Below are 57,671 nucleotides of genomic sequence, written 5' to 3'. Positions count from 1 at the left end.
ATCCGGGATCTCCGGCATGTGTTTTGCCAGCACGGACTCCCCTTCCGGCCCGCCTCCGAGCATATCGATGAACGCGTCCTCGAACCGCGGCGCCACCTCCGCCCATTCCGCACCACCCCCGGCCGTGATCTCATCCGGCGGAAACGCCCGCGCGCCTTTCTTCAGGGTGAGCCGCAGGTTGTGTCCCTGGATCGATCCGTCCGTCACCTCCGGCCGGGCCAGCGCGCGGGTGAGCAGCCGCCGTTTCCCCTCCGCGAGGTTCTTCAGATGAAAGACGCGCTTCTCCAGCGGGGCGGTCATCTCCGCTGGTGTGCCGGTGAAAAGCACCTTCCCCTCGTTGAGGACGATGGTCGTGCCGCAAAGCTCCGCCTCATCCAGATAGGCGGTGCTCCACACCACCGCGATCCCCTGCTCCACCAGATCCTCCACCATGCCCCACAGCTCTTTCCGCGAGATGGGGTCCACTCCCACGCCCGGTTCATCCAGCAGCAGCAGCTTCGGCTTCCCCAGCAGCGCGCAGGCCAGCCCGAGCTTCTGCTTCATCCCTCCCGAGAGTTTGCCCGCAAAGCGATCCGTGAACCGCTTCAGGTCCGTGAACTCCAGCAGGCGATCGAATGTTTCCTTCCTCTCCTCTCCGATGACGTCGCGCAGGTCCGCGTGCAGCGTGAGGTTCTCGATCACGGTCAGATCTTCATAAAGGCCGAACTTCTGCGGCATGTAACCCACCGCCGTCCGGATCGCCGCAGCCTCCTCCACCGGGTCGTGCCCCAGGGTGGAGATCCCGCCCTTGTCCGCTTCCAGCAGCCCTGCGATCAGCCGCAGCAGGGTGGTCTTCCCCGCGCCATCCGGCCCGGCGAGCCCGGTGATGACGCCCGTGCGGATCTCTCCGGAGACATCATCCAGCGCGGAACCCTCCATCCCTTTGAAGGTCTTCGTCACCCCGCGGAAACTGACCACGACTTCCGGCATCACTTCAGCGTCACGGTGACCGGCATGCCCTGCCGCAGTGTGCCATCCGTATCATCCACGATGATCCGCAGGCGATAGACCAACGATGTCCTCAGATGGGGTGTCTCCACCGACTTCGGCGTGAACTCCGCCCGTGGCGAAACAAAGCCGACCTTGCCATGGAACGGCTTGTTCGGCCGACCATCGGTGGAAAGCAGCACTTCGGTGCCAGGTGGCACCTGGCCGAGTTCCGTCTCATGAACGTAGGCGCGCACCCACACCGGATTCTCCAGAGAGATGGAAAGCACCGTCGCCCCCGCCTGGATGATGGTGCCCGGCTCCAGCGCACGCGTCATCAGAACGCCATCGGCAGGTGCTTTCAGCTCCGCATCCGCCAGCCGGATCTCCGCCGTCTCCAACGCGGCCTTTGCCTGCGCCACCTGTGCCTCCGCCGCCTGGATCTCCTCCACGCGGAAACCGGCCTCCAGTTGCTTCAGGTTCGCCTCCGACACCTTCACCCTCTGTGTCGCTTCCTCCAGGCCCGTCTGCGCGGTTTCCAGATCCTGCCTCGCGATGCTGCCGCCACGCACCAGTTCCGTCTGGCGGTCGAAGATACGCCGGGCGTTGTCCCGCGACGCGGTGTTCTGCGCGACGGTCGCCCGCGCCTGCTCGATCTCCTCCGCACGGTAGCCCGCTTTCTTCAACCGCAGGTCCGCCTCCGCCGTGGCGAGCGCGGCCTTCGCCTGCTCGATCTCCCGTTGGTAGGGCACCCCGTCGATCCGCGCGAGCAGCTCGCCCGCTTTCACGACGTCCCCTTCATCCTTCAGTACCTCCACCAGCTTCCCGCCCACCCGGAAACCCAGATCCACCCCGCGGATGTCCACATTTCCGTAAAGCGTCAGCGGCTCATGGTCATGACGGTATTTCCCGTAAAAATACCACCCACCCGCGGCGAGAGCGGCCAGCGCAACCAGCACGATGAGTCCTTTCTTCATTCCGATGCCTTTCCTTTCCTCGTGATCAGCGCGCCGCAGATGAAATCAACATGCTCGTCGATCACCCCTGCGATGAGTTCCGCGTGTTCCTTCTCCAGCTTCTCCACCCCCAGCCGCCGCAGGATCGTACTGCGCGCCACCGTGAATCCCAGCACCTGGCCGAAAAGCGCGTGCGAGCGGATGATCGCTTGGTGGGATTCCGGATCCTCCCCTGAAGCCGCTGCCAGCGTCCGGGTGAAAAATTCGTGCAAAGGTTTCATCCCCCGCGTGTAGAGCTTCTCGAATGCCGCCGTCGGCGATGCCTGCTCGCGGATCATCACGTTGCGCAGCTTGCCGATCTCGTTCCGTTCGAGGTGCTCCACCAGCAGCGTGCGGAGCATCCTCTTCAACAGGTCCGCCCCGCGCTCACCGGTCATCTGGCCGCTTTCGAGCAGTTGCTTCGCTTCGGCAGCCAGCCCGCCGAAGGCACCGCTGAGGTAGCGGATGATGCCCTCGATCACCTCGCCGTAAAGGTTCTCCTTGTTGCCGAAGTAGTAGGCGATCGCCGCCACATTCTGGCCGGCGGCATCGGCGATTTCCCGCACGGAGGCGTTCTCGTATCCCTTTTCCCCGATCTTCTCCAGGGCGGCCAGCAGCAGCCGCCGCTTTGCTTGCTCTCCCTTGGTCGGATTGGTTGCGAATAATTCAGCGTTCACGACACCAAATTAAACGACCGATCAATATTGTCAAACAGACGTCTAATTTTTACGGAAATCCCGTCTCATTCGGCAGTCGCGACGCGCTCATGGCGGTGGATCCAGACGCTCTGGACCAGCCCCAGGAGGAACATGCAGATGACCGCGAACGTGCCGGAATAGCTGACCAGCGGGAGGGGGATACCGGTGATGGGCATGAGCAGCACGCACATGCCGATGCTTTCGAACACGTGGGCGAAAAAGAGCGCGACCACCAGCGACGCCAGCAAACGTCCGGCCACATCCCGGCTGTAAAAGGCGATGAAAAGCCCCTGGATGAGCAGCAGCGCGAACGCGGTGATGAGCAGAAGGCTGCCGCGGAACCCGAGTTCCTCCGCGATCACGGCGAAAATATAGTCGTTGTGGGCGGTGTCCCGCGGGATGAAACCTTTCTCATGGAGGGAGGTCGGGGCCGTGGAGTTCCAGCCAACACCTTTCCACCCCGCCTTGCCAACGGCCATGGAGACGTTGTGCGGAGCGTAGGCCGGGCCGAGCAAGTCCACCTCCTCTTCGTTCAACATCCGCAGCCAGACGTCGATCCGTTCGGGACCCCGTTCGGACACCAGAGGCAGCGCGACAAAGTAGAGCAGAGGCAGCAGGCCGACGCCGATCAACGCCATGAACGACATATAGCGGAATGGCGCGCCACCGATGAGAAGCGCGACGATCGAGACCGGAATCCAGACCAGGGCTGATCCCATGTCGCCCATTTTCATCACGATGAAGAAAGGAACCGCCGCCAGCACGCCGATGAGGCCGATGCGGACAAATGGGGCCGCGAACCACCGGTGCAGCTTCGGCAGATCCTGGACCAGCCAGGCGATGAGCACGATGCCGGAGGAAATCCCGAGCTGGGCGGGCTGGAAACTGAAGCCGCCGATGACCAACCGGTGGACGTTGTCATCCTGCTGCATCGCCATGAGCATCAAGGTGATGCTTACGAGGTAGAAGGGAATCCCCAGCCAGCGGATCCACTTGTAGTCAATGAGCGCCGCACCGAAATAGACAACACTCCCGGCAAGGATCCACCATTTCTGCATGCTGGCGTAGTAACCGCCCGGGGAACCGTATTTCGTCAGGATGTCATGGCTGACGGAAAGGTGGCGGGCCGCGCTTTCGATCATGAACACGCCGAAAATCAGGAGCCCGTACATCACCAGCACGAGCACCCAGTTCATCCCCAGCAGTTTCCTCAAAAACGGAGTCATGAAGGCGCGAGCGCGACCATAGCCCGCCAGCAACCCATGGCAAGAAACGCCTGTGGGTTCCCTGACGATTCACTCCACAAACGGGTAGTAGCCTGTCCGGAACCTTGCCTCCCGGAAGCAAAACGGATAAAACGCGATTCCCCGCATCCGGGAGATGCATGCCATCTCCATCCGGCAAACCCAATCCCCATGAACCCTCGCAGCATCCTTGCGGCGGCTGTCTGTACCCTCTGCGGTCACCAGCACGCCAGCGCCACTCTCTTCGCGTATGATGGCTTTGACTACCAGTCGGTGGCGGAAGGCCAGACGCTGGTCGGGGTGAACCCGGCACTCCAAAGCGCGGGCAGCTCGGGGATCGGCTCCACCATCACCGGCGCCAGTGCCGCCGGCCAAGGTGGGACGTCCAACATCTACCAGTCCTCCGGTTTGACACTCGGATCCCTCCAGGTGAGGGGCGGACGGGGTCGCTACAAAAACACGGCGGGCGCGGCCTCGTTCATGGGCTATCAGTACCTCGGCCCCACCCTGCCCGCCGGGTCCACCTTCTACACCAGCCATCTGGTGAGGCTGGAGATGGAGAAGACGGTGAACTCGGTGATCAGCCTGCGGATGAACGCTTCCAATACGAGCGGAGCCGGCGATTCCTTCTTCGTGACGTATGCCGACACGGGAAGCACCAACTCGCTTGTGGCCACCCAGTATGGGAAATCAAGCGTGACGCCGACCACCACCGGAACCGGGGCCCTCGAGCTGGGTCCCACCTATCTGGTCATCGGAAAATTCACCAACGCCGGCGTCTCCGGGACCCGCACCGCGACCACCTACATCCTGAATGAGGCCCAATTCACCAACTATGCCGACGGAGGCTTCGGAGAGGCGGAGTGGGACGCCGTCACCACCTTCGGCACAGGGGCGGACCAACTGGTCGGAAGGGCCACCCAGACCTACAGCGGAGCGACCATTTACAACCTGAACAATGGCGGCGGCATCCAGTTCGGCATCGGCAATGCCGGCTCACCCGGGCAGGACGTTTCGTTCGACGAGATGCGCTGCGCTTCCACACTGGCGGAGGTGACCCCCACCGGTCCTCCGCCTCCGGAGCCGGACCCGGTGCTGGTCTCCCTCACCGTGGTCGATGCGGTCGCCACCGAACCCACCGCGCCGGCCCCCCTCACCGGGCGGTTCCAGATCAGCCGTCAGGACACTTCCATCCACCAAGTCACCATTCCGCTGGCGGTCTCCGGAACCGCGAAGAACGGCCGGGACTTCCACATCCCTACGTCCGTATTGATGCCGGCGAACATCAACACGATCATCATCGAGGTGAAACCAGCGGCGGATCGTGAAGTGGAGCCGGACGAAACGGTTATCCTCACCTTGCAACCCGGATCAGGCCATATTCTTGGGTCCGGCACCACTGGCACCGTGACCATCCAGGATGGACCACCCGGCACCCGCAGCCAGCTCATCGAGAATCTATCCGCAGGCATCCCGCAGAAGCTGGTGGTCTATGGAACCAGTCTGACGGAAGCAGGCGCGTGGACCAGCCAGGTGAAGGCCGGGCTGGACGCGGCCTACCCGGGCATGCTCACCCTCATCAACAGCGGGGGCAGAGGCCAGAATTCCCTCTGGGGGAAGAACAACCTGACCACCAAAGTCATCAACCAACTCGATCCGGACCTCCCCGGCACGGTGATGATCGAGTTCGCCGTCAATGACGCGGTGATCCGGACGAGCTACCACAGCGTCATCACTCCGGCGCAGGCGCGGGCCAACCTCGATCACATGCTCGACCGGATCCGAACGGAACGACCTTACGCGGAAGTGATCCTTCAGGTGATGAACCCGGTGATCAATGTGCCATCAAATCCCGAAGGGGCAACCCACCGGCCGAACCTCGCGCTCTGCCAACAGAACTACCGGGATGCCGGGAAGGAACGCGGTCTGATGGTGATCGACCACATGCCCGCCTGGCAGGCGCTTCTGGATCAGGGTGCATCCGTTTACGATGACTATGTCGGCGACGGGCTGCACCCCGGCAGCAACGGCTACCAGCTTTTCGTCACTCCGGTCATCCTGCGGGAACTGGGAGCCACCAACCAGCTCACGTCCGGAACCGTCATGTTGCGGGCGGACAACCAACGGACGGCGGAACCGTTGGCTGCCAGCGGAGCACCACGCTCATCGAAGATCACGCTCACCCGCGGAGGGCCCACCACGTCCGATCTCACCGTGTCCCTAACCCTGGGGGGAACCGCCACCAACGGAACGGACCACGGCAGTCTCCCCATCTCGGTCGTGATCCCTGCGGGCGCGGATTCCGCCTCCCTCGATTTCATCCCGCTCCCCGATTCCCTCGCGGAGGGGGAAGAAACATTCACCATCGGCATCTCGGCGGGTGCGGGATACACCCTCGCATCTCCGAACAAAGCCTCACTGTTGATCGAGGACCTGCCTTTCGACCATTGGAGGAAAAGCCGGTTCACCGCCGCCGATCTGCTGGATCCGCTGGTTTCCGGAGACAACGCGGATCCCGACCATGACGGCATCGCCAATCTTCTGGAATTTCTGACCAACCACGGACCGAAGTCCGCGGACCATGGTGGAGCGGCCATCCAGGGAACCGAATCAATTTCGGGACAAACCTATCTCACCCTCACCTATGACTGTGTCACAGGCAACGGACTGACCGACCTGGTCCAGACGTCTGTTGATCTGAGCACTTGGCGCGACGGCGCGGGATTCGTCGAGGAAACGGAGTTGAGCGACACGGGTCTGATCCGGAAAATGAAAGCGCGTTCGCTGGTCCCCATCGGTGGCGGCAAGGAATTCATCCGGCTCAAGGCGGTGAGGGAACCTTGACCTGCTTCACAAATCCCCTCGTGCATGTTTGTGGCGCGGCCACCGGACATGATACCCGTGCGGAAGCACGCGCATGATCGACTGGATCCTCCACCGTCCTCCCCACCCGTCCATCCACAAGATCAAGGGCCTCGACTCGAAGGCGGTCATCGTCATCGGCCTGGTCGCCGATGCGGACCTGGAGAGCGACTATGACTCCTACTCCTGGTTCATGGCCGTGAGCCGTGCCAGGCAATTGCTGGCGGTGGTGGTGTGAGGAGGGAGTAAGGAGGGTGGACACTCTTGTCCACCGGCGGCATTGGGAACTCATAGCAAAGGCATCGCCGGGATAGATCTACTGTCATTCCCTTCGTCAATGCCGTCGGAGGACAGGAATGAGAACCCAGCGGGGATGGCGGCTCTACCTATATGTCGATCCTTGGTGGCCCTTTCCACCGGCGGCATTGGCGGATAAAAAAAGGGAGCGGATTTCTCCGCTCCCTTTGATAATGGGTTCCTGTTGCAACCGGAGGACAAGAATGGGAGAGAAGCGGACATAGCGGCTCTGCCGCAATGTCCTCCCTCCTCAGCCGCCGACGGCTTTGAGAGAGACGAGGTACTCTACGAGCGAGGTGAACTCTTCAAGGGTCAGCGTGCCGCCGAGGCCCGGAGGCATCATGGAAGTCGGCAGTTCCTTCTCTTCCTTCACATCGGCGCGGTTGATCTTGCTGGCCTGACCGGCGATGTCGCGCAGCGAGATGACACCATCCGCCTCACCGGTGACAAAGCCCATGTGCATGGTCTTGCCATCCTTCATCGCAAAGGTCGCGGTGCGGAAGCCCTGGGCGACGACCTTGTTCGGATCCAGAACGGAATCGATGAGGTAGTCGCGGGTGAACTTGGCACCTGCGGCACCAAGGTAAGGTCCCTTCTGCTCCGCTTTCGGGTCGATGGCGTGGCAGGCGATGCAGCCCTGGGCGGTGTAGAGGCGTCCGCCAACCTTCACGTCACCCTTGTTCTCCATCGCGTGCTTGAACACGTCCGCGACGGGAAGCTCGGCGACTTTCTTGCCGGCGCCGCCGGATGCACCCGCCTCCTTCGCGGCCTTCGCGGCATCGATGAGGATGCGGTTGTCACTGTTCATCCCGACTTCGATCTGCTTGTCGAAACCGGAGAGTTTCAGGTCCGTGATGGCCTGGAAGAAGCCGATCTCGCGCGGGTTCTTGTCGATGCCCTTCTTGATCTTGCCCTTCACGTCATCCTTGGCCAGCGGGCTCTTGTAGACGGTGAGGAGGGAGGTCCAGACGATGCGGCTTCCGGCATCACCGGCGCTGGAGCCGAGCTTCAGCAGGGCGTCCACTTCCTTGCCGCGTGACGGGTCGTTGATGAAGTCCCTGACGCTCTGCGATGCGGCGTCCGGGATGTTCGCCTCACCAGACCACTGGGCGAGGATGTTCACCGCGGAGTTCAGCGCGCCTTCGCCACCGGCCTTCTTGAGGGCGGCGTAGCAGGCGATGCGCTGTTCCCACGCGCGCTTCGGATCCTTCGCGGCGTCCTCCAGAACGGTGTGCTGGCCGCCGAAGAGCTTGTCGGAATCCAGCGCGATGATCACCGGATCGAGGTTGCCGAGCTTGAGGTCACCGAGCGGGATGCGGTTCTTCGCGATGACCTGCACCAACGGCATCTGCGAGGCCTCCGGCAGTTTGGCGAAGGTGCTTTCGATGGCCGCCTTGACCTTCGGGGTGCCTTCCCAGGTGACCGGGTTGTAGTAGGGTCCGCGGTCATCCGGACGGGTGCTCCACCAATCCTTCAGGTCCCACTGCTTCTCGATGTTGTAGAGACGTGCGAGTGTGCCGACGACACCTTCGAGGACGGCTTTGTCCTGGGTGCCGGCGGAGATGGCGATGACGCCGTCCACCACTTCCATGCCGTGGATCTCCTGGAGCGCGCGCAGGGCATAGTCACGCTGGCCCGCGTCCTTCGTCACGCCGGCGAGCAAGGGCTTCACATCCTTGATGGCGGCGAGCGCTTTGACGGCGGTGTGGGGCAGGCGGTAGTGCTCGCCCTTGCCGAGCTTCGATGCGTCACGGGACCATCCGGCCGAAGCTTCAAGAATGGCCGTCGTGGAACCGGGGGCCTTTTCCTTCAGGCGGGAAAGACCGACGAGCGCCTGCTGGACGACCCGCGGGTTCTTGTCCTTCAGCGCATCCAGGTATGGCTTGGCGGGGATGCCATCCAGTTCACCCAGACGGTCGGTGGCGGCACGCAGGACGAACTCACGGACGACATCATCCGAAACGAGCTCAAGCAGCGGCTTGTTCGCCTCTTTGCCGAAGAGTTGCTTGAGCGTGAAGATGGCGGCGACACGGGAGTAGGCCTCCTGCTTGGAGTCCTTCGCGATGGCCAGGATGCCCTGGGCGAACGGAGGCTTCTTGCCACGGGCGATGATCTCGCGCTGGGCTTCCAGGCGCTGCACGCCGCTGCGGGATGCGAGCAGCGGGATGAGCTGCTCGTCCGTCGCCTTCGTCACATCGACGTAAGCGGCGGGTTTTTCACCGGGGACGATGACCTGCTGGACGAAGCCGATCTGCTTGTTCTTGTCGTAGTTGAACGCACCGTTGCGCCAGTCCGCAAGATAGAGGCGGGAGAAGCCGTCCACGTCGATGTCAACGGCGCGGGGAAGTTTCTCGAAGACTTCCTGCCCGGTGACGAAGGTGGCCTCGAAGGGCTTCATCGGGTGGGAATAGACGTTACCGGTGGTCCAGTCCGTCGTGTAGGTCATGTCACCGTAGTTCTTCGGGAAACCCGGCTCATGGAGGTAGAGGCCGCCGGTGCCGGAACCACCACCGTAGTCCGCGAGCGGCAGCGCCGTTTCATCCGCGAAGTTCTGGTAAAGACGGGGATAGCCGGCGTCCGCCAGATGGGTGAAGTGGTGGAAGCGGGTGTTCCAGCCCTTGCCGTCGTTGGTGTTGTCCCGGGAGAAAAGATCGAGATACGGGGAAATGGCGACGTCGCAGATGTTGCGGGTCATCACCGTGTAGAGTTCCAGGTCGGAGCCATCCGGACGGACCCGGGCGACACCGCCGCCCTGGAGGGTCACGCGCTTCCCGTCCGCGCCGACGGCGTCCGGCATGCCGAAGTCACCGACGGCGACATACAACCAGCCGTCGATGCCCATGCGCACGCCGTTGGTGGTGTGGTCCGCACCGCGGGGGTGCTCGATGCCCCAGCCGAACCCTTTCACCAGTTGCTTTTTCTCATCCGCAACGCCATCGCCGTTGGTGTCCCGGAAGGCGCTGAGGTACGGCGGGTGGATGAGGTAGAAGGTGCCGCCCGTGTAGTGGCCGCCGCGGGGGCTGTCCACATCCGGCACGAAGTCCACGAACTCGTCCGCCTTGCCGTCGTTGTTGGTGTCGCGTGCACGGACGATTTTGCCGAAATTCTTCTCATGGCCCAGCGAGCCGTTCTTGTCGGAAGAGACATAGACGTCGCCGTTGGCGGCGGCGCTGACGGCGGTGGAATACTCGAGCTGCGGCGGGCCGCCGAACTCGCGGATCACGAATCCTTCGGGCAGTGCGCTGGACAGCGCGGGTGCGGCGAGGATGACGGTTGGGATCAGTCTGCTTGGTCGCATGGGTCGGGGTTATACGGAGAGTAATTGTGTTTTCCTCAGGGAAATAGCACAGGTGACTTGAAATTGATGGAGAGCGTGGACAAATCAAGCCACATGACGCAGGCATTCATACTGGGAGCGGGACTCGGGACAAGACTCAGGCCGCTGACCGACCATCTCCCCAAGCCGTTGGTACCACTGCACCAGCGCCCGCTGGCGGCGTGGACGGTGGACGCCTGCGAGCGTGCCGGCGTCAGCCGCTTCGCCATCAACACCCACCACCTCCCGGAAGCGTGGGAGGGATTCGGCGGCGGAAAGGACATCACGTTTTTCCACGAGCCTGTCCTGCTTGAAACGGGCGGAGGCCTGAAAAACATCGAAGGCTGGATCCGGGACGAGCCGCTGCTGGTCCACAATGGTGACATCTACTCCACCCTGCCGTTGCATGAACTGGTGACGGCGCACAAAGCCTCCGGCCTGCCGGTCACGCTGGCGGTGAGATCCTTCGGCGAGGCCCGGCACATCGCCCTCAACCATATCGAGGACCGGGTGACGGACATCCGTGGGATGTTGGGCAAGGCGGAGGGAACACATGTGTTCACCGGTATTTATTGTATCAATCCGGTGTTCCTCGAAATGCTGCCAAAGGACGAAAAAATTTCGGTGATCCCCGCATTTCTGGAACTCGCCCGGGAAGGAAAGCTGGGCGCGGTGGTGCTGGACGAGGGGGAGTGGCTGGACCTCGGCGAGCGGGAATCCTACCTGGAAGCCCACGGCAAGCTGGCACTGGCGGATGCCATCCACCCGTCCGCGAAGGTGGACGGAGCGAAGATCGAACGATCCGTTGTGGGTGAAGGCGCGGTCATCGGAGCCGGTGCGGAGGTGATCGACTCCGTGATCTGGGCCGGAAGCCAAGTCTTGCCGGGCGCACGGTTGGAGCGGTGCATCGTCTGCTCCGGCACGCCGGTGAGCGGGCAGCATGTTGACGAAGATATGTAATAAAATCCGGAAAAAGGCGGATTTACGCCAATTTTCCGGGGCTTACGCGATTGCGGGTATTGTTAGGGCAGGTGCGGATTCATAACATCCGGACGCTATCCCCCCCACCTCATGACCTATCTCCACGCCCCCCCGGCGGAGAAGGATATCCATGCCGACACCCGTCGGAAGCGTATATTTTTCTCCCCATCCCTCCCCTTTCTGCTGCTGGCCATCGCGATCCTTCCGTTTGAAGGCGACGCCGGAACCATCCACTGGGGGAGCAAGGGATATGTCGAGAACGCCGACAGCAAGGGTCGCACCTGGGATAGTGGATATTCCATGACCATCGGCATGTTCCGTGAGGGTTTCACACCCACTTTCGAAAACCGTGAACGCTGGACCACGGAGTGGCGCGAACTCGGAACGGCAGTCTATGATGCCGAGGAGCGGCGCTTTGCCGGAACGGTGGAGACCGATGCCCATGGCGATGTCCCCGCCGGAGCGAAGATCCATTTCTGGGCGAAGAACGGCGATGACCTGACGAAAGGCCCGGAGTGGGTGCTGATGACCAGCGCCCCGTGGAAGTGGCCCGCCGCAACCTCCACAGTGGCACCCGCCATCGTGTGGACGACGGACGAGCATTCGATTTCCCTCGTCGTCGGTGATGCGGGCAGGAATGGAAAGCACCTCATCAGCCGGGCGCTGCGGCCTGTCCCCGTGCCGGAGTCCACCTGGCTGGCGGAACATTTCGGCAAGGATACGGACGCCATGGCGGCGGACCTGGACCCGGACGGTGATGGCCTGCCGAACGCACTGGAGTATTTCCTGGGCACCGATCCGACGGATGCCTCCGCCTCCGGATCTCCCGTGCTGGAGGCGACGGGAGATGAGGTGAAGCTGAAGCTCGCGCGCAATCCCTACGCGGAAAGCGGCTACATCCTGGAGGCCAGCGAGGACCTTACGACCTGGCACCCGGTGGATCACGACCTGCTCACGGACCGCCCGGACCTGGTGGAAACCTCCGTCACGAAGGACCCGGCGAAGCCGACGCTCTTCTTCCGCTTCACCCTCAAGCCAGCCGTGAAATGAAAAAGTTCCTCCTCACGCTGGCAGTGATGCTTTCCCTCCCCGCGATCTGCGGAGCCGCCCCCGGCCTGGACGCCCCGCAGCCGGTCGGCGCCTATCTCAACGGCGTCTTCCCGCAGACCACCCCCGGTCCCACCGGAACCTGGGGGGTCGAGGACGCATTCCCGAACCTCACGTTCGTCGATCCGGTCCGGATGATCAAGGACCCGACGAGCGCGGCCCATGTCTACATCATCTGCCGGAACGGGGAGATCTGGAGGATCCCGTTCTCCTCGACCGCGACATCGGCGCAGAAAGTCAGGTTCCTCGACCGCAAGGCGAACACCTGGGGCTACTGGGACACCGGGATGCTCTCCATGGCATTCCACCCGGAGTTCGGCGTGGCGGGCAGCCCCAACCGCGGCTACGTCTACGTCTTTTACCAATACATCCCCACCGCCATCTCGAATGACGTCAATTCATCCTCCTACATGCGGGTGCCCCGCTTCACGGTACCGGATGGATCGACGGTGGCTGACCCGGCTTCCGAGTATGTGCTGATCCAGCAATACGACCGCCACAACTGGCATGGCGGCGGGGGCATGTTCTTCGCGCCGGACGGCTTCCTCCACATCGTGATCGGCGATGAAGGGGACGCGAACGATTCCCACGGCGTCGGGCAGAAGATCAACTCCCGGCTTTTCAGCGGCATCCTCAGGATCGACGTGGACCGGAATCCGGAAAAGTCCCACCCCATCCGCAGGCAGCCGGTCCAGCTCAGCATGCCGAGCGGCTGGCCCCAGAGCTACACGCAGGGCTACTACATCCCCAATGACAATCCATGGCAGGACCCCGCCGGCGGCATCCTGGAGGAGTTCTGGTCGATCGGCACGCGCAGTCCTTACTCGATGCACTTCGACAAGGCGACGGGTGACATCTGGATCGCGGAAGTCGGGCAAGGGACGCGGGAGGAAATCACCATCGCCAAAAAGGGCGGCAACCACCAGTGGCCCTACAAGGAAGGCCTGGCCAACGGACCGAAGGCCAAGCCCGCCAATCTCATCGGCGAGGACAACCCGCCGGTCTATGACTACGGGCGCTCGATGGGTGGCTGCATCATCGGCGGGATCGTCTACCGGGGTTCGCTCCACTCCGGCTCCCTGACCGGGAAGTACATTTTCGGCGACCACAACACGAAGGCGATCTATGCGCTGAACCGCCCGCAGGGAGCCGCCGCATCCGCCGAGTATCTGACCGAAGTGAAACGCTCCGGCGGAACGAAGGCCGGACTGTCCGGCATCTGCGAGGGGCCGGACGGTGAGGTGTATTTCATGGAGCTGGGGAACACCGGCGCGGACACCGGAAAGATCTACAAGCTGGTGCGGACCGGCGGCGCGGTCGCGGATCCGCCGCAGTTGCTGTCACAGACCGGAGCTTTCAGCAACCTGGCCACCCTGACCCCGGCCCAGGGGCTCATCCCCTACGATGTGAACTCCCCGCTGTGGACGGACGGTGCGGCGAAGAAGCGCTGGATCGCCATTCCCAACAACGGCACCCACAACACGGCGGCGGAGCGGGTGACCTACAGTGAGACCGGCGCGTGGAAATTCCCCGTGGGGACGGTGCTGGTGAAGCACTTCGCCCTGCCGGTGGACGAGCGGAACCCTTCCATCGTGAAGCCCGTCGAGACACGGTTCTTCGTCCATGGGTCGAACGGGACGTACTACGGCGTGACCTACCGCTGGAACGAGGCGGGCACGGATGCCCAGCTCATGACCGGAGGCGGATCACGCGAGATGACCGTGACCAAGACCGACGGGACGACGCGGACGCAGCGTTGGGATTTTCCCAGCAGGTCGGACTGCCGGACCTGCCACACCACCGCATCGGACAACGTGCTGGGCCTGCGCTCCCACCAGCTCGCGGGGGATCACTACTACTCCCTGACCGGCAGGACGTCCGACCAACTGGAGACGTGGAACGCGCTGGGGATCTTCGGCACGTCGTTCGGCTCCAGGAATCCGGCCACGCTTCCGCGCGCGGTCGATCCGCACGATCCACATGCATCGCTGGACCAGAGGGTGAAGTCCTACCTGGATGCGAACTGCTCCCACTGCCACCACCCGAGCGGCGTCTCCGCGAACTTCGATGCGACCTTCAGCACCCCGCTTTTCGCACAGGGCATCGTCGGCGGCCTCATCAACCGGCCGATCAACGGGCAGACGGACAAGGTGGTGGACCCGGGCAACGTCGCCCGTTCCCTGCTGCACGGCCGGTTCTCCGTGACAGGTGCCAACCAGATGCCCCCGCTGGGCAAGAACCTGGTGGATGAAAAGGCGGTCGCGCTGGTGGAGGACTGGATCCGCAGCCTGGACAGCGAGGGTTTCGCCGACGCCTCCTTCGGCATCCGGGGTGACTACTATACGGGGCGTAATTTCAACACGCTCGCCTTCTCGCGGGTGGACACGGCGGTGAACTTCAACTGGGAGAACGCATCCCCGGGCATCGGAACCGGCGAGGACGACTTCTCCGTGCGCTGGCAGGGGAAACTCATCCCACCGGCGACGGGCACCTACACGCTGCATGCCACCGGTGACGACGGCATCCGCGTGAAGATCAACGGCAGCTACGTGATCAACGCGTGGATCGACCAGCCACCGACGGAACACAGTGGCACGGTGACCCTGACCGCAAACCAGGCGGTCGATCTGGTGGTGGAATACTACGAAGCCACCGGCGGCTCCGTGGCCTCCCTCGCATGGACCGGACCGGGTATCTCCAAGCAGGCGATCCCGGCGTCCGCCTACCGCCTCTCGCAACCCTTCAACGCCGCCCCCGTCGCACGGAATGACGCCTTCACCGTGACGCACGGCGCATCCTCCACGCTGAACGTGCTGGCGAATGACGACGACGGCGACGCGCCGCTGGGCATCCATGGTGTGGCGATCAAGACCCCACCGGCCCACGGCACCGTGAGGATCGACGGGGCGGGTAAACGCCTGGTCTACACCCACGACGGCCTCTCCTCCCGCAGTGATTCCTTCACCTACACGGTGACGGACCCGGAGGGGACGACATCCGGCACCGCGACGGTGACGCTCTCCATCCCGTTCGACTTCGCGGCATGGGCGGCATCCACGCCAGGCGCGGGCAGTGCGACCGCCAACGGCGACGGCGACCTCTATCCCGACCTGCTGGAATTCGCTCTGGGCGGCTCTCCACAGAGTGGTGCATTCGCCGGAGGGGAGCCGCTGGCATTGGTGGAGGAAGGCGGGGCGGTATCGTTCACGGTCCGCCGTCCGGTGGACCTGAGCGGAGTTCGCTACGAGGTCTTCACCAGCCCGGATCTGGTGACATGGACGCTGGCGGGGACGCCGGTCATTTCGCCGGATGGCAGCGGGTATGAGAAGCTGGCTTTCCAGGGCCTGGAAAGACGCCCCGGCACCAGTGCGGACAGTGGGTTCGCGCGGCTGAAGGTGACACTGGAACCGGCCGGCGGCAGCGCGGTGACCCTGCCGTTGGGCTGGCTGGCGGCGGAAATCGGCGCAGGCACGCGCACGCTGGGAAATCCGTTCAGGAACGTCGTGTTCTCGTCCAAGGTGACGTCAGTCACCGGCAACAAGCTGAAGGTGATGGGAGAGCCGCCCGCAGCCACCGGCTATGTCGAGATCACCACCGGCAGCCATGAGGGCAGACGGTTCGACGTCACCTCCATCTCCGGAAGCGAGATCCAGTTGTCAGGCACGCCGCCGGATCTGGCGGGCGCGGGGCTGGTCCTGTGCGAACACCACACGCTGGGCGGGACATTCCCGAAGGAGTTGTTCAGAGGCTCCACCAACCCGGGCGAGGCGGACCAGGTGCAGTTCTACGTGAATGACGGCAGTTCCCAGCCGAGGTTCGAGCTTTTCTACCTGCTGGACGCACGTCCCGGAAACGCGACGCACCAGTGGCGCGCCTTCGTCCCCGGCGGCGGCGACCGTGGCGGCAGGATCATTTCCGCAGGAGAGGGCGTTTTCGTGAAACGTCAGGCGGGCGTGCCCACCACCCGGATCGTCCTGCGCGGCCAGGTGCGGGGGAATGCATTCCGCCAGACGCTCCGGCAGGGTGTGAACCTCACCGCATCCCCCTTTCCGCTGCCGATGACTCCCCGGCAACGCGGCATGTGCGATCCATTGGCGGGATTCACCCCGTCCACCAATGTGGGCAATGCCGACCAGTTCCAGCTCATGCGGAACAGTGCGTTCAGGATCTTCTACCTGCTCGACCACCCGACCCTCGCGGACCCGTGGCGGGAAACCGTGCCGGGCAGCCCGGACAACAGCGATCTCCCCATCTTCGCGCCCGCGGAAGCCGCATTTATGAAGCGTAACCAGGCTTCCAATCTCCATCTCGTCCCGCTACCCTGGAATCCCTGACACCCCCCGAACCATGGAAATCCCCCCCATTTCCGCGGTCGCCGGCCTGCTCATGCTCGCCGCGATCCAGCCCGCATGCGCTCAGAGCTACGAAAGCCTGACGAGTGAAAAGACCATCCAGATCGTCTGGGCGAGCGATGCGTTCACCACCAGCCTGATGGCGGACGGCACCACCACCTTCGGCGGAACGCCGCTCAACATCCAGTTCGAGCTGGGGACGTTCACCGCGGGGTTCGACCCGCGCGGTGCATCACCGGCGGAGTGGGCCGCGAACTGGGTGGTGCTGCAGACCGCGATGTATGACAAGACGGAACAGCAGGTGATCGAGACGGCCACCCTGGGCAGCAACGCCGCGCCTTTCGCCGAAAACACGCAGGCCTACATCTGGGGTTACACGACCAAGGACCTGAACAGCGGGGTGGCGGAGTGGATCATGCTGGCGGCGGACGAATGGAAGTGGCCGTCCGTGGATTCCCTGCAGCCGCCGACTTTCTCCGTATCCGATGCGGCGAAGCCTTCCGAGATGATCCTCGGCTCCGTGAACGGAAGCTACAACGGCGTGTCCTACCACATGCAGCTCGCCTCTGTCACGGCGGTTCCGGAGCCTTCGGTGATGGCGTTGCCAGGGCTGGCATTGCTGGGACTCGCGCTGCGGAGAAAGCGCTGAGAGGACATCTGCGGTTGCGCGGACAGGCGGCCCGGAGAATGCTTTGCGCATCCGGTTCCGGGTCCATGCGTCGATTTTTCACCAGCTTCCTCACCATCGCGGCGCTCGCCGCCTGTCTGCCCGGACACGCGGAGACAGGACCGTTCCTCAATGGGGTCTTCCCGAAGTCCGCGCCGGGACCGAGCGGCAACTGGGCGCTGGCAGACGCTTTTCCGAACCTGACCTTCGTCGATCCGGTGCGGCTGGCGGCGGATCCACGTGACCCCTCCAAGGGGTTCGTGATCTGCCGCAACGGCCAGATCTGGCACATCCCCTTAACCCCGGATGCGAAGCCGGAGGACAAAGTGCTGGCGCTGGACCTGAGCGCGAACACGCTGGGCTTCGGCGACTCCGGCATGATGTCGATGGTGTTCCACCCGGACTTCAACATCCCGGACAGCCCGAACCGCGGACACGTTTATGTCTATTACCAGTGGGTGCCGGAACAGCCGGGTGACTTCGACCCCGCGACGCCGAACTACCTGAGGCTGTCGAGATTCACCATCGCAGATGGCGCGGCCACCATCGACCCGGCCTCCGAGTTCGTGATGATCCAGCAGTTTGACCGCCATGCGTGGCACACGGGCGGCGGGATGTTCTTCGGGCAGGACCGCTTCCTTTACCTGGCGATCGGCGATGAGGGAGGGAGCAAGGATTTCTACAAGTCCGGGCAGAAGATCAACGACCGGCTGTTCGGCGGGATTCTCCGGATCGATGTCGATCAGGACCCGGCACGCTCGCACCCCGTGAGGCGGAGGCCGCAGGCCATCCCCGTTCCCGCAGGCTGGCCGGAGACCTTCACGCAGGGCTACTCGATCCCCAATGACAACCCGTGGCTGGACCAGAAAGGCGGGGTGCTGGAGGAGTTCTGGAGCATCGGCACGCGGAACCCGCACTCCATGTGCCTGGATGAGGAGACCGGGGAAATCTTCGTCGCGGATGTGGGGCAGGACTCGCGGGAGGAAATCACCATCGCCCGCAAGGGTGGGAACCACCAGTGGCCCTACAAGGAAGGCAGCATCGACGGGCCGATGAAGAAGCCCGCGAAACTGATCGGAAAGGAAGTGCCGCCGGTGTTCGACTACGCGCGCACGATGGGCGGCTGCGTGATCGGCGGGATGGTGTACCGAGGCTCCGCCCATGCCGGGACGCTGACGGGCAGGTATATCTTCGGAGACCACGCGTCGCGCAGCATCCATGCGCTCGACCAGTCCGATGCGAAGCACGTGGAGGCGGAGTTCCTCACCGGCATACCGCGCTCCCCCGGGGACAAGCGCCTGCTTTCCGGCATCAGCGAGGGACCGGACGGGGAGCCGTATTTCATCGAGCTGGGTGATCCCGGCACGGACACGGGGAAGATCCACCGGCTGATCCGCTCCGGGACGCCGGTGCCCGAACCACCGCGCCTGCTTTCCCAGACAGGTGCATTCACAGACACCGCCGCACTCGTCCCCTCCCCCGCCCTCCTGCCCTACGCGGTGAACTCCCCACTGTGGACGGACGGCGCGGCGAAGCAACGCTGGATCTCCCTCCCCTCCGGCGCGGAAAAGGTCCGCTACCGGGAGCAGGGTGAGTGGGATTTCCCGGTGGGCACGGTGCTGGTGAAGCACTTCGCCCTGCCCGTGGATGACCGCGACCCCACGAAAGTGAAACCGGTGGAAACACGGTTCTTCGTCCATGGCGAAGGCGGCCACTACTACGGCGTGACCTACCGGTGGAACGAGGCGGGCACGGATGCGGAGCTGATCTCCAAACGCGAGAACCGCAGGTTCCAGATCACCGGAAAGGATGGCAAAAAGCGGTCACAGACATGGACCTTCCCCAGCCGTTCGGATTGCTTCACCTGCCACACCCCGGAGGCGGGCAGCGTGCTGGGCCTGCGTTCCCACCAGTTTTCTCCCGAACAACTGGAATCCTGGAACCGCCTGGGGCACTTCGGGGAGTCCTTCGGAAAACGCGATCCCCACACGCTGGTCAGGGCCGTGGACCCGCACGATCCGCATGCCTCGCTCGATGACCGGGTGAAATCCTATCTCGATGCGAACTGTGCGCACTGCCACCACCCCGGCGGTGTGGCCGCGAATTTCGACGCCACCTACACCCGCCCGCTGTCCGCCCAGAAGCTGGTCCGCGGGATGGTCAACCGGCCTTTCACCGGGGCGCAGGACCGCGTGGTGGCCGCCGGGGATCTCCCGCACTCCGTGCTGGCCGCACGCATGGGCGTGACCGGGGACAAGCAGATGCCGCCGCTGGGCAAGAACGTGGTGGACCGGAAGGCGGTGGCGCTGGTGGAGGACTGGATCCGCAGCCTGGATGACGACCGCTTTCCACCCAATACCCAGCCCGGCCTGCAGGCAGACTACTACAAGGGCAGTCGTTTCGACGAGCTCGTCCTGAGCCGGACCGATCCCGCCGTGGACTTCGACTGGGGCAACGGCTACCCCGCCGAGGAGGTGGGCGTCGGCAACTTCTCCGTGCGCTGGCATGGGGAGGTCATCCCCCCGGCATCCGGAACCTACAATTTCATCGCCACCAACGACGACGGCATCCGGGTGATCGTCAACGGGGTGAAGGTGATCGACTCCTGGGCGGACCAACCCGCCACGGAACGCTCCGGTCCCATCCAGCTCACCGCGGGCAGGCCGGCGGATCTGGTGGTGGAGTTCTACAAATCAACCCCCGGGGCGACGGTGAAGCTGGCATGGTCCGGCCCGGGCATCACCCGCGGGATCATCCCCGAGAACGCCTACCGCCGGTCATCCACCACCGATCAGGAACCGGTGGCGGAGGATGATGAGATCCAGGTGAAAAGGTCCGGCCCCACCGCCATCGACGTCCTGGACAATGACGTCGGCTTCAACGCCCCGCTGGGCATCCATGGCGTGAGCATCACCGAGACACCGGTCCACGGCACCATCCGCATTTCCGGAGCCACCGGAAAACTAACCTACACGCCGGATGCCACCGGCCCGAAGGAAGACTCGTTCCGTTATACTGTGAGCGACTCGCGGGGGCTGATTTCCAACGAGGCGACGGTGGTTCTTACGCCTGGCCCGTGAAATGCCTTTCTTCATCTGCGTACATCCCGTTCATCTGTGGTTGGATTTCTCCCGATGGCGGAACCTTGGTGGCGCCTCCCATAAAATTCGTTTGCCCCGTCCGCGATCCCCGCACAGGCTCGCCCGCCCTGTCCCATGCAGCGCCCGCCCAAAAAGTTTGTCCCGCATCCTTTCGCCTACCATCAGGAAATTGATGTGGAGATCCAGTCCCTCACCAACCTGGGATCCGGGGTGGCGCGGGTGGACGGATGGGTGGTGTTCGTGCCGTTTTCCCTGCCCGGCGAAACCGTACGCGCCCGCGTCTTCCGCAATGACAAGAACTGCTCCCATGCGGATCTGGTGGAGGTGCTGAAGCCGTCCCCGGAACGTGTCGAACCGGGGTGCCCGATCTTCGGCGACTGCGGTGGCTGCCAGTACCAGCACCTTTCCTACGACCAGCAACTGGCCTGGAAGACCCGTCAGGTGGGCGAGCTGATGAAGCACATGGCGGGCATCGAGTATCCGGTGAACCACTGCCTTTCCTCCGAGCAGGTGTGGAACTACCGCTCGAAGATCACTCCGCATTTCGAGAAGGAGAAGGATGGCCGCATCGGCCCCATCGGTTTCCTCATGAACGGCCGCCGCTCCCAGTTGGTGGACGTGCCGCAGTGCCCGATCGCGATGAAGGAGATCAACGCCGCGCTGCCCGCGATCCGCGAGGACATCCGCGGCAACACCCACCGCTACAAGCGCGGCGCGACCATCCTGCTGCGGGCCACTGCGGAAAAGGTGGAGACCAACCCGAAGGCGACGGCCATCGAGAAAGTGGGCGACCTGACCTTCCAGTTCCTCGCCGGAGACTTTTTCCAGAACAACCCGTTCATCCTGCCGCTGTTCACCGGCTACGTCGCGAAGCAGGCGGTCGCCGCCGGGGCGAAGTATCTGGTGGATGCCTACTGCGGCTCCGGCCTGTTCGCACTGACACTGGCGAAGCACTTCGAGAAAGTCGCCGGTGTCGAGGTTTCCGAAACGTCCTGCGAATGGGCGCGGAAGAACGCGAAGGGCAACAACATCACCAACGCCGAGTTCCTCACCGCATCGGCGGAGGCGATTTTCGACGTCATCAGTTTCCCCGCCGCCGACTCCGCCGTCGTGATCGACCCGCCACGCAAAGGCTGCACGCCGGAGTTCCTGGACCAGCTCATCAAGTTCGGCCCGTCACGCGTGGTTTATGTATCCTGCGATCCGGCGACCCAGGTGCGCGACCTGAAGCAGCTTTCCGAAGGCGGCTACCAACTGGCGGATGTGCAGCCGTTCGACCTGTTCCCTCACACGCGCCATCTGGAGTGCGTGATGACACTGGTGAAGGTCTGATTCCATCCCGCTCGATGGCTCGCCGTTTCCAATGGCTTGCGCGGCGTGAGCCTTTCCATTGCAAAGGCACCAGGAAAAGGAAACCGGGGGTCTCCTATAGACCCCCGGTTTCCCTTTCCCTTTCCGGAAACGGGAAAATATCACTTTTCCCTTTCGTGTCCCTTTTTCCCTTTGTGCCGTCGTGAGGGAGTTCCAATGCTCACGTCGTTCATTTTCAATCACTACCGTCGGAGCACCATCATGCCTGAGGTGGCGGAGGCTGAAATGCCACTTTCCCTTTCATGTCCCTTTGCCCCGGCAGACCCTGCTTCGGAGAGGCAAAGGGAAAGCTTGTCATTTTCCCTTTCGGCGGAGGGGGCATCCACCCCGCAGAACCTTTCATGAGATTCGCTGCCCCACCAATCCCCGCATCAGCGAGACGACGGTTTCACCCGCGACGTCCCAGTTCAGGCGCGCCTTGAACTCCTCGAAGGATCCAAGCGCGAGCGCTTCGTAGGCAGCCGGGTCCGCCATCTGTGCCTGGATGAAATCCGCGTATCCCTCCCCCTCATCCTCCAACGGGAACAGCATGCCGTTTTTCCCGGAGGTGACGACGGAGGGCACCCCTCCGGTGATGGCCGCGAGCGATGGCAGGCCGAACGATCCCGCCTCCGCGAAGACCAGGCCGAAGCACTCCGCCCGCGATGGCACGATGAGGAAATGCGCGTCCGAAAACAGCTTCGCCAGCCGGGCCGCGCCGGCCGGGAATTTCTTCGAGATGAATCCATGCCGAACGACGAAATCCGGCAGTTCCCCGGGAGGCTCACACCCGACGACATGCAGGCGGACCGCCAGACCGCGGGACTTCAGGATCTCCGCCGTCCGCAGCGCGATGGGACCGCCCTTGCGCTCCCAATCGACACCGACAAAGAGCAGCTCGCAGGTCTCCAGATCACGCGCGGCCACCAGCCCGCGCACCACCGCCTCGTCCCGGGCGGCGGAGACATTCGCCCCGAAGGGTACCACCTTCACCTTGGCGGGATCGACGTCGTAGTGGTCCACCGCGCTTTTCGCCGCCCACTCCGAGGTGTAGATGGCCAGCGAGCAGTTGGTGAGCGCCTGCTGTTCCGCACGACTCCCCTGCCAGACCGACAGCTTGGCGAGGTTTGAGAAATCCCGGTAGTAGTCCTTGATCCCGGCAAAGGTGGCATCGGTCCAGAACACGATTGGCTTGTCGGACTTCACCTTGGCGATCGGGATGGAGCCGGGACTGAAAATGACATCCGGGCCGATGTGTTCGCAGCGGAATTCCACCTGCTCCGCACAAGCTCTCAGGATTCCCGGAGTGCGGTCGCTGAGGAACGTTTTTCCGGTGAGGTATTTGAAGGCCAGCGACATCAGTTTGCCCTCGATCTTCGCCGCCTTGAGATTCAGGCTATCCACCGGCAGGATGTCACACCCGGCATTTGCGAGCGCCTCCCGCACATGGAAAACCGAGCCGGACCAGGCGTGGACATCCCCGGAGGCATAGGGAGTCACATAGGCGACTTTCATCGGGCCTGACGGCGCTGGAGTTCGACAAAGGCGTTCATGGCCGGTTCCTGCGCCTCGATTTCCCGCACGAGCTGGATCTGGTTGCGGCAGCGGTCGAGATTCTGGCCGGGGCGGTGGATCTTGAAATACACGTCTCCTTCCAGGTAGTCGGTCAGGAAACGGATGGCGACTTCCAGCGTGATGAGTTTCCCGGAGAATGCCAGGTAGCGGACCTCCGTTTCATTGAGGAAACCGCCCGCCGTATCCAGATAGCCGCGGACCAGTGCCTCGAACATGGGCATCTGCATCTTCACCTTCGAAAGGTCCTGCTCATCCTCCGCCGCTGGGCTGGTGGCAGTGCGGATGAGATCGCCGAAGTCATAGAGCGCCAGACCGGGCATGACGGTGTCCAGGTCGATGACGCAGACGGCTTCATCCGTCTGCGCGTCGATCATGACGTTGTTGATCTTCGTGTCATTGTGGGTGACGCGCAGCGGGATCTGCCCGGCAGCGGCGAGATCGAGCAGGATGTCCACGAGGGTTTCACGCGCCTGGATGAAATCCACCTCCGCCCGGACGCTTTCCAGACGCCCGCAGGGATCCGCGGCGATGATTTCCGCGAGGCGGTCGTAGCGTTTCCGCGTGTTGTGGAAATCCGGGATGGTGTCGATGATGACGGAGGCGTCCAGGTCGCTGACCAGATCCTGGAACGCGCCGAAGGCGTGGGCCGCCTGGTAGGCCTGCCGCTCGTTCTCCACGATGTTGTAGGTGACGCAGTCCTCGATGTGGTTGTAGCAGCGCCACACCGCCCCCTGCGCGTCCTCCACCCAGAATCCCCCGACACGGGCGGGGAAAAGGTTGAGCGTCTGCCCGCCCAGGTCATGCTTCCGGCGGAGGACCTTGCCGTTGATGTGGTGGGTGACCAGCTCTACGTTGGTCATCACCGCATACGGATCCTTGAAGACGTTGCGGTTGATCGCCTGGAAAATGTAGCGCTCCACCGCGCCGTCCGGGAGCCGGTAGCTGGCGCGGTAGGTGGAGTTGATGTGGCCGCTGTCGATCTCCTCACCGAGGACGAATTCCCCCTGGACGGCGAATTGGTTGCCGATGTCCGCCACCAGCTTCTGGACTTGCGGATTGATCGGGCGGGTCGGCGATGTCGGAGGCACGGGGAACTTGTGACCAAATCGACGCATTTTTGCAAGGATGCCGACTGGCGGGCGCCGGGAGGGCCATCTCCCCCACCGTTCCCCGGTATTGCCAAAGCGCCGCATTCCGGAAAACCTCCGCGCGTGATCCAGCGCAGGCCATTCCGCTACCCGGGCACGGACGAGGACGTCGTCCGGCTGGAGGCGTTGCTGCGCGACGGCCTGCGGGCCGCGGAATTCCAGGCGGCGGGATCGCTCGCCGTGCTGAATCTGGCCTGTGGCCGGGCGGACGAAACCGGCGCGCTGGCCAAGGCACTGGAGCCGATGCAGATCGGCTTCTACCTGGGAATCGATCTCCGTCCGGATGCCATCGCGGAAGCGGCGGCCCGCTGGGCGCTGCCGGACGGTGAGATCGGGTTCCGTTGCGGGGACGCCGCCGCCACGGACCGGATGCGGCAGTTGCCCGCCTTTGATTTCATCTTCATCCGCCACCAGAACTACTGGCATGAACCCGCCGTGTGGGACCGCCTGCTGGGCAATGCGCTGGGCAGGCTGAAGCCCTCCGGACTGCTGGTCTGCACGTCGTATTTCGACCGGGAGCACGAGCTGCTCGTCGCCGCGCTGCGGACCCGTGGAGCCGGCCTCGTCGCGAACCTGCGGCACGCCCAGTCCCGCCCGCTGCCGGACGCCCCCGGCAAATCCGTGGACCGCCATCTGGCGATTTTCCGACAAGGACAAGAAATCGCTTTACATCCCGGTCCCGCCCGGTAGCTTCCGCGTCCCGGTCGCGCCCGCCACCGGCAGCCCCAACCATTTTTCAGCCATGAAAGTTCTCTCTTCCCTCGCCTCCGCGAAACGCCGTCACGCTGATTGCCAAGTCGTGAAACGCAAAGGGACGGTCTACGTCATCTGCAAGAGCAACCCGAAGTTCAAGGCCCGCCAAGGCGCGACTGTCGGCACCCGCCTCTCGAAGAAGGGCGTCAAATAATCCGAACGCGGATCCAACCATTTTCGAAGGAAGCGGCCCATCCGGCCGCTTTTTTCATGCCTGCGAGGCGAGCTTTTCCAGCACCCGGCCCGCGGCGATGAGGCCGAAGCTGGCCGTCACGTGCGTGGCGGTGCCGTAGCCGGACTCACAGGACAGGCGCAGGTTCGTGCCTTCCGGACGCTCGCAGGAGACGGAGCCATCGTACTGCGGGAAAAGCGGCGGCTCGTCGGTAAAGACGGCGTCGATGCCCAGCGGGTCCGGCTTGCTGTTGATGGGCGTCTTCGGGAAAGCATGGTCCGCCCGCAGGGTGCGGCGCAGTTGGTGGAGCAGAGCGTCCTTTCCGCTGTAGGCCAGATCCGTGACGCGGATACGGGTGGGATCCCTCCTGCCGCCCGCCCCGCCACAGGTGACGACGGGGATGCCGCGGCGGTGGCACTCCGCCACCAGCAGGGCCTTGTGCTTCACGGAGTCGATGGCATCGAGCACAGCGTCGAAGCCCAGATCGAGGATCTCCCCGGCATTCCGTTCCGTGAAAAAGGTGTGGAGGATCCGCACGTCGCAGTCCGGGTGGATCGCCTTTGCGCGGTCCGCCATCGCATCCGCCTTCTGACGGCCGATCTGGCCGTCCATCGCGTGGAGCTGGCGGTTCACGTTGGTCAGACAGATTTCATCCAAGTCCACCAAGGTCAGGTGGCCGATGCCCGAACGCGCCAGCGACTCGACCGCCCACGACCCCACCCCGCCGATGCCGATGACGGCGACGCGGGATTTCAGGAAACGCTCCAGCGCCGCCTGACCGTAAAGCCGGGCAATGCCGCCGAACCGATGGTGGGAATCCGTCTCAGACACGCGCGCAAGATGTCCCGGAACGCGCGGGAGTCACGCAACAAAATACGGCCCGGTTTGAAATGGGAGCCATGACTGGATCGGCATGCGGGTTGCCAAGCGGCGGGTGCTCCGGCACAATGGCGCATGCACGACCTGCACATCCACCTTGGCGGCGCGGTTCCGTCTTCCGTGCTCTGGGAGATCCTCTGCGACAACGGGCTGAGGACGGAGTATGTGGATTTCAACAGCTTCCACGCTTCCCTGACGGCGAAGCCGGATGAAGTGAAGTCGCTCGATGATTTCCTGGGCCGCTACTTCCAGGTGACGGAGGAGATCCAGTCCTCCCCCTCCGCCGCAAGCGTGTCCGCCTACCAGGTGGTGGCAAAGGCCTACCGCCGGGCGCGGGTGCAGTCGCTGGAGTTGCGCTTCAACCCGCAGAAGCGCATGCGCCACGGGCTGCACACCATGGACGCCATCATCCTCGCGGTCATGCAGGGGCTGGAGCGGGCCTCCCTCCACTACGGGGTGGCGACGGGCATCATCCTGTCCCTCGGGCGGGACCTGCCGCTGGAGGCGAACTGGCAGATCATCGATGCGGCGGTGAAATGGAAAAGCCGCGGCTCGCTCAACGGGGCGAACGGCGTGGTCGGTATCGACATGGCAGGGCCGGAGTCCCGCTCGCTGGAGCTGAGCAAGCCATGGATGAGCGAGGTGGCCGCGATGATGGAGAAGGCGCGCGACGCCGGGCTGAAGATCACCTACCACGTGGGAGAGAGCGAGGGCACCGGCCCGGAAGGCATGCTGCGCGTGCTGGAGACGGTGCGGCCGGACCGGATCGGCCACGGGATCGAGCTGCGGAAAGCGGAGGGAAAACAGCGGGAACGGATCATTTCCATCCTCAAGGAACATGATATCTGCCTGGAACTCTGCCCGACGGTGAACCGCGTGACGCGGGTGGTGCCGGACTTCGCCTGTGTGGGTGATTTCGTCAGGACTCTGGCGAAGGAGGGCATCGCCTACTGCATCAACACGGACAATCCGTATCTGGTGCACACGAACCTGCGGCATGAACACGAGATCGTGGGCCGGGAACTGGGGGCGGATGCGGACCCGCTGCTGGCGCTGGGCATTTCCCATGCGGAACGGCATCGGTTCCTGCTGCCGTGAAACGGAGCGCGGACTTCAGTCCGCTTGGCTTCGCAAAGGGTTCCATCCTGCAGTGTCTGGAGTCTCCGGGGCGGACTGAAGTCCGCGCTCCGTCCGTTTCCCCTGTTGATCTCCGCGCCGTGGGTCGTCATGTTCCGATCATGCGCCAAACCCTTTTGATCGCCCTGCTGCCGCTGGCCGCCATCGCGGCGGAAACTCCCGTGAAGCCCGCCAAAGCGGCGATGCCACCCACTGCGGCCGATGTCGCCTACGGCACCCACGAACGGCAGGTGCTGGATTTCTACAAGGCAGCCTCGGACAAGCCCACTCCTCTCCTGTTTTTCGTGCATGGCGGCGGATGGACGGCGGGCGACAAGGACAAGAAGACCGACTTCAAGGCCTATCTGGACAAGGGCATCTCCGTGGTGTCCATCAACTACCGCTACACGTGGCAGGCGCAGGTCGATGGCATCCATCCGCCGGTGAAGGCACCGCTGGAGGACGCGGCGCGCGCGCTCCAGTTCGTCCGCTCCAAGGCCGCGGAGTGGAACATCGACAAAACCCGCGTGGCGACGACCGGCGGCTCCGCAGGTGCCTGCACCAGCCTGTGGCTGGCGATGCACGACGACATGGCCGACCCGAAAAGCAGCGACCCCATCGCCCGTGAGTCCACCCGTCTGCTGTGCGCGGCGGGAACCCGCGGCCAGACCTCCCTCGACCCGCAGCAGTGCAAGGAATGGACGCCGAACAGCCGCTACGGCGGCCACGCCTTCGGCTTCATGGACCCGGCGAGCGTGAAATCCCGTGATACCCTTTTCGCCGAGTTCCTGTCCAAGCGGGAGGAACTGCTGCCGCTCATCCGGGAGTATTCACCGATCGAGCATGCCAGCGCGGATGATCCTCCCATCTACCTGATCTACACCACCCTTCCCGCCATGGGACAGCCGGAGAAGGACCCCACACACTCCGCGAACTACGGTGTGCCGCTGCACGCGAAACTCACCGCGCTGAAGGTCCCGTGCAAGCTGGTCCACCCAGGTGCGCCGGATACGAAGCACCCGACCAGCGAGTCGTTCCTGATCGACATGCTGAAAAAGTGATCCGCAAAAGACGGATCACTTTTCCGACAATGAATTCGTCTCCGCCGTCACGCACTCCATGCGCGATGGATGACATCCACCACCTTGTCCGCCACATCCGGGTTCTCCAGCGGGGCGTCCGCTGCGAGTTCCTGCAGGATGATCTGCGGAAGCAGGTCCGTGAGCTGCAGCACCTGGGGCGCGGCGGTGTTGATGCCGGAAAGAGCGAGATCCGCACATCGTCCGTGCCCGACGGCGAGCGCCAGTGTGTAGAGCATCGCGTAGCTGGTCTCCGTCATGTTCATGGCCATCCGGTCGTCGCGGACGATGCGGGACAGCGGATGCTCGCGGAGCTTTCCATAGATCCCGGCCAGCACGCCGGTCACGCTCATGGCGGCTTCCTTGATCGCCGCGCCGAAGGTTCCGCCTTCCTCCTCGGAGATGGACTTCAGCGTTTCGAGCCGGGAGTTCGCCCCGGCAACGATGCCGCGAAGCACACCCGAGAGCTGCGGATGCGCCTTCACGCGGTCGTCTTCCAACTGGCCTTCGATGGCATTGATGATGTCCCGCTCGAGGCCGATGACATCGTTCACATACATCTTCAGATTATCCTGATGTTTCTCACTGGTGACTGCACTCATGGTGCCGCCATCCCAGCCATGGCCGTGCCAACGGGAAAATCCCCGCCAATGCTTCATCAGCAGACGAAAGACCGCCTCGTGCCGGTTGCACAAAGCGGCCCGCCGTTGCAAAAGCACCAGCCACGGCGGGCGCGCGGTTCTACCTGCTGATGGCGACCTTCACTGGCACCGGCTGGACGAGGGCCTGCAGCTCCTTTTCACACGCCTCGATGGCAGCCTGCGCGGCAGCCAGCTTTTCGGCATCCTTTTCCTTGCTCGCTTTCCGCCATGCCTGGTTGAGGGGCGACTGGAGCTGCTGGACCAGCTTGCCGATGGCGGAGGAGCGTTCGGTCATGGCGAGGGTCATGTTCCAGCCCTCCGCCAGTTGCTTCGACGTCGCCTTCGCAGCCGGTTTGCCATCGATGGAGATGTTATACTCACCCTCCGGCAGGCCGGTGACCTTGAGCAGGTATTGTGAGAGATCCAGCCCCGAGGGCAGGAGATCGAACGCCGCCTTTCCGGACGGCAGGACCGGCCAGAACCCCGTTTCATCCAGACGGGTGAAGGACAGCTTCCCGTCCGCAGCGGAGACATCGGTGATCTTGCATCCCTTCGTCCCACCGACTTTGCCATCCGCGGAAATGGTGGCGGAGCTGACGTCACCACCGGCTCCGAGGCCTTTCAAGATCACCGCCGCCATCGTGTACTGGCCGACAGGACCGGGGTGGACCGGATCCCCGCCGAGCGGGATGAGGGATGGAGGAAGCTTCGGCTTGGCGGGCTTCCCATCCGGAGCGGGTGCGGGTGCAGGCTCCGGCTGCGGATTCTTCGCGGCGAGTTCCGCGCCTTTCCGGCGGTTGTCACCCCACACGTCGATGAGCGGATGGTACTGGTCCACAAACAGGACATCCTCCTCCGCCGCCAGCTTCTGCAGCGCCTCCGTGAATGGATGGATGGTCTTGCAGCGGTCACCCCGCCAGTCGTTCATCTTGCTGCCGTCATCGACGGGACTGGAGGAAATCAGGATCGGCGTGGCGGGGATGGCCCGGATCTTCGCGATGATCTTCTTCATCCCCTCCACATAAGCGGGCAGCGTCTTGGCGAACTCCCCGCCGACATCGTTCATGCCCAGCTCGACACTGACGATGGTGGGCTTCCAGGCAGCGACATCGTATTCGAAGCGGTCGAGCACATGGTTCGTGCGGTTGCCTCCGATGCCGGAGTTGCGGAAGTGCAGTTTCAGCTCCGGGTGGCGCGTGCGGTAGTACAGCTCGATGTAGTTCGAGTGCTGGCGCTGGGCGGTGATGCTGTCCCCGACCATGACCCAGAGGTCATTGTCCTTCAGTTTGAGGGGCGCGGGTTCCGCATGGAGGGTGGCGGCGCAGGCCACCACCAGGGAAAGGGCGGAGATGCGGAAGAGCGTTCTGATGGATTTCATTCCGGCCACGCTATCCGGAGGTGGAATCCCGTCAAGGAAGCTGCACCTTGTCACGGCGGGGGTCATACTCCCGCGCATCCTCAGCCATACATCTCCGCATTATCCAAAACCGCCCGCCCGGTGCATCCTACGGCCATGAAAACCACCACACATCCGGTTCTCCACGGTCTCCACCACGTCACCGCCGTCACGGCAAACGCCCAGGCCAACCTCGACTTCTACACGAAGACGCTCGGCCTGCGGCTGGTGAAGCGCACCGTGAACCAGGACGACGTTTCCGCCTACCACCTGTTCTATGCGGACGCCATCGGCAGCGCGGGCACCGACCTCACGTTCTTCGACTGGGCGGGCATCCGCCCCGCACGGAACGGAGCGGGCACCGTCTCCGAAACCGGCCTGCGCGTCTCCGGCGGCGAAGCCTCCCTCGCCCACTGGGTGAAGTGGCTCGACTCGCAGGGTGTGACCCGCGGCGAGATCGAAACCGTGGACGGCCTGCCCACGCTCCCCTTCCAGGATGCGGAGGGCCAGCACCTGCGGCTCATCGCCGAAACGACGGTCGCCGGGGACATCCATCCATGGCACGGCAGCCCCGTGCCGCTGGAAGCCGCCATCGTCGGCCTGGGATCGGTGAACCTCACCGTCGCGGACTTCGACCTGACCGCGCGCTTCCTGACCGGAGTGCTGGGCTTCCGCCAAAGCTCCGCTGATGCCTCCCTCTTCGAAACCGGGGACGGCGGCGTGGGCGCGAAGCTCAGGCTGGACGCCTCCACCCAACGCGGCCTGCAAGGCGCGGGTGGAGTCCACCACGTGGCATGGAGGGTGCGCGACGAGGACGAACTGATCGCCTGGCAGAAGCACATCGAAAGCCACGGCTACCAGACCTCCGGAGAGGTGGAGAGGCACTACTTCAAGTCCCTCTACTTCCGCATCCCCGGCGGCATCCTGTTCGAGATCGCCACGGACGGCCCCGGCTTCGCCGCTGACGGTGAGGATCCCGAGCACCTCGGCGAAACGCTGGCCCTGCCTCCATTCCTGGAACCACACCGCGCCTCCATCGAAGCGAACATCAAGCCCCTCAACTACCAACCTTCCACCGCAGCGAAGTCATGAACACCGCCTCCAACGATCTGGGATTCATCCACCGCTTCATCCCCGCCACCGATGTGGCGGGGGCGGACACCCTGCTGTTGCTCCACGGCACCGGAGGGAATGAAAACGACCTCATCGAGCTGGGCCGCTCGCTGGCACCGGAGGCAAACGTGCTCAGCCCGCGCGGAAAGATTCTGGAAAACGGGATGCCGCGCTTCTTCCGGCGGCTGGCTGAGGGTGTCTTCGATGAAGAGGATCTCATCCACCGCACGCACGAGCTGGCGGATTTCATCACGGCGGCGGCGGGGCAGTATGGCTTCGACGCGAAGCGGGTGACCGCCCTCGGTTACTCGAACGGCGCGAACATCGCCGCCAGCCTGATGCTGCTGCGCCCCGGCGTGCTGCACCGCGCCGTCCTCCTGCGGGCGATGGTTCCGCTCACCCCGGACCAGGCACCGGACCTCACCGGGACGGATGTCTTTCTGGCAAGCGGGATCACCGACCCGATCCTGCCGCTCGAAAACGCCCGCCGTCTCGCGGCCATGCTGCGGGGCGCGGGGGCGGAAGTGAAGCACTTGGAGATCCCCACCGGACACCAGCTCACCTCGGCGGAACTGGACGCAACACGGAACTGGCTCAAACAAACCTCATCATGAACTCCATCGAAAAACTGAAGGCCGCACGCAACGGCCTGCTGAAACTGCACCGGGAACTGATCACCTCCGAAAGGGCGGTGTATGAACACGCCGCCGGACCCATCCCGTCCGCCGGGGCGTTCCTCCAGTTGCTCGCCCATGATCCATGGTTCGAGTGGCTGCAGCCCTTCACCAGGCTGATCGCCCGGGTCGATGACGCGCTTTTCGACAAAAAGGTGCCCATCACGGACGAACGGGCGGAGGCCCTGATAGGCGAGATCCGCGCGCTGCTGGAAGCGGATGCGAAGGACGGTGGCTTCGGCACCACCTATGCGGAAACACTCCGTCGGGATCCCCACGTGCTGGCCACCCACGCGGAGGTCAGGCGCGTGCTGGGAGCCTGAAAGCAAACCGGCGGATGAGCCCGGGGGGGAGGCTTCATCCGCCGGTTCTGTCCGGGGGGCTGTTCGGGGGGAGTTCAAGCCCTGCGCTCACGTTGGGGGGGAAAGTCGTTCGCGCTGACATGGAGAGACTGTCACAAAACCGGCCATTCCAACATTACGCCATCATGGCTACGTGCCCGCGTAGGTTCCGGGACGACATCGCTGAAAAGCGAATCGGCAGACAAGCCGGGGGGACTTTCTGCCGATCTGCTTTCGGGGGGATGTGTGGGGGGGCGTCTTCGCTTTCGTCGGGGGCCGTTCGCGCTGACAGGGATAGACTGGCACAAAACCGGCCCGTCCGCCATTACGCCATCGCGGCTACGCGGGTGCGTTACCCGCCGGGGTCACCATTTCATCCATCGGGAGACCACGAACACCGCCCCGGCGGATGCTCCTGCGAGAGCGAGGATCATCCAGAAACCGGAAGCCCCGCTGTGCTCCACGACGGGAAGCCTCACGTTCATCCCGAAGATGCTGAAAATGGCGGTCGGCACCATCAGCCCGATGGTCACCAGCATGAGCCGCTTCATGGTCACGTTCAGGTTGTTGCTGACCACGCTGACCCTGGCCCCCACCAGACCGGAGAGCACCTGGCTGTAGGTCGCCGCCATTTCCTGGCACTGGGAGTTCTCGATGGTCAGGTCATCAAGGAACTCGCAATCCTCCGGGGTGAGCCTCAGCCTGCTGACGGAGGCTTTCAGCCGCTCGATGACCCTGCCGTTGCTGCCGATGGCGTTGAGGTAATAGACGAGGCTCTTTTCCAGCGTGAACATGTGGAGCAGGTGCTTGTTTTCCATGGAGGTGTTCACCTTCTGCTCCAGTTCCTCCGCGATCATGTTGAAGACGTTGAGGTGCTCTTCGAAGTGCCAGACGCAGCGGAAGATCACCTTCAGCATCACATCGTCCAGATTGCGGATCTGCTGGAAGTGTTTCCCCTCGAAACGCAGCCCTTCCTCGGACACGACGAACACCAACCGCTCCCTGAACACGAAGATGCCAACCGAGCTGACCTTGAAGAAGAAGTTGTCCTCGGAGCAGTACTGCTTCGGCCGCTTGATGATGATCGCGGCGTGATCCGGCTCGAATTCCACCCGCCCGAGTTCGTTGGGGTCGAGCGATGAGGCGAGGGTGTGGCGGTCGATGCCGACTCCATCGATCAGAAAGGCCCGTTCCTCCTCCGTCGGGTCCGTGCAGAGCAGGATCGGCGCGTTTTCATCGTCGGTCTCAGCCAGCTTGCGGTCCCTGATCTCCAGCCGTTGGAACATGCCATCATGAAAGCCGATGGGCTGGGTGATTTCGACAGAAAAGAAGCTCCTCGCAATGATCGTCACGGATGCCATCATTGCCGGAACCCATGCGGATCCTCCTGTTCATGTTCCTGCTTTCCGTCTGCGGCTTCGCGGCGGAGCGGCCACGACTGGCGGTATTGACAGACATCGGCGGGGATCCGGACGACCAGCAGTCGCTGGTGAGGCTGATGGTCTATGCGAATGAGTTCGACATCCGCCTGCTGCTCGCCAGCTCCGCGGGCATCCCGGGACAACTGAAGGAACCCATCGTCCGGCCCGACCTCATCCGGGAGACGATCCTCGCCTATGGCAAGGTGCTGCCATCCCTGCGGAAACACGCGCAGGGTTGGCCGGAGGCGGACCACCTGCTGGAAAGCGTGAAAGCGGGAAACCCGCTCCGTGGCCGCGGCCATATCGGCGATGGCCATGATACCGACGGCTCCCGCGCGCTGATCTCCGCCGTGGATGCAGGGAGCGGGGAACGTCCGCTCAACATCGCCATCTGGGGAGGCCAGACGGATTTCGCGCAGGCACTGTGGAGGGTGCGGAACGACCGTGGAGAGGAAGGCTACCGTGTCTTCATCACACGCCTCCGCGTCTATGACATCGACGACCAGGACAAGATCGCGGACTGGATGCGCGGGGAGTTCCCCGGCCTGTTCTACATCCTCGCCAAGGCTCCACCCGGGAGGGACAAGCGGGAGAGCACCTACCGGGGGATGTACCTCACCGGGGATGAATCGCTCACCAGCCAGGAATGGATCGCGAAGAACGTGCTTCCGAAAGGGCCGCTCGGCCAACTCTATCCGGTGAAAACCTGGACCGCCCCGAATCCGCATGGCTGCATGAAGGAAGGGGACACGCCTTCATGGTACTTCTTCTTACCGGCAGGAGGCAATGATCCCGGCGACCCGACGAAGCCCGGATGGGGCGGGCGGTTCCTGAAGGAAGCCGATGGCTGGTTCCGCGATGCGGAGCAAGACGGGCAGGATGACCCACGTCTCTCCGTCAGCCGCTGGCGCCCGGATTTCCAGAAGGACTTCGCCAAGCGGATGGCCTGGTGCCAGCCCTGAAACTTCCAAGCCCACCACCACGTATCCCGCCGAAATCCATGAAACTCCATCTTCCGAAACTGATCCTTCCGGTCGCCACGGTGATCACCCTCGTCACCACTTTCACACCTTCCTCCGCAGCCGACGGACCGACGCCATTCCCTGACGCGAAGGAGGCATCCGCCTGGCCGGGACAGGGTGTGATCCGGGTCCACGGCTGGATGACGGACAACCGGAATTATTTCTGGAGCCAGCGGCAGAAGGACAAGGGAGCGGTCGTCTTTGTCGGCGACTCGCTGACCGGCAACTGGAAATCCCTGGCCGCCTCATTCCCCGGGCTGAAAGTCGCCAACCGCGGCATCGGCGGGGACGTGAGCCGCGGTGTGCTGTTCCGCTTCAAGGAGGATGTGCTGGATCTCGAACCGGAGGCGATCGTCATCAACATCGGCTCGAATGACCTGAGCGCCCACGGGGATCCCGCCACCATCGAGGCGAACATCAAGGAGCTGATCGCACAGGCGCGGGCCTACAAGGCCAGCGTGCCCATCATCGTCTGCACCATCCCACCCCGCGACAAGGCGGACGCACCCGCCAAGCCGGGCGCCTATGCGGACATCAACACCCGCATCCTGAAGCTGGGCAAACCCGGCAAGGACTTCGAGGTGCTGGACCTGTTCACCCTCTACGCCAACAAGGAGGGCAAGCCCGCCAATCCGGAGCATTTCGCGGCGGACAAGCTGCACCTCGCGGAGCCTGGCTACCAGGTCTGGGCGGAGGCGCTGAAGCCGGTCTTCAAAAGGATGAACATCAAGTGAGCGGACAAACCGCCATCACGGTGAATCCGATTTAACCCATTCACCGAAAGGACATTCGGAATGATGCAATCCTTCGGAAAAGGCCGATTTCGGTTGATCGGCCATGCCGCAGTGTCGAGTTTCCCCGGATGCCTTCCATCCTCAAACGCACCCTCGTCCTTTCCTCCCTCCTCGCCGGTTCACTCAGCTTCGTCAGTTGTGCGAGCGGCCCCAGTTATGCCGAAGCGAAATCAACGCTTCCTTCCGTGGCGAAGGGCCACAGCCGGGTGTTCATCTACCGGCCGAGTTCCTTCGGAGCCGCGATCAAACCTGCGGTGAAGATCGATGGCACGGCGGTGGGCACCTCGGAGGGCCAGGGCTTCATCTACTCCGACCAGAAGCCGGGCCAGCACGTGGTTTCCATGTCCACGGAGTGGACCCACAAGGCGACCATCACCGTGAAACCGGGCGAATCCACGTTCGTCCGCAGCAAGGTCCGCCCGGGCCTCATCGCCGGCCACATCATCCCCGAACAGGTGGACAAGGCGACCGGCGAGGAGGAGATCCAGGACTGCAAGCTGTCCGCGGAATAAGCCGGAGCTATTGGAGTTCCTTGAAGCGCTTGTAGTCCTCCTGCAGGCGCTTCGTCCTTTCCTCGGTGAGCATGTTGAGGCTGCCCAGCCGCTCCAGGCCTTCCCCCGTCCCCCCTGCCATGTGGTGGGAGTCGAATCCAGCCTGGGCATCCCGGTAGGCGAGCCATGCCCGCTGGGTTTCGCGCAGGCGCTTCTTGCCCTCGTCATTGAGGATGGAGAGCAACTGCTGGTAGGCCTTGTTCATCGCCGTGTCGGACTTGTCGAGGATGGACGCGGCCTCCTCTTTCATCTCGGCGTTGGATTGGGCGTGGACCACCAGCGGGGCGAAGGCCAGCAGGCACAGCAATGATGGAAGTTTCATGTCGATGTTACTTCTTTGGTTTCCAGGTTTCGTCGAAGAAATCCGCGGCGACCACCTTGCCCGGAGCATTGCCGTCCGGCGGCACGGAAAGGTCGATGATCGCCCAGTCCGGAAGCTGCGGATTCTGCACCGCGTTGCTCTTGTGGTTCTCACGGAAAGTGAGGCCGCTGTTGAGGACGATGTAACGGCCCGCCGGGGTGGGATAGATCATGGAGAGGATGTGTCCGGTGGATGCCGTGCTCTTGTCCCCCACGCTGATCTTCTCCGCCGTCCACTGGATGGGCAGGCGGGGCAGCAGGGTCTTGATCAGCGGATTCGCCTTCGGGTCCCCCCAGAGGATGAGGTTGTAGTTCTTCACGTCGTCCGGCGTGACTTCGGAGGCCTTTTTCGTCCGGACATCACCGCGCATGAGGTACCTCCAGCGGTCGGTCTGGTAGGCCAGCTCCGCCTTCACCCATGCCTCCGCCTCCGGAGTGGCGCACGGACCGTCCGGCAGGACATACATGAAGGGACCGGTGAAGGCATCATCGATCGGACCTTGCAGTCCTGGCCGTTTGCGGAGGGTGGTGGTGTCCTCCGCGGCGCCTGCGGTCCATTTCCCATCCGCCTTCGTCAGCAGGATGGCTTTCCCGCCTCCGTTGGCGGTGAGGTCCTGCCCATCGATGCTGATGGCAAGGGGGCCGCCGAAATCCTCTCCGTTCCATGAGCGCAGCTTCATCGAGGTGATGTTCTTCGTCTTGATCTCCGCCTTCTTCGCGGCAGGCAGAGGCGCGTCGATGGTCGCGTCGATCCGGCTGTCCTTCCAGTGTTCCTCCAGCCCGGTGGCCTCCACCCAATACATTTCCGAGTAGTCCAGTGTCTTCGTCTGGTAGGTGAGCTTCAACGGATAGGATGCGGGAGGATTGAGGAGAGCCTTCTGGATCTCCGCCTCGACCTCCTTTTTGACTTCCGGCTCGTATTTGTGCTCGGTCTTCGGACCGATGAAGTGCTTCAGGGTGAGACCTTCCTTCGCCAGCACTTCCGTCATGATCTCGGCGGCCTGCCGCTGCTTGTCGTTCTCACCGCTGTAGGCGATGAGCGGAACGTTCAGGAGATTGCGCGCATAGTCCGGCACGTCGTTCTGACCCCAGAGGGTGATCTCCCAAGGAGGCATGGCCGCGACCACCTCGTCCTTCAGGTTCTGGAATTTCCGCACCTCGACAAATCCCGCGCCGGCGTGGACGACCGTCCATTTGTCCGTGTGGTGGGCCCCCAGCATCCAGGCACCGGCCCCTCCCATGGAAAAGCCGCAGAGCGCCACCCGCTTCGGGTCGATCCTGCCTTCGGCCACCAGCAGGTCACGCACGTGGAGGACGTCCTGTTCGCCCGCGTTCTTGGTGCCCACGCAGTAGCGTCCCCACGGGTGCACGATGATGGTTCCCGGAGGACGGAACTGCCCCGGCCTGCCGAGGCGTTCCTCGATGAAATGATGGTCCGTGCGCGTTTCACCGCGGCCCTGCAGCCAGAGCCAGGCCGGAGCGTTCTGGTCCGGCGCATCCTGGGGGATCTCCAGCGCGAACGGCTGCGGGGATCCATCGATGGGGCTGTAGTAACCGCGGACAACGAGGCCCTTGGCGGTCATCCACGGCTGCTCGCCGTTCTTCAGCGCGGTGATGCGCTTGCGGGCCTCCGTAAGCAGTCCACGGTCGGCTCCCGCGTCGGAGGGCTTGTAGTATTCCGTGTAGTCCAGCGCATAGCGGATGGCCTTCAGGAAAATTTCCGCATTCGCGTTCTCCTTCTTCTTGGGCAGCGTGTCGAATTCCGCCTGCACCAGCTTGAGCTCTTCCGTGAGCGTCGCCCGGTCCGCCTCGCTGAGCTTGTCCCCCACCGGAGGAAACGCCCGGGCCGGTGGTTTCAGATCCTGGGCGGTGGCGATGCAGGCGAGCAGTAGAACGGCGGCGATGGGTTTCATGATGCGAAGTTGGTGATACGTCCCCACTCTTGCAAAGCCATCACCCGTTTGCCAAGCGCCGACGTTTTTTATGCGGTGCGCGCCTTTTCAAACGCCCTCCAGTCAACCTTGGCGGTGAGCGCCATGAGCAGGGCGAGCGTCAGAACGGAGCAGACGGTCAGCGTGATGCCGGTCAGGCCATCGAAAAAGAACGACAGGCTGAACAGCACCAGGTAACCGAGCTGCGCGGGCAGCGCGATCCTGAACAAGGCCCGGCCTCCCACCGCCTTCAGGTAGCCGCACACCAGCACCACGGAGACGACCGTCGCGATCCCGAATGCCGGGGCGAGCGGCACCAGATCCACCAGATAGGCGAACAACAGGTGGAAGGCGAAGAAGCCCGCGGACACGAAGAAGACGTGGACCGGATGCAGCGGCACCCCTTTCAGGGTGGCCATCAACAGCATCACCACCACGAACAGGAGCAGCGAAACCGGTGCAAAAAAGGCGATCCGCGCCGCGACGGGCCCCGCGTTGAGGAGATTCGGCATGTCCATCCCGATCGATGGCGCCCCGAGTACATCCGGGTAGTTCCAGCGGAGTTCCCAACCGCCGCCGCTACCCGCCCTTTCACCCGGAGAGCCGGTGCCGACAGGGAAGTTGATTTCCCCGAAGTCCGTCTTCATCACCAGGTCGAACCCTGCAACCCGCCGGTTGTCGGGAAAGACGTAGCTGAAACTGTCAGAGCCGCGGGTGCCGTAGCCGGTGTGCAGCGTCACGGAACCGAGCGCGGGCACCACCACCGCCCGTGTCATCCCGCCGGACGACGCCGGCATCTGTTCCGCCGGGGACACACCGTCCAGCAGGAAGCGGAAGCCATTCAAGCCTGCGGAGTGATCCGGCAGGGGAAACGAAACATAGACCGTCTGCGGGATACGCGTGGGATTCGTGAAGACATACTCCGCCTTGAAATCCACCCGGTACGTCCTGTGCCACACCAGCCCGCGGCGTTTCGGCTCGGATTTCAGATCCACCGTGATCTTTGAGGAGGACGGTGGCAGCATCGCACGGCCGCCGGGTGCATTCGGCGTTTCGAACCATGCCTCAGGGTGCTTTTGCACCAGGGCCGGCCCCCAGACTCCGGCAACCTCCGCCGCCATGTCCGAGGTGGATTGACGGGTCCGGTCGGCTAGAACGGAACCGAGGAAGAACCACGCGATGGCGGTGCAGGCGACGATGGCCATGGAGGCGATGAGATGGATCAGTTTCATGTCAAAGGATGGGGTTGATGAGGAATCAGAAGCCGGGGTTCTTGCGCGTGTAGAAGACATGCGCTTCCGGGCGCTCGTCACGGCACAGGTTTTTGCGGACCACCACCCGCGAAGGAGGCTCGCCCGCTTCAGGGTTCATCCGCATGACATTGCCGGAGATCTCCGCCTGGTAGGCGGGTGGCAGGTCGATCTTCCACTGCAGCGCACGGATGAACATCGGCGTCTGTGGAAGGCCGATGGAAAAGGTGCCCTCCACCGGATCGAGGGTCCCGATGCGGCCGGTGAAGGAACACTCCACCTTTGCCGGTGGGCCGTTCGCCGGCAGGGCGAGTTCCAGTTTCCCTCCCTCATGGCTCACGGGGGCGACCGGTTGGCCGTTCAGGGAACACTTCAGCAGCGACAGCCCCGTGGGCGTGTCGAACAGCAGCACCGCCGCCTCGCCATGGCTCACGGTCATCAGGCCCTCCAGCAGCACGGCTCCATCCGGCTCCACCTTCACCGACCATGCGGCGTCATCCATGATCGCGTCGGACACGGCGGCGACAGGCCGCCGGGTGACCGCCAGCGCCACCTCCGCCCCGCCCTCGATCTCGTAGCAGGAGGCGCCGTTCAGTTCCCGGGCAAATGCCTCCGGCAACCCGCGCGGGGACACCGGCCCGGAAAGGCCCTCCGCAGTATAGGAAAGGGCGGGCACCGCGCGGACGAAGTAGCGGGCGAACGTTTCCTCCGAAGCCGGACCCGCCGGAACCTGCAGTTTCCACCCACGGTCGGGCGACCGGCGCGGGACCTCATAGGAAAGGCTGATCTCACGCTCAAGCAGCCCGCGGGTTTTCCAGCCGATCACCAGCGTGTCACCGCCAACGACCCCATTTTGATCCACCAGATCATCACCGGTCACTTTCACCCCGCGTGCACCCGCAGGCAGAACAAGGGACGCTGCCACACCCGAACCCGACGATGCCGATGCCCGGGAGATCACGCGGTAGGAAATCGTGCTCTCGCCGGGCAGAACCAACGCCTCATGGCGCCATGCCCACACAGAGGGTTCCGGAGGTTTCGTCGCCTCACGCATCTCCTCCTCGCTGACGAAACCCACCTCAACCTTCCGGTCCACCCCGACGAGCGGGACCGACTGACCTTCGCCGAGCATGCTCACCCGTCCGCTGGAGGCCAGCCTCACGGAGCGCCCCCCGCGGATCGGACCGGTGCCGAACGTGACCAGCGGACATCCTGCGGGAAAAAAGCTGAATCCGCCCCCGTCCACCTGCGGCAGCAGGCGGGCCCGGACGGACTGCCTTCCGGGCTTGTCGAGGAGAAGCTGGATGTCCCCGTCGCGGACGATCACGTTCGCATCGGCAGGTTCCAGCACCTCCACGCCCAGCCCTGCCTTCATCAACGGCAGCCCGACCTGCTTCTCCCCGAAGGCGGCCACCTGGAACTCCGCCTCCATCTGCGGTCCGCCCTCCGCATCGACGAGGGTGAACTTCGCCGACAACAGGACCGGCGGCGGCTGCGCGGCCTCCACCTGCGAAGGTTCCTTCGCCAGGAGACGCTTCAGTTCGGAATACGGGATCTTCACCTCCGCCCCGTCCAGTCCCGCCCCCTCTTCCGGCGCGGCGGATGCCAGCACGGGAACCAACAGCAGTGCGATGCGTTTCAACATGCGGCTGTCATCGCAGCCAAATGTGAAACGAGTATGAAGCTGCGGTGAAATCTCCGCTTACGCGACGGCAGCCACCTCGGCTTCCACCATCCTGTCGCCATCCTTGAAGAAGTCGGCGTATTTCACCAGCTCCATCCGCCCGTCGTGGTGCTCGATGATGGCGGTGAGGCTTTCCACCCAGTCCCCGGAGTTGAGGTAGTGGATGTCCCCCACCTGTTTGTCCTCGGGCGTGTGGATGTGGCCGCAGATGATGCCTTCGCACCGCTTGTGGCGGGCCAGTTCCTGGAGCAGCTCCTCGTATTTGTCGACGAAGCTGACGGCGGACTTCACCTTCGCCTTCACCCGCTTGCTGAGGGAGAAGTATTCCTTCCCCCGCCACGCGCGCCATTTGTTATAGACACGGTTGACCTTCAGCAGGGTGTCATAGCCCACCGCACCGATGGAGGCGAGCCACTTGTGCTTGGTGGAAACACTGTCGAAGCCGTCGCCATGGACGACCAGATACCGCTTGCCGGTGGGTGAGACGTGGATGTGTTCCTTCGCCACTTTCAGGCGACCGAAAGCCAGCGGCAGGAAGCGCTCCAGGATATCGTCGTGGTTCCCGCGCAGATACACGACTTCGGTGTGATCCTTCTCCATCATCTTGAGGATCTTCCGGATCACCCGGCTGTGCCGCCCGCGCCAACGGCCACCACGGCGGAGCGCCCAGCCGTCGATGATGTCGCCGTTGAGCACCAGCTTCGAGCACTGGATGTGCTTCAGGAAATGCACGACCTCCACCGCCTTCGAGTCCGCCATGCCGAGGTGGATGTCGGAGAGGAAAAGTGTGCGGCAGGAAAGCTTCCGGCGCTTCACCCGCATGGGGTCCGCGGCCCTCCCGGTCGCGGCGATCCGCTGCATCCGCTCGTCGAACTCGCGGACAACCTCGCTCCAGCCGAGTTTTTCGGAACTCTCCCGCGCGGCGGATCTCATCTCCGGAGCCTGTGCCAAAGCTTCCACCGCCAGGCGGATGAAGCCTTCTTCATCCCCACGCACGGCCTTCATGCCGTTCACGCCGCCGGTCACGTGGCGTTCGGAGGCGGCATAGTCATAGCTCACCGTCACCAGCCCGCTTGCCATGCCTTCCAGCAGGACATTCCCGAACGTCTCCGTTTCACTGGGGAAAAGCAGCACATCCGCGGAGGCATAGTGTGCCGCCAGATCCTCACCCGTCCGCACACCGGCGAAGTGGACCCATGGGTGGCTTTCCTCCAGCTTCGCGCGCACCGGTCCATCACCCACCACCACGCAGCGGAGGTCCGGCACGGTCTGGCGCATGCGCTCGAACGCCTTCATCGCCAGATCCAGATTCTTTTCAGCGGCGACCCTGCCGACGACGATGGCGACAGGCACACCCATCCGCGCACCCCATGACGCGCGCAGGGCTTCGCACCGCTTCTCCGGGGTGAACAGGACGGAGTCCACGCCCCGGCCCAGCAGATGCACCTCACGAAATCCCTCGTCACGCAGGCGGGCCACCAGCTCCGGCGACGGTGCCAGCGTGCAGTCCGCCGCGGAGTGGAAGCGCTTCAACCATGCCTTTGCCGCAGGCTCCAACCCACCAAGCCGGTACTGTTCCAGGTATTCGTGGAAATTCGTGTGGAAGCCGGTGGCAACCGGGATGCCCAGCGTCTTCGCCGCCTTCACCGCAGACCTGCCGAGCGGGCTCTCCGTCGCGACATACACCGCGTCCGGCCGCTTCTTCAGCCAGCGCTTCCGCAGGCGGAACGGCCCGGGGAGACCCACGCGGACCTCCTTGTAACCCGGAAGCGGGATCGATGCGGCGACCGTCTCCCGGTTGCCGCTCCCCTCACCCGTGCGGATGATGTGGACCCGGTGCCCCCGCTCGCGGAGACCGTCGGTGATCCGTCCCAGCGTCATGGCGACGCCATTCACATCCGGCAGAAAGGTATCCGTTACGATGTCGATTCTCATGGTTGGTCCGGGAATCAAATCCATTCCCGCTGTGACAAAAACATCATCCAGCCAGCCTCCGCGCTGCTTTTCATGTTCCGATTCCGTCACAATCACCACCGGAGCATCCTCCGTGACAGGCCATCACTGCCCCTCCGTCGGCATCAGCGTCATCCCGCCGACCAGTTCCTTCCATTTCGGGAAGATCTTCTCCGCAGGATAAGTACCGTCCCCATTCCTCGGAATGTCCGTTCTGGCGAAACCCACATCCTCCCGGTATCCGTCATTCATTCGGGTCCGCATCCCGCCGCTATTGGTACCTTCCAGCGACAGCTTCACCTCCGGCATCCTGGGATTCATGTAAAAGCTCCCCCAGCTCACGCCTTCCAGCACCACCTTGGAGACCTGCGGTGGCAACACCTGCTCCAGCCCCGCTTTCGTCCTCTCCGCCACTTCTCTGGAGATACCCATCATGGCGCTGCGATCCAACGTGATCATGTCCGGCACCGTCGCAGCCTTGTTCACCGTGATCATCCGCTGCTCGGCCTGCCGCAGTTCCTCGCCGGCCTGCTTCATCACCGCCATCGCGTTCCGCCGCTCCGCCTCGTCCGCCCCCAACATCCGCAATGCCGCTTCAAAGCTCGTTCCATCGTGGCCTTCCACAGCCATCATCATGGTATCCAGATTCCCGCGCAGATAAGTCGCGGCCACCATCTCCTCCAGATGTTGCCTCGGCACCTCCGTGGTTCCGGCCCTCACCTTCCGGTCCTCCGCCTGCCGTTCGCGCCGCACCCGCATCCGGGGTGCCGGGGCATCCTCCGCCACCTCGATGCGCGCACCGCTTCCCGCACGTCCCTTCTTTTCCGTCCCACCTCCATCAACCGCAGCCTCCGGCACCTCCACGCTCCACCGGCCCGCGACGAACGCTCCGGCCAGCAACACCGCCACCACCGCAACGCCCTGCCAACGCATCATCCCACAGTCCACCAACATCCGTCCCCATCTGTCAAACTCCGCCTTTCTCCCATAGCCGATCCCATCAACGCTCGCCGGGACGCAGCAACCGCCCGCCCGCCCTCATCTGGTATTCCGCATCCGCCAGCTTCTTGGTCTCCTCGCTGGCAAGCCGGTAGCTCTTCGCCTTGAAATGACCCTCGAGGCTGTAGTTGATCATCAGATCATAGGTTCGCTGGTTGAACAGCTCACCGGGCGCACCCGCTTCCGACATCTTTGACTCCAGCTTTTCATATAGCTGACGGTGGATGGAGTCGATCCCGGCCCGGGCCTCCTCCACATCTCCGAGGAAAGGCCCCGGATCGATCCCTTCGGAGATCAACTGTTTGGCGAAACGTTTGCGGGCCGACGTATCCTCTGGATCGGTGATGGCGGCAAGATCCGCCTCCTTCCACTGGTAGGTGGTCGCAAGCATGTGGGTGATGGAATGCATTCCATTGAAAACCGACCGCCGTGCCGTCTTCTCCGCGGCATCCTGACCGTTCTCCACCCATGCGTTGATCCCCTCCGTGATCGGACCGAGTGCCCTGTTGTCCTTCTGATACGCATCGTGCAATGCGAGCACCTTCGCGAGTTCGGGATTCGACTGTGCCTCCTTCTTCAACGCCGCTTCATAGAGCTGCTTGTACTCCGCGGATGTCAGTGGATGCGCGGGATCAAAGAGATTCCTTTTGGAAGTGGGAGGCGGAACACGGCGATCCGGTCTGCCGACAATTTCAGGAGATGAGGGAATCGATCCGCCCTTCCCCTCACCGGCGATGCCCACCCCAAGATGCCGGACGGCGAAGAATGAACCGGAACCAGCCACGACAGAAACAACGGCCACGATACCGATGAGCCATCCGTCACGGCGGAATGATGCTGATGGGGACGGCTTCATGGTTTCATCATGGGGATCCGCCCCGCATCCGTTCTTTGGCCTTCTTCCGGTAGTCGGCGATCTCCTGATGTGCCGTCTTTTCGAGCGCTTTTGTTTCCGGACTCACCTGTTCCAGGATTTTGGCGTACAAGAGTCCGTAGTGATGGCTGTTGGCCATCAGCCTCAGGTTTGTTTCGTTGAAGAGATCCTGCGGAGCCCCACTGGCGGCCACCGCATTGTGGAATTTTTCCAGCAACTGCCGCTCTATCACCCCGATCGCCGTCCGCGCCTCCGCCGGATCACCCAGGAGTCCGCGGGGGTCGATGTCATGATCCACCAGGTCCTTCGCCAGATTCCGCCGGACCTGTATGTCATCCGGATCCATGAATGAGCGGAATCTTTCATCCTGCCACCAGGATGTCCTCCACAGCAGCTCAGCGGTATCATCCACGACGAAAAACATCCCGTTACGTGCGGTTTTCTCCTGGATGCCCTCCGCGGCCATCTCCCAATCACGCAGGCTACGGCGGAAATCGCCATACGCCTTGGAATCTCCACCCATACTCTCCCTCAGGTCCAGAATAGCGCGCAGCTTGGGATTGCTCTCCGCATCCCGATGCACGGCGTCCCAAAAAGGCTGCACCGCCTCCGCGCGGAATTTTCTCATCTTCCGCCGCAAATTTTGCGATCTCCTCCCGGGACAACGGCTTTCTTCCTGGCGGCTTTGCAGGACGTTCCCCCGCCTTCCATTTGCCTTGGGGTTCCGCACCGCCTCCCGGAACTTCCCCGCCGGATGATTTTTGCGGGGCTCCCGCCAGCGATGGAATGACCTTCACAGCGGCGGCGGAGCCAATCCATCCGAGTGATGAACCGACCAGCACGGCCGCCGCCAGTATCCCGACCATCCGCCCGTGCGACATCCATCCAGAGGTGGAGTGGTTGGACATCGATCACGCCTATATCAGATCCGGCGCCGCGGTGACAAGAAATTTGGGCACGCTCACCTCCCCCGCTCCACATGCACGGCGACGCACTCCGTGTTTGGCAGGATGTGTTTTTCGATGGTGACAGCGACGCGATCCAGCGGGTGATGCGCCAGAAGGTGTTCCGCCACGTCCACCGCGAGCGTCTCGATCAGGCGGCGCGGTTTCTCCGCGGCGAGTGCCTCGATCTCCAGTGACACGGCATAGTAGTCGGTGGTCCGGGAAATATCGTCCGCCAGATCGTCAAAGTTCCGGCAGGGGGTCATCCGGATGGTGAGCAGAAGGGTCTGCGGCTCCGCGCGTTCCTCATCCGGCACGCCGATATGGGTGGAAACCTTGAGGCGGCGGATCTCGATCTGGTCGGGTGGATTCATGGCAGCAGATTCTGGGAGAGGATCTCCGCAAGCAGGAGGCGGGTGGGCTCGTTCAGGTCCAGACCGGAGGCATCCGCAGGGGAAACCCAGCGGTATTCCTGGGCCTCGTCATTGAGGGTGACGTCCGTACTGGATGCCCGGGCGACATAGTTCAGCAGGATGAAATGCTCCGGCCGCATGAACTCCGGAGAGTCGATGCAATCCTGCACCATGACGAAGCGGATGTCCGAAATCTCCAAGCCGGTCTCCTCCCGCAGCTCACGCCGGAGGGCATCCTCCGATGGCTCCCCCCGCTCGATCTTGCCGCCAGGGATGCCCCAGCGGTTCCCCCACTTGTGGGTGCGGATCATGAGGACCCTTCCGGCACCGTCATGAACGAGCGCGCCGACCGTGGAGACGGGTCTGGAGGATTTCCGCTTCGCCAGCAGGCCGCGCAGGACGCCCAGATCCGGCACGGTGAGGTCCGGGCGGACGGCGGCAAGCACCTCCGGATGATTGTAGCCGGTCAGCACGGCGATGGAGGCGATGCCGGCATGCCGCGCCGTCTCCACATCATGGATCATGTCCCCGACGAAGGCGGTTTCCTCCGGTGCCAGGCCGTGGCTTTCCAGGATGCGGTGGATCAACTGCCGCTTGTCCAGCACGCCGGCGTAGGTCGCCTCAAAGTGGCCCTTCAGGCCGAACTCGTCCAACTGCCGGGCGAAGGCGACGGCATCCATGGAGGTGAGGACAAAGGTGCGGATGCCCAGCTCCCGGCACCAGTCGAGCTTCTCCCGGGCGTGCGGCAGGACGAAGACCGTGGAGGTCGCGCCGTCGAAGGCCGGACGGAAATGTTCCTCCAGTTCCTCCAAGGCGATGCCGGGCAGCAGCTCGTCATAGAACTCCCGGTAGGGCAGGCGGAACCGCCGCCGGAACTCCTCCCGATCCATGGGGCCGATGCCGTATTTCCCGAGGACGAAGTTGGTGGCTTCGATCACGGGACCGAGGTCGTCCACGATGGTACCGGACCAGTCGAAAATGAGATTGCGGAACATGGAAAGATTCAGCCCAGGGTGAACTTGACGGACTTGATCCGCTCCGCTCCGAGCTGCTCGCGGATGCGGGTGAGCAGCATGGGCTTCATCTGCTCCAGATGAAAGCGCATCGCGGGCTGGGTCACGCGCAGAACCAGGTGGCCGTCCTTGACCGAGACCGGCTCCGCGTGGCGTGAGATGAAATCACCGGCCAGTTCCTTCCAGGCGCTCCGCACCTGGTCTTCGTGCAGTCCGTCATGGGTGCCGGTGGCCCGCAGGACCGCATCCACCCACTTGCCTGCCAGATGGATGCCTGCGGTGAGGTCGTCCGCCTCATCCCCGCCGCGCCATTCGCGCAGGATTTCTTCGCGGATGGCCGCGTGCCGCGCCGTATCTCCACTCCCCCGCTTTCTGGCGGGTTTAGCCATTGTCGCCGATGGCTTCGACCGGGCAGCCTTCCATGGCCTCCACGCACTGGGATTCCTCCTCCTCGTTCTCCGGCTGCTTGTAGACGAAGGAATACCCCTCGTCATCCGCACGGGTGAAGTTGTTCGGTGCGGTTTCCCGGCACAGATCGCAGTCGATGCACTGGCTGTCCACGTAGAACTTGCCGGATACGTTTTCCACATTCTTGTCTTCGATGTCCGCCATGAGGTTCAACAGATTGCTGTGCTCTGGATGCAGGCGGCGGGCCAGCCTTGCAACTGGAAATTTACAATTTCCGGCCCGCGCCTTTCTCTCTGGCTATCCATCCGGGCAGTCCGTAACTTCGCCGCGCACCCCATGAAACCCGAGCCCGACCCCCAATCCGACGGCAAACACGCGAAACCGCGCCGCAGTTTCACCAAGGATAACCGCGTCGAGGATGCGCTGGAAAAGGACCTCTGGGACCTGGATGAACCCGCTCCGGATGCGGCGGCGGAGGAAGAGGAAGCCGCCCCGGAACCCGGTAAAAATCAGGAAGGCCGCACCATCCTCCCCATCACCCCCCGCAGCACCCGCCGCGATCTGGTTTTCAAGCAATCCCCACCGAAAAAGAAGCCGCTGGCCACTCCGGACGAGTCCGAAGGCGCAGGGGCCGCCGAAGAGGAAACCAAGGGTGCCCCGCCGACCTCCGCGGCACCGGACGAGGCGTTCGGGGATCTAGACGATTCTCCGGACGGAGATGCCGAATCCGGGAAAGAAGTGACCAGGATGGATGAGGAGGACACCGAAGATCCCTCCGCGCCTGAAGAGGCTGCAGGATCCTCCGCCCCGGCGGAACCCGTCTCCACCGCGGTGAAAGAGCTGACCAAGGGCCTCTCGAAAGTGGAGCGTCTGGGACTGGTCGGATTCCTGGCACTGGTAGTGGGCGGGCTTTTGTTTTTCCTGGCCTACTCGGTGAACAAGATTCCGGAAAATCAGAAGCCCCTGACGCCCGGGGATCTCCCCATACCGGGAAAAATCATCTCTGCGGACAAGATCAGCAGCTACTGGCGGGAGCCGGACATTTCCGGTGGGGAAACGGTCCGCCGCGGCACCTTGCTGCTGCCGGTCGTGGAGCTGGGCGTCTCCGGAGGACCTGGCGCCGTCCGCGTCCTTTTCCGCGACTCCGACGGCGCGATCGTGGGTGACGGAGTGACCCGCCCCGTCCGCGGCGATGGGACCGTCACCATCGCGGCCACCGCCGGCTTTGACGACCAGGGCATGTTCGCCGCCTACCGCACGGGCGAAACCAAGCCGTGGAAAATCGAAGTCTTCGAAGGAACTTCCGAAAGCGCCCCCGGCAGCGACTTCAAGAAGCTTTTCGAAATCCCCATTTCAACCCAACGACGCTGAACCATGTCCTCGAAGGAAATCACCCCGATCGTGCCGCGCGAAGGCTGGCACGTCATGCACCTGTTCTACCATGTTGACCACGCCCAGTGGTCGCTTTTCAGCGATGAGGAAAAGCGCCAGGCGAAGACGCGGCTGACGGAACTGGTCCAGGAAATCCGTGCCACGCCGGACACCCACCTGCTGATCTTCTCCGTGGCGACACCGAAGGCGGATCTGGGCTTCATGCTGCTGACCCCGGACCTCCAGGTGGCGAACACCTATGAAAAGCAACTCACGCTTTCCCTGGGACCGGAGATCCTGACCCCGGCCTACTCCTACCTTTCCCAGACGGAAAGCTCCGAGTACACCACCACCCGCGAGCAATACGCCGCAGAGACACTGGTCGCCGAAAAGGGTCTCACGGAAGGAAGCGAAGAGTTCGAAAAGGCGCTGAAGGAATTCGACGAGCGGATGGCCCACTACCTGAAACACCGCCTCTACCCGATGCTGCCGGACTGGCCGGTGATCTGCTTCTACCCGATGTCCAAGCGCCGGAGCGGCAACGACAACTGGTACTCCCTGGACTACGACGCCCGGCGCGAGCTGATGAGCGGCCACGCCCGGGTGGGCCGCACCTATTCCGGCCGCATCCTCCAGCTCATCACCGGATCAACCGGCCTGGATGAATATGAATGGGGTGTCACCCTGCTGGCGAAGGACACCATCGACGTGAAGGCGATCGTTTATGAAATGCGCTTCGACGAGGTGTCCGCGCGTTACGCGGAGTTCGGGGACTTCTACATCGGCATGCAGCTTCCGCTGGATGTCCTGTTCCGCCGGATCTGCCTCTGATTTCCAATCCAACAAAAGGCGGCGGTCCGGTCACGGGCCGCCGCTTTTTTTCATTCCCCCCTTTCGAGCGCTTCCAGCTCGGACTGGATGCGCTCGGTGAGCTTGCCCATGTCCTCCTGGTGGCGCTGCATTTTCAGGAATTCATCCGGCTCCACGATCCGGGCACGCGGAGCGCCCTGGGCTTCGCGGGCGCGAAGGGCGAGCTGTTCCTCGCGCTCTTCCTGCTGCTTGCTGGCGGCGAGCGCCGGATCGGTGGTTTCCTTCTGCAGGAGCGCTTCGATGGCCGCGGAGGGCATGACGTAGGAGCGGGTGCGCCCGGAGCGTGACATGGTGATGCCCACCACCTCTCCTTTCAGGTTGGCCACAGGGCCTCCAGCCTGTTCCGGCTCGATGACCATGTCCGTCTCCACCACACTGGAAAAGTCATCCCTCACCTCGTTGAGGCGGCTGCCCATCCGCTCCATCTGCATGAGCCTGCCTTCCGCGAACTGCTGCATTTCCGGGCGGCTGCCGAGGATGACACGGACCGTCTCCTGATTTTTGCCGTCCCTGAGGATGGAAAGCTCGATCTCGGTACCCGGCTTCGCGCCCCACAGCGCGTTCTGCAGCTCACTGAGGCCGGAAATCTCCCGCCCGCCCACTTTCAGGATCACGTCCCCGGACTTCAGTCCTGCGGCACCCGCTCCGGATCCTTTGGTCACACGGCCGATTTTCACGCCGGTGCCATCGTGCCTGGCGGCTTCGATGCCCAGGAAGCCCTGGCTTTCCTTGCGGAGGTTCCGCTCCAACACGCTGACCACGCCATAACCGGCGGGGCGGCCGTCGGGCTGGGCTGCGACGAGGAAGCCGCCGAGTTCCAGGGGAGACGCGGTCCACTTCACCGGAGTGAGGGGCGCACCCTCGATGGTGAGGATGGCGAGATCTTCTTCCTTGTAGACGCCGGTGATTTTCACGGGACGGACCTCCCGGTTCCCATCCTCGACGCGAAAGTCATCCACGGCCCTCATGACCTGGCTCCACTTCGTGAGGATCTTCGTCCCATCCCCGATCACAGTGCCATAGGCGGCCCGGACTTCGCGGCGCGGCCCCTTGTACCAGATGCGGACGGTGGATTTGGCAGCCGCCGAAAGGGAGGGCGAAACCGCCCTGGCGAATTCCTCGCGCTGCTGTTCCACGGTCTTCCGCTCGGCGGGGGTGAGCAGGGGAATTTCGACTTCCTCGCGCTGTTGGCGCGCCCCCGGGAACTGCGCCGGGAGCATGCCGGGCAAAAGCAGGAGGGAAAATAGCAGGGGAAGTCGTTTCATTTGAGGAAATGGTTTCATTTATTTCTTCATCAGGGATTCCAGCGTCACCAGCACCACCTCCACCTCGAGGTTCCGGTCATCCCGGATGATGCCGACCTTCACCTTGTCCCCCGCCAGACGCTTGATGAGGTTTTCCTCGAGCGCCGCACGGTCGCGGATTTCCGCACCATCAATGGAAATGATGATGTCATAGCGTTTGATGCCCGCCTTCGCGGCCGGACCACCCTGTTTCACGCTGGAGACACCGACACCCCGCCCCCTGGTCTCCGCGGTCCCGATGCCCAGCACCGGACGCTCCTGGTTCATCAGCGGGTTCATCTGCAGTTCCCCCCAGGACTCACCGGCCAGCAGGCGGTCCCAGTCCGCCTTGAATCCGTCGATCCCGGCATGGTTGTTGTTCTGCAGCGACACGCCGATGGAGGAGTTGATCCCCACCACGCGGCCCTCCAGATCATAAAGCGGCCCGCCGGAGTCACCGCCGATGAGCTTGCAATCCGTGGTCAGGAAATTCCCCGGCCCCTTTGACATCACCCGCCCGAAGCGGATGGGCGGGGTGCGCGCGGCATCGTAGCCCGCGGCATGCCCCATCGCCACGACCCAGTCCCCGGCCTCCAGGCTCTTGGAAATGCCCTGCTCCATGTGCGGCCACGGCCCCTTTTCCAGGATCTGGACCATGGCGATGTCCTTCGAGTAGTTGGCTCCCAGCACCTTGCCCTCCGTCTGGCGGCCATTCGGGAAGACGACGCTGATATCCTTCGCCCCCTGGATGACGTGGGCGGCCGTCAGGATCAGGCCGTCCTCGCTCACGATCACGCCGGAGCCGGATGAGCCGAGCTGATCCGACACCAAGGCGACCGTCGCCGGCATCGCCTTGATCGCGACATCGGAGACCTTCCGCTCCAGATTCATCAGATCGTCAATGTTCCGTGCAGGTTCCCGGGCTGCCAGCCATGCCAGCGACCATCCCAGAACCAGGGTGAATACGAGAGGCGTCTTCATCGTTGTATAGTTCAACAGCGGCGCGAAACGAATGTTTCGTTTATCCCGCAATCTGAGGTGGAACCTTGTTCCATGACGCGCTAATCTTCACATGCCGATGCCAAAACGCAACCCGTCTGATACGAACCGTCGCCGCAGCTCGCCGGGATTGCTCTCGCTGTTGATATTCTGGCCGTTCCACCTGTTCAACGCGCTGACGCGGCCCTTCGGAACGCCCACACGCATCCTTTCCCGGATGGTGGGCTACCCGCTGGTCGCCGGACTCTACGGACTGGGCGTGCTGGCGGTGGTCTATGGCTTCCGCGCTTCCCGCTACGACCTTTCCAGGCTGCACGCGATGCCGGAGCGCTCGATCATCCTCGACCGCCAGGGCCAGGAAATCGGGCGGATCCACGGAGAAAAACGCTCGATCGTCCCCCTGAAACAGGTATCGGAGGATTTCCGCAAAGCGATCCTCGCCCGCGAGGACGAGCGGTTCCACAAGCACGGCGCGATCGATCTCATCGGCATCGGTCGGGCGGTCATCATGAACCTGCAGGGCAAGCGGCAGGGAGCCTCCACCATCACCCAGCAGCTTTCCTCCGACATCTTCCAACTGAAGCGGGGCGAGAACGGCGACCGGATCAAGCAGTTGGACCGGAAGTTTCTGGAAATCGGCATTGCCTTCCGGATCGAGAAACGGATGAAAAAGGACGATATTCTGGAAGCCTACATCAACCAGATCAACTGGGGACGGCAGATCAAGGGCATCGGCGAAGCGTCCCGGATCTACTTCGAGAAGCACCCGTCACAACTGACCTTGTCCGAGTCCGCGCTGCTGGCGGGCATCGTCCGGGGGCCGGACGCCTACAATCCGTTCAAGAACATGGAGGCATCCCGCCGCGAACGGGACACGACGTTGGAACGGATGGTGGCGGCGAAGGCGATCACCCGCGAACAGGCGGACACCGCCAAGAAGGACGAAATCTCCGTGCGCCCGATGTGGCGGCGCGAGCATGAGGAATCCTACGCCATGGATGCGATCCGGAATGACCTGGAGATCATCCTGGAAAAGGAAAACATCGAGCTGGGGGGGCTGACCATCGTCACCACCATCGACATGCGCATCCAGCAGCGGGGTGAGGAAGCGTTGGACAAGAAACTGCGCGAGGTGGAGCGCTACTCCGGCTACCCGCACCGCACCCGCGGGGCGTGGCGTGACCTGCCGGAGGACAACCGTCTGGGCAAGGAGCCGGACTACATCCAAGGCGCGGCGGTGGTGGTGGAGAACCGCACCGGGGCAATCCTCGCCGTCGTCGGCGGACGGGATGCGGATGAATCCCGCTACAACCGGGCGACCCAGGCCCTCCGCCAGATCGGCTCGCTTTTCAAACCGTTCGTCTATCTGGCCGCGTTCGACGAGGGCCTGCGGCCGGACACCCGCATCAGCGACGGCCCCCTGCAGCCCGGGGAGATCAAAGGGGCGGGAAGCTGGCGGCCCGCGAACTCCGACGGAAAATTCGGTGGCATGGAGCCGGTATCCTACGGCCTGATCCGCTCCCGGAACACCATGTCGATCCGGGTGGGGAATTACGCGGGCATCGGCAAGGTGAAGGAATTCAGCCGTATGGTGGGCTTCAGCACGCCGATGCCGGAGAACCCCGCCTCGTTCCTGGGGGCGTGGGAAGCCACCCCCCGTCAGATCGCCAGCGCCTACACCATCTTCCCGAATGACGGCGTGCGCTACCGCACCTACCTGATCTCCGAGATCAAAGACAAGGAAGGCAACGTCCTCTACCCGAACCAGCCGCTGTCCTACCAAGCCGCGTCCTCCGGCTCCGCGTGGTCCATCTCGAAGATCCTCAACCAGGTGACCTCCACCGGCACCGCCGCCTCCGTCAAGAAGCTGGGATTTGACAAGCCGTGCGGCGGCAAGACGGGAACAACGAACGACTTCAAGGATGCCTGGTTCGCCGGATACACCTCCTCCCTCACCTGTGCGGTGTGGGTCGGCTTCGACCAGCCGAAAAAGACCATCCAGGGCGGCTACGGCGGCACCCTCGCCCTGCCGGTGTGGGTGGACATCATGAAAACGGCGGACCGGCTCGGCTACAAGGCGGGCAACCTGACCACCAAGGTGAATCTGGTTGACTGCCGTCTGTGCCGGCTTTCCAGCAAACGCGCCACCGCCGGCTGCGAGGAAGCGGGCACCGCCTACAACGACTCCGTCCCGGCCGACATCGCCCTGCCAAGGGAAGACCTCTGCCCCATCCACCCCGCGCGCGCGCAGATCGTGAGCGAGGAAGACCTCAGCAACGAGCCACCTCCTCCTGCCCCGCGTGCCAGGCCCATCCAGGACGGCCCCGCCACCCGCCCCACCCAGCGCGAGGAACCACCCCGCCGCGCCGTCCCCGTCCAGGAAGAACCCCGCATCCGCCGGGCACTCCCCGTGGAAGAGGAACGCCCCGCCCTCCGCGCCGTGCCGGTGGAGGAGTGAGAAGGTCAGCCAGCCCGCTACCCCTTACCCCCTGCTGAGGGCGAAGATCACGGCGATGACCGTGATGACGGCCAGCACGGCGAAGAAGATCTTCACCCAGCTCAGCGGATGCTCTCCGGCCATGTTGCCGGTGAAGCCGTTGACCACCACCTGGAATGACTTCGAGCCATAGGTATAGGTGGCAAGCCAGACGGGGACGAGGATGTGCTTGAAGGTGCGGCTGCTGTAGTTGGTGGAGACACGGAGTCCGCGCTGGGTATCGCCCGGCACGGCCCGCTCGCAGATGCGGTACATGGTGGCGTCCATCTGGGAGCGGTTGGTTTCGGAAGCTTTCCTGAGATCGATCTGGTAGCGCTCCACGGTCCATCCGCGGACGAACGCGGGTTCGTAGGGCTTGAGCTGGTCGGTGGTGGGGAAGGGTTCGACTTTCCGAAGGAGCTTCAGGTGCACGCCGACGGTGCCGGGGACGAGGTCGTCATCGAAGAAGTTCGCCTGATGGCCGGAGCAATGTTCCCAGCGGGTGCGACGTTCCCGGCGGGTACCGCCTTTCCCGTCACTCACGGAGACGTAGTAGTAGTAGCCCGCCTCCGCGGACCAACTGGAGCTGGCGTGGGCGTCGAAGGTCCAGTAGGGCAGGTAGATGCCGTGGAGGGTGTCGGTCAGCGCCGCCTTCTTCAGTTTGTTGGGCGCGAACCAGCGGGAGCCATACCACTGCCGCAGCTTGTCCCGGACCTGGGTGGCCGGGATAACGACGGGCAGCAGGCTCTCCGGGGTGATGACGTCCTGCATGTCCGCCACCGGGACGATGGCGGGCGAGCCACAGAAGTCGCAGCGCTGGGCGGCACGGGTGGGATCAAAGATGCTGATGGCCTGGCAGCTCTCGCATTTCACCGACTTTTTCTCCTCCTTCAGGCCTCGCGCCTCCGCGGACACGCTGGCCAGTGCCTCCTCCAGCGGATGCTCCCGGATGGCCGCACCGATCTGGTCCTGCCCCGGTGTCCACGGCAGGACGGTCCCGCAATACGGACAGGCGAGCGCCTGCTTCGACGGGTTCCACTCCGCATCCCCGCCACATTCCGGGCAGGGATGCTTCCTCAGTGCGCTGACCTCGGCCATACCGACTTATTCCGCAAGGAACGCGTCGATGGCCGCACGGGAAATGCGGTAGGCGGATCCGATTTTCTTGCCCTTCAGGTCACCGGCATCAACGGAGGCGATGACGTCCGCCTCGGTGACGCCGAGAAGCTCCGCGGCCTGTGCGGGCGAAAGGAGGTCCGGCGCGATCTGGGCGGCACCGGCCGCCGGGCCACCCGGGAGGGGCGGCGGGCCGGACTGCATGGACTTCATCATTTCCTGGGCCATGCCGAAGCCCATGGCCATCTGCGCGGCATCCGCGCCACTGCCACCGCCGGCGCCGCCTTTCGTCATGGACTCGGCGAGCTGGAACTTCACGTAGTCGTTCAGGTTGCCGATGGCGGACATGCTGGAACGCTTGTCGATGGCGGCCTCCACCTCCGGCGGGACGGAAATGTTTTCGATGAGGAAGGTGGTGACCTCCAGGCCATACTTGGAGATGACCTGTGGATTGATCAGCGGCAGGAGGGAATCCCCCAGCTCCGTGTAGCGGGCGGCGAGGTCGAGCGCGGGCACGCCGCTCGCCGCGAGTGCGTTGCTGAAGATGCTGACGATGCGGGAGCGCATGGTGTCCGCGAACTCATCCAGGCGGAAATGGTGGTCCGTGCCGGCCACCTCACGCAGGAAGGTGGGGGCGTCCACGATCTTGAAATCGAAGGTGCCGAAGGCCCGCAGGCGCACCGCGCCGAAGTCCTTGTCACGCAGCATGATGGGGTTTGCGGTGCCCCACTTGTTGCCGGTGAAGAGGCGGGTCGTGACGAAATAGACGTCCGCCTTGAACGGGGATTGGAATCCATACTTCCACCCCTTGAGCTTCGTCAGGACCGGGATGTTCTCCGTGACCAGCGAGTGCTTGCCGGGGCTGAAGGTGTCCCCGTACTGCCCGAGATAGACGAACTGGGCCTGCTGGCTTTCGCGGACGATGAGCTGCGCGCCGTTCTTGATCGCCTTGTCATCGTCCGGGAACCGCCACGCGAGGGTGTCGCGCGAGTCGTCCATGAACTCGATGATCTCCAGCAACTCCCCTTTGATGAATCCGAGAATGTCCATAATCTGGTTTTGAATGATTGGGGGAACTATGGATTTCCCGCTCCTTCTGAGAAGGAAAATCCCATT

General features: G+C 63.5%; 48 protein-coding genes (1 of these 48 running past the window's edge). 21 read left to right on the top strand and 27 right to left on the bottom strand.

The window, feature by feature from the left end; all coding sequences use genetic code 11:
- The 4 genes from OVA24_RS05055 to OVA24_RS05040 form a co-directional block, all read right to left on the bottom strand.
- Positions 1-969 carry the 5' portion of an ATP-binding cassette domain-containing protein gene (locus OVA24_RS05055; RefSeq protein ID WP_267674098.1) on the bottom strand. It extends 753 nt beyond the left edge of the window, so the window shows 969 of its 1,722 coding nt (coding positions 1-969); the start codon lies at positions 967-969; the stop codon falls past the left edge of the window.
- Positions 969-1,943 (bottom strand): secretion protein HlyD, encoded by a 975-nt coding sequence (gene hlyD, locus OVA24_RS05050; protein WP_267674097.1) that lies wholly within the window; start codon positions 1,941-1,943, stop codon positions 969-971. The genes OVA24_RS05055 and hlyD overlap by 1 nt, the downstream gene beginning before the upstream one ends.
- Positions 1,940-2,638, bottom strand: coding sequence for a CerR family C-terminal domain-containing protein (gene cecR, locus OVA24_RS05045; protein ID WP_267674096.1), 699 nt, complete (start codon positions 2,636-2,638; stop codon positions 1,940-1,942). Before cecR ends, hlyD begins: the two co-directional genes overlap by 4 nt.
- Before the next feature lie 65 nt (positions 2,639-2,703).
- Entirely contained in the window at positions 2,704-3,885 is a 1,182-nt protein-coding gene (locus tag OVA24_RS05040) for an FtsW/RodA/SpoVE family cell cycle protein (protein ID WP_267674095.1), read from the bottom strand.
- 189 nt (positions 3,886-4,074) lie between these two features.
- Between OVA24_RS05040 and OVA24_RS05035 the strand changes: the two genes are divergently transcribed.
- Positions 4,075-6,747 (top strand): GDSL-type esterase/lipase family protein, encoded by a 2,673-nt coding sequence (locus tag OVA24_RS05035; protein WP_267674094.1) that lies wholly within the window; start codon positions 4,075-4,077, stop codon positions 6,745-6,747.
- A gap of 73 nt (positions 6,748-6,820) precedes the next feature.
- A complete protein-coding gene (locus OVA24_RS05030) occupies positions 6,821-7,003 on the top strand; it encodes a hypothetical protein (protein WP_267674093.1) in 183 nt (60 codons plus the stop codon).
- A gap of 309 nt (positions 7,004-7,312) precedes the next feature.
- On the opposite strand, the gene OVA24_RS05025 is transcribed toward OVA24_RS05030, so the two are convergent.
- The gene (locus tag OVA24_RS05025; RefSeq protein ID WP_267674092.1) at positions 7,313-10,360 is read right to left on the bottom strand and encodes a DUF7133 domain-containing protein; all 3,048 of its coding nucleotides are present in this window, start codon (positions 10,358-10,360) and stop codon (positions 7,313-7,315) included.
- 66 nt (positions 10,361-10,426) lie between these two features.
- On the opposite strand from OVA24_RS05025, the gene OVA24_RS05020 reads away from it, so the two are divergent.
- The 6 genes from OVA24_RS05020 to OVA24_RS04995 all read left to right on the top strand — a co-directional run bounded on the left by OVA24_RS05020 (position 10,427) and on the right by OVA24_RS04995 (position 21,918).
- Complete coding sequence (locus OVA24_RS05020; RefSeq protein WP_324287897.1) at positions 10,427-11,338, top strand: nucleotidyltransferase family protein; 912 nt, start codon at positions 10,427-10,429, stop codon at positions 11,336-11,338.
- A 111-nt stretch (positions 11,339-11,449) separates the two neighbouring features.
- Positions 11,450-12,409, top strand: coding sequence for a thrombospondin type 3 repeat-containing protein (locus tag OVA24_RS05015; RefSeq protein WP_267674090.1), 960 nt, complete (start codon positions 11,450-11,452; stop codon positions 12,407-12,409).
- Positions 12,406-16,800, top strand: coding sequence for a PA14 domain-containing protein (locus OVA24_RS05010; protein ID WP_267674089.1), 4,395 nt, complete (start codon positions 12,406-12,408; stop codon positions 16,798-16,800). The genes OVA24_RS05015 and OVA24_RS05010 overlap by 4 nt, the downstream gene beginning before the upstream one ends.
- Positions 16,801-16,813: 13 nt before the next feature.
- On the top strand, positions 16,814-17,467 hold the full coding sequence (locus tag OVA24_RS05005; protein WP_267674088.1) for a PEP-CTERM sorting domain-containing protein: 654 nt from the start codon (positions 16,814-16,816) through the stop codon (positions 17,465-17,467).
- A gap of 65 nt (positions 17,468-17,532) precedes the next feature.
- Positions 17,533-20,565 (top strand): PQQ-dependent sugar dehydrogenase, encoded by a 3,033-nt coding sequence (locus OVA24_RS05000; protein ID WP_267674087.1) that lies wholly within the window; start codon positions 17,533-17,535, stop codon positions 20,563-20,565.
- A 135-nt stretch (positions 20,566-20,700) separates the two neighbouring features.
- Positions 20,701-21,918, top strand: coding sequence for a class I SAM-dependent RNA methyltransferase (locus tag OVA24_RS04995; RefSeq protein WP_267674086.1), 1,218 nt, complete (start codon positions 20,701-20,703; stop codon positions 21,916-21,918).
- 378 nt (positions 21,919-22,296) lie between these two features.
- Here OVA24_RS04995 and OVA24_RS04990 read toward each other — a convergent pair whose 3' ends face one another.
- Both OVA24_RS04990 and OVA24_RS04985 read right to left on the bottom strand, forming a co-directional pair.
- A complete protein-coding gene (locus tag OVA24_RS04990) occupies positions 22,297-23,451 on the bottom strand; it encodes a glycosyltransferase family 4 protein (RefSeq protein ID WP_267674085.1) in 1,155 nt (384 codons plus the stop codon).
- Positions 23,448-24,599 carry a phosphotransferase enzyme family protein gene (locus tag OVA24_RS04985; protein ID WP_267674084.1) on the bottom strand — a complete coding sequence of 384 codons (1,152 nt, stop codon included), beginning with the start codon at positions 24,597-24,599 and terminating at the stop codon, positions 23,448-23,450. Before OVA24_RS04985 ends, OVA24_RS04990 begins: the two co-directional genes overlap by 4 nt.
- A 123-nt stretch (positions 24,600-24,722) precedes the next feature.
- Here OVA24_RS04985 and OVA24_RS04980 point away from each other — a divergent pair, with 123 nt between their 5' ends.
- Both OVA24_RS04980 and ykgO read left to right on the top strand, forming a co-directional pair.
- The gene (locus OVA24_RS04980) at positions 24,723-25,349 is read left to right on the top strand and encodes a methyltransferase domain-containing protein (RefSeq protein ID WP_267674083.1); all 627 of its coding nucleotides are present in this window, start codon (positions 24,723-24,725) and stop codon (positions 25,347-25,349) included.
- Between the two features lie 52 nt (positions 25,350-25,401).
- On the top strand, positions 25,402-25,566 hold the full coding sequence (gene ykgO, locus OVA24_RS04975; protein WP_267674082.1) for a type B 50S ribosomal protein L36: 165 nt from the start codon (positions 25,402-25,404) through the stop codon (positions 25,564-25,566).
- A 54-nt stretch (positions 25,567-25,620) separates the two neighbouring features.
- Here the strand turns inward: ykgO and OVA24_RS04970 are convergent, their stop codons facing one another.
- Positions 25,621-26,415 carry a tRNA threonylcarbamoyladenosine dehydratase gene (locus tag OVA24_RS04970; protein WP_267674081.1) on the bottom strand — a complete coding sequence of 265 codons (795 nt, stop codon included), beginning with the start codon at positions 26,413-26,415 and terminating at the stop codon, positions 25,621-25,623.
- A gap of 123 nt (positions 26,416-26,538) precedes the next feature.
- Between OVA24_RS04970 and OVA24_RS04965 the strand changes: the two genes are divergently transcribed.
- Together OVA24_RS04965 and OVA24_RS04960 are read left to right on the top strand one after the other, a co-directional pair.
- Complete coding sequence (locus tag OVA24_RS04965) at positions 26,539-27,561, top strand: adenosine deaminase family protein (RefSeq protein ID WP_267674080.1); 1,023 nt, start codon at positions 26,539-26,541, stop codon at positions 27,559-27,561.
- A 140-nt stretch (positions 27,562-27,701) separates the two neighbouring features.
- Positions 27,702-28,640, top strand: coding sequence for an alpha/beta hydrolase (locus OVA24_RS04960; RefSeq protein ID WP_267674079.1), 939 nt, complete (start codon positions 27,702-27,704; stop codon positions 28,638-28,640).
- A gap of 47 nt (positions 28,641-28,687) precedes the next feature.
- On the opposite strand, the gene OVA24_RS04955 is transcribed toward OVA24_RS04960, so the two are convergent.
- Both OVA24_RS04955 and OVA24_RS04950 read right to left on the bottom strand, forming a co-directional pair.
- Positions 28,688-29,260: a hypothetical protein gene (locus tag OVA24_RS04955; RefSeq protein ID WP_267674078.1), complete on the bottom strand. Its 573-nt coding sequence runs from the start codon at positions 29,258-29,260 to the stop codon at positions 28,688-28,690.
- A 139-nt stretch (positions 29,261-29,399) separates the two neighbouring features.
- The gene (locus tag OVA24_RS04950; RefSeq protein WP_267674076.1) at positions 29,400-30,677 is read right to left on the bottom strand and encodes an SGNH/GDSL hydrolase family protein; all 1,278 of its coding nucleotides are present in this window, start codon (positions 30,675-30,677) and stop codon (positions 29,400-29,402) included.
- A gap of 135 nt (positions 30,678-30,812) precedes the next feature.
- Here OVA24_RS04950 and OVA24_RS04945 point away from each other — a divergent pair, with 135 nt between their 5' ends.
- The 3 genes from OVA24_RS04945 to OVA24_RS04935 are packed head-to-tail and all read left to right on the top strand — an operon-like array spanning position 30,813 to position 32,805.
- Positions 30,813-31,787: a ring-cleaving dioxygenase gene (locus OVA24_RS04945; RefSeq protein WP_267674075.1), complete on the top strand. Its 975-nt coding sequence runs from the start codon at positions 30,813-30,815 to the stop codon at positions 31,785-31,787.
- Positions 31,784-32,422: an alpha/beta hydrolase gene (locus tag OVA24_RS04940; protein ID WP_267674074.1), complete on the top strand. Its 639-nt coding sequence runs from the start codon at positions 31,784-31,786 to the stop codon at positions 32,420-32,422. Before OVA24_RS04945 ends, OVA24_RS04940 begins: the two co-directional genes overlap by 4 nt.
- The gene (locus tag OVA24_RS04935) at positions 32,419-32,805 is read left to right on the top strand and encodes a hypothetical protein (protein WP_267674073.1); all 387 of its coding nucleotides are present in this window, start codon (positions 32,419-32,421) and stop codon (positions 32,803-32,805) included. The genes OVA24_RS04940 and OVA24_RS04935 overlap by 4 nt, the downstream gene beginning before the upstream one ends.
- A gap of 383 nt (positions 32,806-33,188) precedes the next feature.
- Here the strand turns inward: OVA24_RS04935 and OVA24_RS04930 are convergent, their stop codons facing one another.
- The gene (locus OVA24_RS04930; protein ID WP_267674072.1) at positions 33,189-34,175 is read right to left on the bottom strand and encodes a magnesium transporter CorA family protein; all 987 of its coding nucleotides are present in this window, start codon (positions 34,173-34,175) and stop codon (positions 33,189-33,191) included.
- Positions 34,176-34,198: 23 nt separating this feature from the next.
- On the opposite strand from OVA24_RS04930, the gene OVA24_RS04925 reads away from it, so the two are divergent.
- From OVA24_RS04925 to OVA24_RS04915, 3 genes are all read left to right on the top strand, one after another.
- Positions 34,199-35,206 carry a DUF1593 domain-containing protein gene (locus OVA24_RS04925; protein WP_267674071.1) on the top strand — a complete coding sequence of 336 codons (1,008 nt, stop codon included), beginning with the start codon at positions 34,199-34,201 and terminating at the stop codon, positions 35,204-35,206.
- 38 nt (positions 35,207-35,244) lie between these two features.
- Positions 35,245-36,000 (top strand): GDSL-type esterase/lipase family protein, encoded by a 756-nt coding sequence (locus OVA24_RS04920; protein WP_267674070.1) that lies wholly within the window; start codon positions 35,245-35,247, stop codon positions 35,998-36,000.
- Positions 36,001-36,128: 128 nt separating this feature from the next.
- Positions 36,129-36,572 (top strand): DUF2846 domain-containing protein, encoded by a 444-nt coding sequence (locus OVA24_RS04915; protein ID WP_267674069.1) that lies wholly within the window; start codon positions 36,129-36,131, stop codon positions 36,570-36,572.
- A gap of 7 nt (positions 36,573-36,579) precedes the next feature.
- Here OVA24_RS04915 and OVA24_RS04910 read toward each other — a convergent pair whose 3' ends face one another.
- From OVA24_RS04910 to OVA24_RS04855, 12 genes are all read right to left on the bottom strand, one after another.
- Positions 36,580-36,933 (bottom strand): lysozyme inhibitor LprI family protein, encoded by a 354-nt coding sequence (locus OVA24_RS04910; protein ID WP_267674068.1) that lies wholly within the window; start codon positions 36,931-36,933, stop codon positions 36,580-36,582.
- A 7-nt stretch (positions 36,934-36,940) separates the two neighbouring features.
- On the bottom strand, positions 36,941-38,884 hold the full coding sequence (locus tag OVA24_RS04905; protein ID WP_267674067.1) for a prolyl oligopeptidase family serine peptidase: 1,944 nt from the start codon (positions 38,882-38,884) through the stop codon (positions 36,941-36,943).
- 68 nt (positions 38,885-38,952) lie between these two features.
- Positions 38,953-40,134, bottom strand: a complete 1,182-nt coding sequence (locus OVA24_RS04900; RefSeq protein ID WP_267674066.1) for an inner membrane CreD family protein — start codon at positions 40,132-40,134, stop codon at positions 38,953-38,955.
- A gap of 25 nt (positions 40,135-40,159) precedes the next feature.
- Positions 40,160-41,797 carry a hypothetical protein gene (locus OVA24_RS04895; RefSeq protein ID WP_267674065.1) on the bottom strand — a complete coding sequence of 546 codons (1,638 nt, stop codon included), beginning with the start codon at positions 41,795-41,797 and terminating at the stop codon, positions 40,160-40,162.
- A gap of 57 nt (positions 41,798-41,854) precedes the next feature.
- Positions 41,855-43,771 carry a glycosyltransferase gene (locus tag OVA24_RS04890; RefSeq protein ID WP_267674064.1) on the bottom strand — a complete coding sequence of 639 codons (1,917 nt, stop codon included), beginning with the start codon at positions 43,769-43,771 and terminating at the stop codon, positions 41,855-41,857.
- Between the two features lie 123 nt (positions 43,772-43,894).
- A complete protein-coding gene (locus OVA24_RS04885; RefSeq protein ID WP_267674063.1) occupies positions 43,895-44,725 on the bottom strand; it encodes a hypothetical protein in 831 nt (276 codons plus the stop codon).
- 64 nt (positions 44,726-44,789) lie between these two features.
- A complete protein-coding gene (locus OVA24_RS04880) occupies positions 44,790-45,644 on the bottom strand; it encodes a hypothetical protein (protein ID WP_267674062.1) in 855 nt (284 codons plus the stop codon).
- 7 nt (positions 45,645-45,651) lie between these two features.
- Positions 45,652-46,290 carry a hypothetical protein gene (locus tag OVA24_RS04875; protein WP_267674061.1) on the bottom strand — a complete coding sequence of 213 codons (639 nt, stop codon included), beginning with the start codon at positions 46,288-46,290 and terminating at the stop codon, positions 45,652-45,654.
- A gap of 333 nt (positions 46,291-46,623) precedes the next feature.
- Positions 46,624-46,980 carry a dihydroneopterin aldolase gene (locus OVA24_RS04870; protein ID WP_267674060.1) on the bottom strand — a complete coding sequence of 119 codons (357 nt, stop codon included), beginning with the start codon at positions 46,978-46,980 and terminating at the stop codon, positions 46,624-46,626.
- A complete protein-coding gene (locus tag OVA24_RS04865; RefSeq protein WP_267674059.1) occupies positions 46,977-48,014 on the bottom strand; it encodes an NUDIX domain-containing protein in 1,038 nt (345 codons plus the stop codon). Before OVA24_RS04865 ends, OVA24_RS04870 begins: the two co-directional genes overlap by 4 nt.
- Before the next feature lie 8 nt (positions 48,015-48,022).
- Positions 48,023-48,421 carry a DciA family protein gene (locus OVA24_RS04860; RefSeq protein ID WP_267674058.1) on the bottom strand — a complete coding sequence of 133 codons (399 nt, stop codon included), beginning with the start codon at positions 48,419-48,421 and terminating at the stop codon, positions 48,023-48,025.
- Positions 48,414-48,644: a ferredoxin gene (locus OVA24_RS04855; protein WP_267674057.1), complete on the bottom strand. Its 231-nt coding sequence runs from the start codon at positions 48,642-48,644 to the stop codon at positions 48,414-48,416. Before OVA24_RS04855 ends, OVA24_RS04860 begins: the two co-directional genes overlap by 8 nt.
- A gap of 132 nt (positions 48,645-48,776) precedes the next feature.
- On the opposite strand from OVA24_RS04855, the gene OVA24_RS04850 reads away from it, so the two are divergent.
- Both OVA24_RS04850 and hemQ read left to right on the top strand, forming a co-directional pair.
- Positions 48,777-49,811, top strand: coding sequence for a hypothetical protein (locus tag OVA24_RS04850; RefSeq protein ID WP_267674056.1), 1,035 nt, complete (start codon positions 48,777-48,779; stop codon positions 49,809-49,811).
- Between the two features lie 3 nt (positions 49,812-49,814).
- Complete coding sequence (gene hemQ, locus OVA24_RS04845; RefSeq protein WP_267674054.1) at positions 49,815-50,642, top strand: hydrogen peroxide-dependent heme synthase; 828 nt, start codon at positions 49,815-49,817, stop codon at positions 50,640-50,642.
- 50 nt (positions 50,643-50,692) lie between these two features.
- Here hemQ and OVA24_RS04840 read toward each other — a convergent pair whose 3' ends face one another.
- Both OVA24_RS04840 and OVA24_RS04835 read right to left on the bottom strand, forming a co-directional pair.
- Entirely contained in the window at positions 50,693-51,946 is a 1,254-nt protein-coding gene (locus OVA24_RS04840) for a S1C family serine protease (RefSeq protein WP_267674053.1), read from the bottom strand.
- Between the two features lie 18 nt (positions 51,947-51,964).
- The gene (locus tag OVA24_RS04835; protein ID WP_267674052.1) at positions 51,965-52,945 is read right to left on the bottom strand and encodes a S1C family serine protease; all 981 of its coding nucleotides are present in this window, start codon (positions 52,943-52,945) and stop codon (positions 51,965-51,967) included.
- A gap of 97 nt (positions 52,946-53,042) precedes the next feature.
- On the opposite strand from OVA24_RS04835, the gene OVA24_RS04830 reads away from it, so the two are divergent.
- Positions 53,043-55,421: a transglycosylase domain-containing protein gene (locus OVA24_RS04830; RefSeq protein ID WP_267674051.1), complete on the top strand. Its 2,379-nt coding sequence runs from the start codon at positions 53,043-53,045 to the stop codon at positions 55,419-55,421.
- Positions 55,422-55,445: 24 nt separating this feature from the next.
- On the opposite strand, the gene OVA24_RS04825 is transcribed toward OVA24_RS04830, so the two are convergent.
- Together OVA24_RS04825 and OVA24_RS04820 are read right to left on the bottom strand one after the other, a co-directional pair.
- Positions 55,446-56,537: a TFIIB-type zinc ribbon-containing protein gene (locus OVA24_RS04825; protein WP_267674050.1), complete on the bottom strand. Its 1,092-nt coding sequence runs from the start codon at positions 56,535-56,537 to the stop codon at positions 55,446-55,448.
- A 6-nt stretch (positions 56,538-56,543) separates the two neighbouring features.
- The gene (locus OVA24_RS04820) at positions 56,544-57,605 is read right to left on the bottom strand and encodes an SPFH and helix-turn-helix domain-containing protein (protein ID WP_267674048.1); all 1,062 of its coding nucleotides are present in this window, start codon (positions 57,603-57,605) and stop codon (positions 56,544-56,546) included.
- Positions 57,606-57,671: the final 66 nt, after the last annotated feature.

The sequence above is a fragment of the Luteolibacter sp. SL250 genome (assembly GCF_026625605.1).
Classification (GTDB): domain Bacteria; phylum Verrucomicrobiota; class Verrucomicrobiia; order Verrucomicrobiales; family Akkermansiaceae; genus Luteolibacter.
This window is presented reverse-complemented; position numbering and strand designations above follow the sequence as displayed.

Excerpts from the sequence above, each read along its gene's own strand:
- OVA24_RS04820 (WP_267674048.1), bottom strand. The coding sequence starts at position 57,605 with ATGGACATTCTCGGATTCATCAAAGGGGAGTTGCTGGAGATCATCGAG.
- OVA24_RS05020 (WP_324287897.1), top strand. The coding sequence starts at position 10,427 with ATGGAGAGCGTGGACAAATCAAGCCACATGACGCAGGCATTCATACTG.
- OVA24_RS05010 (WP_267674089.1), top strand. The coding sequence starts at position 12,406 with ATGAAAAAGTTCCTCCTCACGCTGGCAGTGATGCTTTCCCTCCCCGCG.
- OVA24_RS04945 (WP_267674075.1), top strand. The coding sequence starts at position 30,813 with ATGAAAACCACCACACATCCGGTTCTCCACGGTCTCCACCACGTCACC.
- OVA24_RS04915 (WP_267674069.1), top strand. The coding sequence starts at position 36,129 with ATGCCTTCCATCCTCAAACGCACCCTCGTCCTTTCCTCCCTCCTCGCC.
- OVA24_RS04825 (WP_267674050.1), bottom strand. The coding sequence starts at position 56,537 with ATGGCCGAGGTCAGCGCACTGAGGAAGCATCCCTGCCCGGAATGTGGC.
- OVA24_RS05035 (WP_267674094.1), top strand. The coding sequence starts at position 4,075 with ATGAACCCTCGCAGCATCCTTGCGGCGGCTGTCTGTACCCTCTGCGGT.
- OVA24_RS05025 (WP_267674092.1), bottom strand. The coding sequence starts at position 10,360 with ATGCGACCAAGCAGACTGATCCCAACCGTCATCCTCGCCGCACCCGCG.
- OVA24_RS04855 (WP_267674057.1), bottom strand. The coding sequence starts at position 48,644 with ATGGCGGACATCGAAGACAAGAATGTGGAAAACGTATCCGGCAAGTTC.
- OVA24_RS04890 (WP_267674064.1), bottom strand. The coding sequence starts at position 43,771 with ATGAGAATCGACATCGTAACGGATACCTTTCTGCCGGATGTGAATGGC.
- OVA24_RS05000 (WP_267674087.1), top strand. The coding sequence starts at position 17,533 with ATGCGTCGATTTTTCACCAGCTTCCTCACCATCGCGGCGCTCGCCGCC.
- OVA24_RS05030 (WP_267674093.1), top strand. The coding sequence starts at position 6,821 with ATGATCGACTGGATCCTCCACCGTCCTCCCCACCCGTCCATCCACAAG.
- OVA24_RS04920 (WP_267674070.1), top strand. The coding sequence starts at position 35,245 with ATGAAACTCCATCTTCCGAAACTGATCCTTCCGGTCGCCACGGTGATC.
- OVA24_RS04830 (WP_267674051.1), top strand. The coding sequence starts at position 53,043 with ATGCCAAAACGCAACCCGTCTGATACGAACCGTCGCCGCAGCTCGCCG.
- OVA24_RS04990 (WP_267674085.1), bottom strand. The coding sequence starts at position 23,451 with ATGAAAGTCGCCTATGTGACTCCCTATGCCTCCGGGGATGTCCACGCC.
- OVA24_RS04835 (WP_267674052.1), bottom strand. The coding sequence starts at position 52,945 with ATGAAGACGCCTCTCGTATTCACCCTGGTTCTGGGATGGTCGCTGGCA.
- OVA24_RS04910 (WP_267674068.1), bottom strand. The coding sequence starts at position 36,933 with ATGAAACTTCCATCATTGCTGTGCCTGCTGGCCTTCGCCCCGCTGGTG.
- OVA24_RS04895 (WP_267674065.1), bottom strand. The coding sequence starts at position 41,797 with ATGTTGAAACGCATCGCACTGCTGTTGGTTCCCGTGCTGGCATCCGCC.
- OVA24_RS05005 (WP_267674088.1), top strand. The coding sequence starts at position 16,814 with ATGGAAATCCCCCCCATTTCCGCGGTCGCCGGCCTGCTCATGCTCGCC.
- OVA24_RS04840 (WP_267674053.1), bottom strand. The coding sequence starts at position 51,946 with ATGAAACGACTTCCCCTGCTATTTTCCCTCCTGCTTTTGCCCGGCATG.
- OVA24_RS04900 (WP_267674066.1), bottom strand. The coding sequence starts at position 40,134 with ATGAAACTGATCCATCTCATCGCCTCCATGGCCATCGTCGCCTGCACC.
- OVA24_RS04885 (WP_267674063.1), bottom strand. The coding sequence starts at position 44,725 with ATGATGCGTTGGCAGGGCGTTGCGGTGGTGGCGGTGTTGCTGGCCGGA.
- OVA24_RS04905 (WP_267674067.1), bottom strand. The coding sequence starts at position 38,884 with ATGAAACCCATCGCCGCCGTTCTACTGCTCGCCTGCATCGCCACCGCC.
- OVA24_RS04875 (WP_267674061.1), bottom strand. The coding sequence starts at position 46,290 with ATGAGAAAATTCCGCGCGGAGGCGGTGCAGCCTTTTTGGGACGCCGTG.
- OVA24_RS04880 (WP_267674062.1), bottom strand. The coding sequence starts at position 45,644 with ATGAAGCCGTCCCCATCAGCATCATTCCGCCGTGACGGATGGCTCATC.
- OVA24_RS04995 (WP_267674086.1), top strand. The coding sequence starts at position 20,701 with ATGCAGCGCCCGCCCAAAAAGTTTGTCCCGCATCCTTTCGCCTACCAT.
- OVA24_RS04940 (WP_267674074.1), top strand. The coding sequence starts at position 31,784 with ATGAACACCGCCTCCAACGATCTGGGATTCATCCACCGCTTCATCCCC.
- ykgO (WP_267674082.1), top strand. The coding sequence starts at position 25,402 with ATGAAAGTTCTCTCTTCCCTCGCCTCCGCGAAACGCCGTCACGCTGAT.
- OVA24_RS04870 (WP_267674060.1), bottom strand. The coding sequence starts at position 46,980 with ATGAATCCACCCGACCAGATCGAGATCCGCCGCCTCAAGGTTTCCACC.
- OVA24_RS04950 (WP_267674076.1), bottom strand. The coding sequence starts at position 30,677 with ATGAAATCCATCAGAACGCTCTTCCGCATCTCCGCCCTTTCCCTGGTG.
- OVA24_RS04865 (WP_267674059.1), bottom strand. The coding sequence starts at position 48,014 with ATGTTCCGCAATCTCATTTTCGACTGGTCCGGTACCATCGTGGACGAC.
- OVA24_RS05040 (WP_267674095.1), bottom strand. The coding sequence starts at position 3,885 with ATGACTCCGTTTTTGAGGAAACTGCTGGGGATGAACTGGGTGCTCGTG.
- OVA24_RS04965 (WP_267674080.1), top strand. The coding sequence starts at position 26,539 with ATGCACGACCTGCACATCCACCTTGGCGGCGCGGTTCCGTCTTCCGTG.
- OVA24_RS04955 (WP_267674078.1), bottom strand. The coding sequence starts at position 29,260 with ATGAGTGCAGTCACCAGTGAGAAACATCAGGATAATCTGAAGATGTAT.
- OVA24_RS04850 (WP_267674056.1), top strand. The coding sequence starts at position 48,777 with ATGAAACCCGAGCCCGACCCCCAATCCGACGGCAAACACGCGAAACCG.
- OVA24_RS04935 (WP_267674073.1), top strand. The coding sequence starts at position 32,419 with ATGAACTCCATCGAAAAACTGAAGGCCGCACGCAACGGCCTGCTGAAA.
- OVA24_RS04925 (WP_267674071.1), top strand. The coding sequence starts at position 34,199 with ATGCGGATCCTCCTGTTCATGTTCCTGCTTTCCGTCTGCGGCTTCGCG.
- hlyD (WP_267674097.1), bottom strand. The coding sequence starts at position 1,943 with ATGAAGAAAGGACTCATCGTGCTGGTTGCGCTGGCCGCTCTCGCCGCG.
- OVA24_RS04860 (WP_267674058.1), bottom strand. The coding sequence starts at position 48,421 with ATGGCTAAACCCGCCAGAAAGCGGGGGAGTGGAGATACGGCGCGGCAC.
- OVA24_RS04960 (WP_267674079.1), top strand. The coding sequence starts at position 27,702 with ATGCGCCAAACCCTTTTGATCGCCCTGCTGCCGCTGGCCGCCATCGCG.
- OVA24_RS05015 (WP_267674090.1), top strand. The coding sequence starts at position 11,450 with ATGACCTATCTCCACGCCCCCCCGGCGGAGAAGGATATCCATGCCGAC.
- hemQ (WP_267674054.1), top strand. The coding sequence starts at position 49,815 with ATGTCCTCGAAGGAAATCACCCCGATCGTGCCGCGCGAAGGCTGGCAC.